The following is a 57,671-nucleotide window of genomic DNA, read 5'->3' on the forward strand; positions in this document are numbered from 1 at the left end:
CCATACATTGGATATGAAACCCCGGTGGCCAGCAATTGTATAAATAGCGGCGTGCTATTTGAAAATTGCGCTAGATGGGATAATTCAAATTATAGGGGTGTGCGTGGGGCTCATTTTTCCCAGATGGCGGGCCGGTATTTTTCTTATCTTACCTCTGGAAATGGGGCCGACACATATTTGTGGTCGGGAGTATGGGCGGGAAGCAGATCGGCCGGGCTGTTTTATGGTGACGACCCGTTCAAGGCGAATCGGATAATCGTCGATGCCGAAGGCGCGACCATTGCCGGCAGCCGGCTTGTGTTGTCGTCCAGGGCGGGAATCAGCGTATCGGGTTCTAGAATCTCCAACGTCAAGAACGGCGCGCACGCCGGTGATGCAGTCAACGTCAACCAGCTTTCGAGGGTGGCGAACGTGCTTGGCGTGAATATCGACACCAACGGCCACGTAACGACGCCGACATATCGAGTGGGCAGCAAATCTTTCGACAACGTCGCGGATGCGATTGCGGCAGCCGCCGATAGCGGTACGGATCCGAATGCGGTCGTTTATGACGATTCCGCCAAGCGCTCGATCACGCTTGGCGTGAAGGGCACGACACTGAAGAACGTGGCGGCCGGCACGGTCAGTGCGACGAGTATGGAAGCGATAAACGGTTCGCAATTGCACCGTGCGTCACAGAGTGTCGCGACGGCACTGGGGGGCGGTTCGACGGTGGACGCGAGAGGTAACGTGATGGCGCCGAAGTATCGCGTCGGTGACAAAACCTACGGTAACGTCGGCGACGCGATCGCGGCAGCCGCGGACAGTGGCGGCGGTATCGATCCGAACGCGGTGGCGTACGACGATGCCGCGGGCAGCACGATAACGCTGCGTGGCGAGCATGGCACGACATTGAAGAACGTCGCGGCAGGCAGTGCGGATACCGATGCGGTCAATGTGGGGCAATTGACTGCTGCGACGCAGCCGATACGGGATGAGCTGGCTGACGTCAGCCTTGCAATGAAGGCCATCCAGATCAAGCCTCAAGGTGTAGACGCGATTGCGACGGGAACGAATGCCGTTGCGATTGGCGCCGGTGCAAATGCGATAGCGAATGGCTCGATCGCTTTGGGTGCGGGTTCGCGCGTGACCGGAGTCAATTCGGTTGCGATCGGTATCAACTCGGTCGCACTGGAAGCAAACCAGGTGTCGGTGGGCGACGTCGGGCGCGAGCGCCGCATTTCGAACCTGGCAGCGGGTACGAAAGGTACCGATGCAGTCAACTTGAATCAGCTGACTGATGCGATCGGGAAGGTGTCGAGCCGTACCGACAAGCTCTCGTCCGATCTGGCGTCGCGGCGCAGCTTGCTGGTTGCCGATCCCTTTGCCATCGACGAGCAACGTTTGTCCAATTTCGTGCTGATCGACGGCCAGGGTGCTGACGGTAGCCTGCCGAACGCGGCGAGTATCGCCGACGGCGATCCGGCGAGTACGACCTCGGCTGCAATCGGTGTCGGGTCGGTTGCGTCGGGCGCAGACACGATTGCCATTGGCATGCGTACCATCGCGAACTCGGACAACTCCGTGGCGATCGGCAATATGGCGCAAACCGGTGCCGAGCAGCCGTACTCGGTGGCGATCGGCTCGCATGTGACGACGAATGGTGCCAGCGCCCTTGCAATCGGTTCGCAGGCGAGGGCGAACGGCGAGAACGCGATCGCTATCGGCAATAACGATGTGCACGCGATCGGCGAAAGTTCGATTGCGATCGGCAATGGCGCCGAGGCCGTGGTGGGCGCGACGAATGGCATTGCGCTGGGCACGGGGGCGAGCGTTGCCCGGAACGTGACCGACGCGATGGCGCTCGGCGCGAAAGCCTTCGTGGAAAAAGGGGCGAACGGCGCTGTGGCACTGGGGGCGGGTTCCCAGGCGAGTCGAGCCAATACCGTTTCAGTGGGCAATGCCGGAAGCGAGCGCCAGATCGTGAACGTTGCGGCGGGTACGCAGGGTACCGACGCGGTGAACGTGGCGCAGTTGCACGGCGCGGCTACGAGTCTTGCGAACGCGATCGGCGGCGACACGACGGTCGATGGAAGCGGCCACGTGGCCATTCATTCGATTGAAGTGCACGGTCACCAGTACGGGACGGTATCGGAGGCGGTGCAGGCGGCTGCGGCGTATGGCGCCACGGATTCGCTGGCGCTGCGCTACGATCTCGACTCGCACGGCAATCCGAACTATGGCTCGGTGACGCTGGGCGGTCCGTCGGCAGCGCCGGTGATGCTGACCAACGTTGCCGACGGCAAGAGCCGATACGACGCGGTGAACTATGGCCAGTTGTCGTCGCTGCAAAGCGACTTCGAAAACCGAATGGGCGCGATGGACGATCGCGTCAGCAAGATCGAAACCGATGCCGGCGATCCGCGCGGTGATGGTCGGGTCATGACGATGGCCAATCTGCGCCGGGACGTTAGCGACGTCGGGGCCGGCTCAGGCTCCGTTATCGACAGCGATGCCGGCGACACCACGGCAATCGGCGCGAATTCGGCGCAGCAAGCGCTGGGCGCGACAGCGATCGGTGCCGGGGCGGATGCACGTGCAATCAATAGCACGGCGATCGGGCAATCTGCATCCGCTCACGGCGAGAACAGCACCGTGGTCGGACAGGGCGCGACCGCTTGGGGCACCAACAGCGTTGCAATTGGTGCAGGTTCCGTGGCTGACGCGGACAATGCCGTCTCGTTCGGCAACAGCGCCACGGGCATGACGCGCACCCTGACGAACGTATCGGCCGGTGTCGCACCGACGGATGCCGTCAACGTCCAACAGCTCAACGAATCGGTGGGCGGCTTGCGATCGCAGATCGAACACGATCGTGCGGATGCAAATGGAGGCACCGCGTCAGCCGTGGCCATTGCGTCGCTGCCGCAAGCACCTGCGCCCGGGAAGAGCGTCGTCGCAGTGGGCGGCGGCACGTACGCCGGCCAGTCTGCTCTTGCGGTGGGTCTGTCCACCTACGCTGGGCGCTGGATCATCAAGGCTTCTGGCTCGACGAACACACGAGGAACCGTGGCGGGTGGTGTCGGCGCTGGTTTCGTGTGGTGAGCAACCGGAATGACGCTTTGAGCTGCGTTGCGGGTGGTGCTTAGGACCTACCTCATTGCCAGCGCTGGTCCTGTCGGCAGTACGCGGCAGGACCAGGAGACATGGAGCAACGAGATAGAGGCCACCGACGAGCCGCCGACCTTGGGCAAATATTCTCAGTGACGGCGGCGCCGAACGAGCGTCGGGACTTCAACGATCGATCGCCTGCGAGTACGGACGATATCCGCCGCAACCCCCAGAAATTCCACCGCGCGGTTCATGACAGGCCGCGGGCGGTTCCCGTGCGCCGAAGCCGTCGCAAGCGAGCGTCGTGGAAACGCATCATTTACTCCCATAAGCAATGATGCCATCGGGCTGCCCATTTCGTCGGGAAAGTTAACGGCGCCATGGCGTCTATTTGACACCGTTTCCGATTATTTGCCATTTTGACATATCCATGTCGCGGAGCGTCCATTCTATTGGCGCCCGAGCGATATGATGGGGCTCGTCCGCTCAATCATATTAAAAGCAAGAGTGCCGATGATGAAAATTCGGCATGTCTCATAAATTTTATCCATTTTAAGAAAAGTGGAAAATGAAATACAAATGGTTTTTTATCTTGATGATAATAGTGTCTTCCCTCGCTGGAATATCACTCGCCCATGCATACTCGGGCGAAGATGGCTCGGTCGCGCTCGTCGGAGTCGCTGGCAACAAGGTCGCGCAACAGCTCACGGACAATTACAATAATTTGGCTCCAGATTGCGGTAGTGCTACAAACCCGGCGTTTCGCTGTTCCGGAGTAATGCTTCGCGGGACCATGCATTCGTCTCAGTACCACTCGTGGAACCCGAGTCCTGCTTCCGTTTCGAGTGGAGGCGTCTCATTCTCCTATCTGCGAAAAGATTCGAAGTTCAGCAAGCTGGCTTATGGGTACGGTAATGGCTTAATTTTCGTTCCTTATAGGTATAATATAAAGCAGAATGTCGTCGAGCCTGAGGTTATGTGCTCATTCCCAATCGACGCCAACACTGAAAATCGAGTGGACAAAGGATGCGGTGCGGATAACTCATTTCCGACTGACAGCGGCCCATGTCAGGCGCGAGGCATTTCAACTGCTTCGGAATGGTTTTCACACTATCGCAGCACAAGTGGCAATAAGCACGCCCACCAATGTGGCTTTGACGTACATCATGGGGCCCCAGCGACCGCCGCTATTTTCAAAACCAGCATTGAGGCAATGGCATTGATTGGCGAAGAATCCATGCACGAGCAAAATGAGCTGCGTTTAGCTACATGGGAGCAAGATATCCCTGAGAAGCTGCCAATCATGGCATTTTTCTATCTTGCAGGTCACGCAAATGGACTTAAGGGGGCCCAAGGCGACCAAGTGGATTACCAGCAAGCCTCGAAGCGCATCGTACCCATCATCCGGATAACACTTCCGTCATCGCGGTCAGACGAGGCTACGTTCGTCTATGACAAAAATGATCAGATGGTTGTGCCTCCGCAAATTGCGAATCCGCGGGTTGATCCGATTCTGCTGATTCCACCGATCCCTCCCGCGTGATATTGAACCGCTCTGGGTTTGTCAGGGGCCGCTGATTCTGGCGTCCACTTCGGGGACCATGCGACGGCCCGCCTTGGAGCCTTTCCAGCGCAACTGGCGAGTCAGCAACTGCGCCTTTGCGAACGGAACTCCATGTATGGTCCATCGATTCGTCAATGACTGACCCTGCCTCGTTTTCACGTACAGCATGTCATGGAGCAGCGCGTAGGGTTTCGTATTCGACGGGAGTGCAGTAGCCGATGGACGTGTGCATGCGCTGTCGATTGTAATAGCCCTCGATCCAGTCGACGATGTCTAGGCACGCCTGCGCGCGGGTCTCGAGCGCGTTTGGTAAATGCGCTCGACCTTCAGGGCTTTAACGAAGTTCTCCATCGGCGCGTTGTCCCACGCGTTGGCACGCCGGCTCATCGAGACCGTCATGCCGAACGCGGCGGCCAGATCGCGATACCCCCAACTGGCATATCGACACTGCAGAGGAGTTGACACCGGTCTTCGTGACACTACAGTCGGCGACGACTTTATCTCGTCGCACGCAAAGATACGATTTCGCGACAGTTTTCCGATTCCACGCCGGTGTCGACTGGCGAAGCGATATCGCCACTTCGCAAATGGTGACAACGTCGCTTTGTTCTGCGACTGTGCCCAGACGCTTCGCGCATTCCTCGATCCCTGCATCACCAATGTGACAATTGCGTGTCATTGGCGAATTTGTTTTTTTTCGCTTGATTGGATCCCTATCACACTGGCTAGAATGCTGCCTGTTTCTGACAAATACGAAACAGTTAGTACACTTTTTGTCAGACTATAGCTAAAAAACAAGGGATCTGGACATGCGAGACAAGGCAGCATCGACGATGCTATCCGAGGAAATCGTCCCACTCGGCGACATCGAGAATCTTGCACGACGCCATTTCGTGATGGGGCTCGGTGCAACGCTTCTGACCGGATGCGGCGGTGACGGAGGTAACGCGGTTGCGGACGGCGAGCGGACATCGGCAAACAACGGCCAAGCGTCCGGCGTGGCCCGGACTTCGGACGGTATCGACGCAGGCGCGACGTCGGCAGGCACTGCCCAAACCCGCGCCTTCGTACATCCTGGCTTGCTGCATACCGAGGCGGATTTCGAACGCATGCGCACTAAGGTCGGCGCGCACGCTTCCCCGTGGATCGACAGCTGGAACCTGCTCGTCGCCAACGGTCACACGCGCCTGACGAACAAGCCGAACCCGCAGGTCGGCATCTATCGCGGCAATGATCCGACGCATGGTCAGAACTACGGCGCCCTCTACCACGACATCGCTGCGGCCTATGGCGACGCGCTGCGCTGGAAGGTCTCGGACGACAAGCGCTATGCCGACAAAGCCGTGGAGTATCTGGACCAATGGGCCTCGACACTGACGACGCTCGGCGGCAGCGACGTGGCGCTCGCCGCCGGCATCTACGGCTACGAGTTCGCCAACGCAGCCGAAATCATGCGCGGCTACAGTGGTTGGAGTCCGGCCGGATTCGCCGCGTTTCAGGCAATGATGCGCAATGTCTTCTACCCGGTCAGCCATGCTTTCCTGACCCGTATCGACACCGCGATGGACACGCACTACTGGGCCAACTGGGGCCTGGCCAACATTGCGTGCGTCCTGGCCATTGGCGTGCTGTGCGACGATGCCGAGCTCGTCAACGAGGCCATCACTCATTTCAAGGCCGGCGGCAGTAACGGCTGTATCCGGCAAGCCGTGTATTACATGCACCCCGGCAACCTCGGGCAGTGGCAGGAAGCCGGCCGGGACCAGGGCCACAGTGTGCTCGGCATTGCCTTGACGGGCGCCATTTGCGAGATGGCGTGGAATCAGGGCATCGACCTGTACGGCTACGACAACAACCGCTTTCTGGCGGGCGCCGAATACGTGGCCAAGGCCAACCTGACGCAGGCGGACGGCACGTTCTACACGGTGCCTTTCGTCACGTACCAGAACAGCGCCGACGTCATCCAGACGCAGTTCGCCGCCGGCGGGCAAGGCAACGCGCTGGGGCGGCCCTGCTGGGCACTGGTGGCCAACCATTACATCAACCGCAAAGGCCTGGCGGCGCCTTACACCCAGCGCGCTGCCGAGCTTGTGGCGCCGGAAGGTGGCGGCGGCAACTATGGCCCCAACAGTGGCGGCTTCGACCAGCTCGGCTACGGCACGCTCACCTGCACGCGCGACCCCGGCACCCCTGCCGCAACGCCGACCGGCCTGACTGGGTACGCCAGCGCGGGCAAGGTGGTGCTGTCGTGGTGGGGCAGCAGCAACGCCATTAGCTACAACGTCAAGCGCGCCACCATGGCCGGCGGACCGTACACCACCATCCGAACCGGTATCACCGATCTGCTGACCTACACCGATCTGCCAGCCGGTGCCGGCACGTATTTTTATGTCGTGACAGCGCAAACGATTGCGGGCGAATCGGCGCGCTCCAACGAAGTGAAAGTGGTCACGACGCAGCAGCTGCTTGCGCACCTCGCGTTCGATGAAGGTGGCGGCATCACGGCCACCGATCGTTCGGGCAGCGGGCGCAATGGCACGCTCAACGGCGCAACGTGGGCAGCGGGGCGCAACGGCAACGCGGTCTCGCTCAACGGCGCGGGCGCGTATGTGGCGTTGCCCGCCGATCTGCTGGCCGACGTGTCGGACTTCACCATCGCCAGCTGGGTGTTCTGGAACGGCTCGCAAACGTGGGCACGCCTGTTCGACTTCGGCACGGGCTTCCACCGCTACATGATGTTTACGCCGCGCGGGCAGTCGCGCAACGGGTGGGCCGGCATGCGCTTTGCCATGACGGCCAACGGCCCCGGTGACGGCCCGCCGGAACAGATCATCGACGCCCCCACCGAGTTGCCGAGCAAGCGATGGGTGCATGTGGCCGTCACGCTGTCGGGTTCGACCGGCACGATCTATGTGGACGGCACGCCCGTCGGCACCAACACGGCGATGTTCCAGGCGCCGTTCCGTTTGGGCAGTACCGCGCAGAACTGGCTGGGCAAATCGCAATACAGTGCCGACGCCACGTTCAACGGCCTGATCGACGATTTCCGCGTCTATCGCGGCGCGCTCGGCGCTGCGCAGATCGCGTCGCTCATGGCGAACTGACTGCGCAGCGCAACGCCCGATGGCGGGCCTTCCGATGGACCTCTTCCTTTAAGGATTTCTCCGATGACCGTGTTTTCTCAACGATGGATTGCCGCCGCGGCGATGGCGTGTACGTTATGGGGTTGTGGCGACGGATCCGACGGCACGACAGGCGCGTCCAGTTTGCGTGCCAATGTGGTCGCCAATCGCAGCCAGATCGGCGGAAGCGGCAGCAACCTGCCGGCGACCCGCTGGACCAGCGTCAAGTGGGGCGGGGGCGGCTATGTCACCGGCCTGATCTATCATCCGGCCAACGCGAGCCTGCTGTACGCACGCACCGACGTCGGCGGCGCGTACCGCTGGAACGCGACCAGCTCGACGTGGACGCCCATTACCGACGGCGTTGGTTTCGGCGCAGGCGAGGGCGACTTCCACGGCGTCGAAAGCCTCGCGCTCGACCCGAACAACGACCAGCTCGTCTACATGATGACCGGGGTTACCGTGACGCAGGGTCACAACGGCCGCATCTACATCTCGAGCGATCGCGGCAACACCTGGACGCACTACGACCTGCCGTTCCCGGTCGGCGGCAACGACAACGGCCGCGCCACCGGCGAGCGCCTGCAGGTGGACCCGAACAATCCGTCGACGCTGTTCTACGGCTCGCGCACGGCCGGCCTGTGGAAGAGTGCCGATTCGGGCCGCACCTGGGCACAGGTCGCGGGGCTGTCCTCCACCACGATCAGCGGCGGCAATTCTCCGATCGGCGTCGAACAGGTGATCTTCGATACGTCGGGCAAGGGGAGCGGCCAGCCGACCTGGATCATGTGGGCCACCGTCGCGCCGGACTACGCGAACGCGGCGGGCCTGACGTCGACCCTGTACAAGTCGACCAACGGCGGCTTTTCGTGGACGCCGGTGCCGGTCCCGGCGGCGGTGTCCGGCTACTACATCCCGCACGTCGTGCGCACGTCCGACGGCACCTTTTACATGGTGTTCAACGCGGGCGTCGGCCAGGGCATCGGCGGACCGAGCCGTCTCTACAAGTTCGGCGGCAGCAACGACAGCAACTGGACGCTGCTCAACAGCTCCAGCAGCAACGGCTTTGGCGGCCTGTCCGTCGCCGGTGTGGGCTCGTCCGCGCGCATTGCACTGGGCATGACCGGCTGGAGCGACACCAGCAAGACCATCCAGCTCTCCGACGACGGCGGCAGCACGTGGCGCGAAATCGAGGCCGGCATGCCGCATACCGGCATTGCCGCGGGCGGCTGCGCCGGCTGGGTCGAGGGCGTCACCATCGATCCTGCCAATCGCGATCACATCATGCACGTCCACGGCGGCGGCATCTGCGAAACCATGAACGCGTCGTCACCGACGCCGACCTGGAGCCCCAAGGTCGACAATCTCGAGGAAACCGTGACGCTCGCGCTCGTCACGGCGCCGCCCGGTGCGTCGTACAACTTCATCAACAGCGCCGGCGACATCGGCACGTGGGTCAATACGGACCTCTCGACGAGGCCGACGAAAGGCCCGCTGAACACGTGGAGCAGCGGCAATTCGGCCGATATGGCGTGGTCCGATCCGGCATACATCGCCGCCGCGGGCGTCGACAATGCCAACGGCCATGCCACCAAGGGCTTCTGGTCGGGCGACAGCGGCAATAGCTGGGCGACGTTCGCGTCGCTGCCGGACGGCGCCGCGGCAAGCCAGAGCCACGTGGGCAATCTGGTCGTCCCGTCGCGCAACAACGTGACCTGGGCACCGCCGGACTCAGTGCCGTCGTACACGACCAACAATGGCGCCAGCTGGACGGCGACCAACCTGCCGGCGTTCAGTGCCACGTGGAATGGCTTCCCCCGTGCCTACCGCCTGGCCGCAGACCGCAAGAATCCGAACAAGGTCTATGCCTACGACTCCGGCGGTGCATCGTGGAGCTGGCAGCGCGGCAAGGTCTACGTCTCGACCGACGGCGGCCACACGTTCACGCTGAGCCAGGGCTCGGTGAACGCGAACCTCGCGTGGAATTCGTGGCGGGATACGTCGATGGCGGTCAATCCGAATGCCGAGGGCGACATCTGGCTGGCCGACGGCACGGCCGTGTACCACTCGGTGGACTCGGGCGCGAGCTGGACGAAGCTCGGCGTCTTTGCATCGGCCAACGGCGCACCGGGTGCCACCGTGATCGCCCTGGGGCGGGCGCCGACCGGTTCGCCATACTCGGCCGCGGTCTATGTGGAAGGCACATTGAACGGCGTCTGGGGCATTTACCATTCCGACGACGGCGGCGCAACGTGGGCGCGCTTCAACGATGACGCGCACCAGTTCGGCGACTCCGGTGTGATGGCCGGCGACTGGAACACATATGGCCGGATTTACGTCAATGGGGCCGCTCGCGGTCTGATCTTCAGCAATTGAGGTTGATCGGTCTGTCGACCGTCCGGTTGTGGTTTGCAACCGGACGGAGAACGTGGGTGCTACGGTGCTGCTCGGGTGACTGCGAGCGCGTGGCAGCTATCGCGCCCCCGCCGCTGGATTGCCGGCGGTCGGTCAGTCCACGATGGGTCGAAAATCCGACATCTGGACCGGTCAGCCTCGCAGCCTTGCTGAATCGCTTCGCAAGGACTCGATCTGGATGTACTCAGACGCTCGAGCATCTGTCGATTAACCGGTGAAAATATGTGACGATACGTTGGACTGTGTCGTGGATGCGGCGGCCATCGGCTACGCGGTACGTAACCGGTGTTGCGCGGGCGGCGAGTAACGCGGCACGCAGATCGCGTCCGCTTTTTAGTGTCTATTTAGTGTTCCGGTGGGGACACGCTGAACCGAGTTTGAGGGGCCGGAGCGGAAAGCCGTGCGGGTACTGGCTCACGGCGCGGGCACGATTCAGAGTTAAATGAATCGTGATGATTGGGATGTACCGTCGAGGTGCGCTGGAACGTGCCGAAGCGCCGGCTGGCTACGGGCCATCGAGCGGGTGAGCCGCCGATGTTGGCCGAGCATCTGTTCGCGGCGCGGTTTTTATTGTCTTTTGAGTGTTCGTCGAGCCGCGTGGCGAATCCGGACTTTGGCTTGCCGGTCGAATCGGACAGGGCGTCCATTCCGAGCTGTCCTTCGACGTGCTGGGCATAAAGGAGGCCTGTGTCGCCTGAGGCAGCTTTTGTCGGTGTGTGCCAGGCAGCGGCAGAAACGTTGCCGAGAGAATGGGATGCGGCGGCACTGCAGGTAGCACGGCAGTTCGCCGATGCATGGCTGACCGAATCGAGGACAGCGCGCCGGGTCATCCCTTCCGTCGTCGTCCGGGCAGAGTTCAACGTGCGGGTGAATCCGGCACGTCCTGACGCGGCGCGAATCGTCGTGGCAGGTCCTCAATCCGTGGTGTGGGACGAACGCCTCCTTGTCCTGCCCCCGTCCGGGCAGTCATGGAGCCTCGATGGCGGCCCGCGCCCGAGTTGTCACGATGGCACGATTGTCGGCTCAAACTCGGATTGCGCACAACGCGTGACCGCCACTGCCGGCGCCGCAGGGGAGTTGACACCGACGTTCGCGATACGACGTGCGGTGACGATTTTATTGCGCGGCACGCAGGTCCGTGATGTCGTGACAGTGTTCCGATTCCGCGTCGGTGCCGACCTCTGCTTCGAGGCTGTCAATCAGAACTCATCGACCACCCGATATCGGTTGATCATCTGATACCACTTCCACGGCCCCGACATCATGTATTCGAAGTCGGTGGCGAATTCCCGCACGCCAGTGTCCGGATGATGGCGCAAGCTGCTGCAGAGATCGGCCGTCTGCTGCATCTTTTCGCGGTGCATGTCGCAGGCGCGTTGGATCGCGTGTTCCGCGGATATACCGTATTCGTGAGCCAGCACATCCACGACGTTCCAGCGCAGTTGCCGGGGCGATTGCGCATCGCGCAAGTAGCTCGCGATGTCGTTGTCGATTCCGTACAGAAAATCGCCGAGCAGGTTCAGCTCGCGCAGCGCGGGGCTGCCCCAATGTGCGCTCGAAATCGGTCGGTCGCTGCCCATGTCGATCATCGACGCGAACAGGCTCGACCCGGCCGTGTTGCCGCGGATCACCAGGAAATCTTGCAGCGTGGGCATGGTTCCCTTGACGCGGTAGCCGAGTTCGCACCCGTTGCCGTGCAGCCAGCGCAGGATACCCATGTCGAATCGGTAGAGTTGCTCGCCAGTGGCGATCTTGTGCAGCCGAAGCAGGATGTCCTGCAACGCCACCCAATACGGTTCCTGAACGTCGAGGGGCTGCTGTGGCGCATCGGCGATTTTTTGGAAGCGGGCGAGGTTGGCCGTCGTTTGCGAGAAATTGCCTTGGCTGGCCGGGCCTTCGAAGCCGGACTCGTCGAATTGCAGAATCCATGTGCATAGATGGCCCGCGGGTTCCAGCGTCTCGAACGGCATGCGCGGATAGCACAGGGATGTCAGCAAGCCCGTTTGCGCCGCATGGAACAAGGTCCACTCGCGCTCCGTCCGTACCAACCCGAATTTTTGGACCCAGGCTTCGATACTCGCGTCGAGTCGCGCGCGCATGGGATTGACGTCCTGCAGCAGCGGGCAATAGCGCTCGGGAATCACCAGGGTGTCCGGCACTGGGGTGAGCTGGCGCGGATCATTCATGGGCGGCACTCCGGGATGTCATGCGGGCGGGTTCGATGCGCGGGACACCGGGCCTGTTCGTCGTCACGCTGTCGACCGTCTCCATTTCCGACGGATAAAACTGCGCCGCCCATTTCCGATATTCGAGGACGGAGCGATCCATGGGCGTGGTGGCAGGGTGGGGCCGGTGAGTCTTGTAGTCCCAGATGCGCTTGTCGCGCATGTTCTGCATGTGAAACCACGGTTCATAGAGTCTGACGACGAGGGTGTTGAGCAGCAGGCGAAGCAGGCGTGGGAGGGCATCGAATGCAGCGATGCGGGCGACATGACTCCATCTGAGCGTCCATTTGGCCGGCTCGATCTGGGTGAAAGCGCCAAGCGTCCGGATTTCCAGTCCGATGCCGGGAAATTCGAGTTCACCGATCAGATAGCCAATGCCATACCAACTGGCGCGGAAGTTGAACGGCCACCGGTTCTCGTACATCGTCTTCGTGTAGGCAACCATAATGGGGCCATCGATCGTGACCTCCGGCATGACGGGCGCGCGGAAGTGATGAACGTGCGCCATATGGCCCATGTCGGCGCCGTTTTCGGCCGAATCCTGCATATGTCCTGCGATGACCGTACAGCGGTACACGGTGCGGGAGAATTCCATGCTGTCGAAGGCCGGGATCTCCCACATCGGTGGATTGCCGTCGAAGTCGTACCAGACCCACGCCATTCCGCCGGTTTCACGCAAGTACCATCTGCTCAACCGCAGACCCGGCGATGGCGGTTCGTTTTTCGGGCGCAGGCACGCGCCATCGGGCCCGAACGCATAACCGTGAAAGGGGCAGACGAGGTTTTCGCCCTTCACTTTGCCGCCGTGGCCGAGGTGCGCGCCGAAATGCGGGCAATACGAATTGATTGCGTTGAGCACGCCGGATCGAGTCCGGTACAGCACGATTTCACCGTCGGCGAGCGGGAAGGTCCGTACCGTCCCCGACTTGACGTCGTGGCTGTAACACACCGCAAACCAGCCCCTCGGATACGGTTGGACGCTGCGCTTTTCGACCGTGACACAACGATGCTGGATAGGCATGGCCGGATAGTTCATCTCGTCTCTCCCGTTCAGGTTTCGTTCACGCGCTCGAGGCCTCGACGGCTATCGGCGACGGATTCATGGGGCGGGTAGAACTGGGCCGCCCAGCGTCGAAACGCCATGATGGGGCCGTCGCCGGGCACCAGCCTGGCTTCATGGTTGTAGCGACGGTGATTCCAGATCTTGATGTCGTTGCCGATCTGGTATCGGAACCACGCCCTTAGCGCCAGCACCAGCGTATCTTGCAGCCCGCGTCGCAGCGGGCCCGGCCACCGGTCGAGCGCGTCGACGTGAATGAAATTCAGTACCCGGGCGCGCCATTCGAGCGGTGCGGTCGGGACCGGGCAACTGAGCACCTTCAACTGCACGCGCAGCGTCGGCACGTCGATTTCGCCGATCATGTATCCGAGGCCGCAGTACGTGTTCCGGAAATGCAGCCACTGGCCGGAAGCGTGCGTCGTGATCTCGTACGTCAGTCTGGGGCCGGCGGCGCGAAAGGCACTGACCTGCGCGTCGGCAAACTCGTGAACGCGCACCAGATGCAACCTGTCGATGCCGTTTTCGGCGATGTCCTGCACGTATCCGGGAATGTCGAAGGTGTTCCGGTCCGCGCGGGAGAACGTCCGGAGGTCGAGCTCCGGTACATCCCATGTGGGCGCCCGGCGTTCGGCGTCGTGCCACACGAATACCACGCCGTTGACTTCACGCAGCGGCCATTCGGTCAGTCGGGGGCCGCCGTGCAAGGGCGGGCTGTCTCGATCCGGCTGGCATTGTCCGCCCGGCGCAAAGGAAAGCCCGTGGTATGGGCAGACGAGATGTTCGCCGTCGACCTTGCCGCCATGGCCGAGATGGGCGCCCAGATGCGGACAATACGGGCTGATGGCTTTGGCGGCGCCGGACTGCGTGCGGTAGACGACAAGTTCGCCACCCATGAACGGAACGGTCTGTACGCGGCCTGGTTTGAGATCGCGGCTGAAGCACGCGCCGAACCAGCCGTTCGGGTAGGGCAGCGGACTGCGCGCATCCACCACGGGGCTGTGTCGGGGCAAGATCGGGTAGGTCGGATTCCGCATGGGGCATCTCCGAATGCGACGGTTGCGCCGGGCCGCGCGTCAGGTATGCAGCGTGACCGCCGATGCGGTACCGGGCAGCAATTCGGTCGGCAGCGGAAAGATCGCTGTTTCACGCCGTCCGGACAGGGTTTCGATCTCCAGCGGCGTGTACGTTCGCAGTACCGCAATCACCTCGTCGACCAACGTTTCGGGTGCGGATGCACCCGCAGTGACGCCGACGGTTCCGATGCCCTGGAACCACTGGCGCCCCAGTTCGCTCGCATCGGCGATCAAGTGGCTGGGGATGCCCGACTCGAGCGCGATCTCGTGCAGTCGAACGGTGTTCGAGCTGTAGCGGGCGCCAATCACCAGCATCAGTTCGACTCTGCGGCAAAGCTCGCGTACGGCCGTTTGCCGGTTCTGCGTGGCATAGCAGATGTCGTGGACATCGGGGCCGACGATGCCGGGATAGCGCTGTTTGAGCGCGGCGATGATGTCGCGCGTGTCGTCCACGCTGAGTGTGGTCTGCGTGATATAGGCCAGCGGCGCGTCGGCGGCAAACGGCAGGGCTGCCACATCGGCCTTGCTTTCCACCAGGACCGTCGCGTCCGGGGCCTGGTCCAGCGTGCCGACGACTTCGGGGTGTCCGGCATGCCCGATCAGCACGACGGTCTTCCCTTGCGACGCATAACGCCGGGCCTGGACGTGGACCTTGGCGACGAGCGGGCAGGTGGCGTCGAGCACATGCAAGCCACGCTGCCGCGCTTCGGCCTCCACCTTTTGACCGACACCATGCGCACTGAACACGGCCACCGCTTGCTCGGGAATGTCGGCGAGGGACTCGACGAAGACGGCGCCTTTGCGCCTGAGGCTGTCCACGACTCGCCGGTTGTGGACGATTTCGTGCCGAACGTAGACGGGAGCACCGTATTTTTCCAGTGTGCGATCGACAATGTCGATCGCGCGTACGACTCCGGCGCAGAAGCCGCGAGGTTCGGCAAGGATGACGCGCATGTTGAAGCCTCCGGGAAAGCGCGATATGGCGATAAACGCGGAACGTGGTGCCGTCATGGTCGACCGGCGAGTCCATCCGCTGCCGCGTAAGCGCGTGGTTCGCTGCCGGCGTCGATCGCTTGCTTCAGATTCAGCGCGGCGTGCCGCGCAGCGATCAGCGGTTGTTCGCAGAAGCTGCGCGCGGGGCCTGGTGGCAGCGCGTCCAGATACGCCTGCGCCAGTGCGAGTTCTCGCCCGACATAACCGAGCATCTCGCGCAAGCCCCAGCCGTGTGGCCAGAAATCGACCCCGCGCCCGGTGTCTTCGTCGCGATCGATCAGGATGTTGACGGCCTGCAGCGCGCGGCCGTATCCGATGGCGTCGGTACGGTTGGTGTCGGTGTGATTGAACCAGCCCCACAGATCGCTGAGTAGCAGTACCAGCGTACCGGCCACTGCATAGGTATACCGGTTCAAGTCCTGCTCCGTCCGGATCGCGAAATCCGATTCGACCCAATCCGCCATTCGCTCTGCCATGACGGAAAACGTGTCGAGTACGCGAGGCGCGATGTCGATCGGCGCGAGCGTGACCCATTGGCCCAGTTGCAGCGAAACCGGTGGGAGAACGTCTTCATAGCCTTCGAATGCGGCCTGAAAATCCGCTGGCGAGAAGTGGGTTTGCAGAATGGCGCTGACACGCCGAAGCAGGCGAGCCCGGTCCGCGGCGGCCATGGTCGGGTGATCCTCGATTTCATCGATGCCGCGCATGCACAGGTAGGCGCACGACGCCGCCTCGTTCAACCTGGGCGGCAGGCCGACTACGGGCAGATACCACGTCTTGCTGTACTGCCGGATCATGTCGTGGGCTTTCGAGAGCGGAATCATCTTTTTCTCCCGGTGGGAAAGAAAGGTTGCGGGCCAAGGGGGCGGCAGGGCTAGGACGCCAGGCTCATATGCGTCATCGTTCGGGGCGAACGACAAGGGGCGACGGCTTCACTGAAAAAACGATCGATGGATTGCACCAGCCCGTCGACATCGAGGCCGCAGGCGGCAAGTAGCATGGCCGGGTCGCCATGTTCGACGAACTGGTCCGGCAGGCCGAGTTGCAATACGGGAATCGGCACACGCTGCGCGGCCAGCGCTTCGAGGCAGGCGGAACCCGCACCACCGGCGACGCAACCTTCCTCTACCGTGACGAGTACGTCGTGCTGGTCGGCGAGCGTACGCACGAGATCAATATCCAGCGGTTTGATGAAGCGCATATTTGCCACCGTGGCATCCAGTTGCTTGCCGGCTTTCAGTCCGGCCTCCACCATGGAGCCGAAAGCCAGGATCGCGATGCGGGCGCCCGGTGGCTGTGATGAGGTACGTATCACCGCGCCCTTGCCGATCGGTATGGGCTGCATCTGTTGAACGGGCGGCACGCCGGGGCCGCAGCCGCGCGGATAGCGCACGGCCGCGGGGCCATCGTGATCGAGCGCCGTATGCAGCATCTGGCGGCACTCGCTTTCGTCCGCCGGCGCCATGAGAACCAGATCCGGGATGCATCGCAGGAACGCAATGTCGAACGCACCCATGTGGGTCGCGCCGTCCGCGCCGACGATGCCTGCCCGGTCGATCGCAAACGTGACCGGCAGACGCTGGATCGCGATGTCGTGGATCAACTGGTCGTATCCGCGCTGCAGGAACGTCGAGTAGATCGCTACCACGGGTTTCAGTCCGTCGGCCGCCAGCCCGCCGGCGAACGTGATCGCGTGCTGCTCGGCGATGCCGGCGCTCAACGCGCCGTCGCCGATCACCGCCACGCAATGCCGCGCTTCGCCGTTGATCCGGGCGGCATGCGCCATGCCGAGCACGGCGGAGATCGACGTGCTGGAGTGTGCGGTGCCGAACGCGTCGTACGGCGATTCGCTGCGGCGCGGAAAACCGGAGATGCCGCCGCTTTGGCGCAGTGTCTTCATCGCCTCGCGCCGACCGGTCAGGATCTTGTGCGGATAGGTCTGGTGCCCGACGTCCCAGACGATGCGATCGCGCGGCGTATCGAATACGTAGTGCAGCGCGATGGCCAGTTCGACGGAGCCGAGATTGGACGCGAGATGCCCGCCGGTGGCGGCGACGCTGTGCAGCACGAAATCGCGCAGTTGGGTCGCGAGGTCAGGCAATTGTGCGCGCGCGAGCTTCCTGAGGTCGGCCGGCGCGTCGATTGCACTCAAGGCATCCATGTGCGTATTCCGGGGTGATAGGGGCGGTGGGTTATGTCGATACCGACAGGAGCGCGGCACGTGGCTGGAGCACGGCGTCATCGAGCCGAACGCGCGCGTGAATTTCGCGAAGCAGCAAACCGGGCTGGTGCATGTGGGTTTGGGTATCGGTTTCTACCTGCGCGTCGTTTTCGTGCGCCTGAATCAGTATTTCTTCCATTTACTTTCGCCTAAATGGATTCGCCATTTAAAAAATGAAGCGCCGCGTCGAAGGTGGAATTCGATTCGGTAGGGTGCAGCGCAATGCGACAGATTTTCCTTCGAAAGCGGATATTGAATTACCGCGATCAACATGAAAGCGAAGATTGCGTTCGTGCGATTATTGAAATGGAAGGCGTGGCGAGTCGAAACGAGCCATGTCATTACCCATATGCAGAGCGCCCTCCGATGACGCTGCCCCGTTACGAACGAAGGCAGGCAGGCGGTGGTTGCTGTGCACGTTGTAAATCAGGAAGTGTTTCCGTCAAGCAATGAATGCCGAGCCGGAACGATCCGCGCCGGCTCTTTAGTAGAATTTATGTTTGGTTAAATCTAGGAGGGCGATTCGTGAATGTCAAGAATTGCACCTCATCTGTTTTTGTAATAGTGGATCGAGAAACGCATGTGGGATTTATTATGTTGATTCCATTTTTTTGGAATTTTATACAATTTCTGGGTTAGGTGAATATTGCGAAACGATCGCCCGGTTCGGGAGACGGCGTGGCGGATCCCTACGATCGACAACCTGGCGCGCGGTAGCCGCACGTCGCGTGCAGTTTTATCGCGACAAGAGGGTATCGACTGTGCGGGCATGTGCGGCCCGACGCTTTTTGCAAGCCACTTGGGGGTGATCGAGAAGAGCAAGTTCACCGAAGAACAGATCACCTGTGCGTTGAGGCAGGCCGAGCTGGCACGACCGCGTGCGCGTCGGTCGCCGAGTCGGCGACCGAGCCGCGTCATCCGGCCTCGTCCGATAGTGCGACGGGCGCTTCGCCTTGACCGCCGCGCTTCGCTGTCACCCCATGGCTCCGGCGGGAAGCGATGTCGCCCCCGAGCGCATGGAGAATCGATCGGCCTTTCTTCGTCAGATACGCGCGTCGGCGGCCGGGTGCGCCATGTTCGAGCATGACGAGCTGCCGTTCGAGCAACGCATCGAGTTCGGCGCGATTCATGTCGAGCTGATCCGGCGCCTGGCACACCAGCATCAGCGTCGCGAATTCGTGCGGGCTCAGCATGGCCGTCCCCCGTCGCGCACGGCACTGCCAATAGCGGGCATCACGCGGAAAAACGAAATGGGGTGCTGCACGCTTCCAAGCGCGGCGACCCGACGGCGCGGCAGCTTCGGCTGGCCGATCGCGGCGGGTTGGGCCGCGCCGCGCAACGCGAATGGCTTGCGCGCAGCACGTACGCGAGCGCCGATCGGCGCCAGGCGACTCGTACCGTTGCGCGCTGTCCGCAGGCCGGCCGGCAGACCCGTGACGACGCGGGCGGCGCGTCGTGGTCGGCGGCCGACCCCCGGCAGCCGATCGAAGAGAAGGAAAGGATCGTTCATGATTCGCTCCCGGTTGAGCCTCGCACGGAGGACGAACCGGACCACGCGCTCCAGTTCGTCGATCCGCGAGAGGCCTCGCTGACAAACAAATCGAAACACGCAGCGCGTAAGCCGCGGCTGCTTGAGCGATACCCAAAATAGGATGGGAAGCGCGGATTTCAAGCGCCGCCTCCGTGACGATTCGCGTGGGCTGTGCGGCGGCCGTCGGCGTCGTGTTGCCGCTCGTCACGGGGGCGTCGCGAGACAACCGCCGATCATCAAACAGGCGTTTCCGCGCTGAAACATCTTGTTACAAACGTCCTTTTCTCACCCCCTTGAAGCGCGCTTCCCGCGCCACTATTTCGCTTTTCGCCAATCGACGGCACGCCGGCGCAGCGCAGCCCTTGCGCATGCACGCGCCGGCGGATTCCCTTTTCCAGGTGATCTCATCGCTCAGGAGATGAAAATGCAGATTCGTCCCCTCTACGACCGGGTTATCGTCAAGCGAATCGAACAGCAGCGGACGACGGCCTCCGGCATCGTGATTCCCGATTCGGCGGCCGAACGGCCCGAGCAGGGTGAAGTGATTGCGGTCGGCAGCGGCCGGCTGCTCCAGGACGGCTCGCAGCGCCCGCTGCAGCTCCAGATCGGCGACCAGGTTCTTTTCGGCAAATATGCAGGCCAGACCGTGAAGGTGAACGGCGAGGAACTGCTCGTGATGCGCGAAGAGGACGTCATGGGCGTACTCGAACCCGAATCGCCGGCCGCCAGGAAAGCGGCCTGAATGTCGATTCGACCGCGTCGCACGGGTGACTGCCCGATGCGCGCGGCATCCCGTTCAACGACTGTATCCGGAGCAAGAACATGACTGCAAAAGACGTGAAATTCCGCGACGGCGCCCGCCAGCAGATCGTCAAGGGCGTGAACGTGCTGGCCGACGCGGTGAAGGTGACGCTCGGCCCGAAGGGCCGCAACGTCGTGATCGAACGCGGCTTCGGCGCGCCCGTGATCACGAAGGACGGCGTGTCGGTCGCGAAGGAAATCGAGCTGAAGGACCGCTTCGAGAACATGGGCGCGCAGATCGTCAAGCAGGTCGCGTCCAAGACGGCCGACGTGGCCGGCGACGGGACGACCACCGCCACCGTGCTCGCGCAGGCGATCGTGCAGGAAGGCATGAAGCACGTCGCGGCCGGCATGAATCCGATGGATCTGAAGCGCGGCATCGACAAGGCCGTCGGCGCGGTGCTCGACGAGTTGCGCAAGCTGTCCCGGCCGATTTCGACCCACAAGGAAATCGCGCAGGTCGGCGCGATTTCCGCGAACTCGGATGAGGCGATCGGCAAGATCATTGCCGACGCGATGGAGAAAGTGGGCAAGGATGGCGTGATTACCGTGGAGGACGGCAAGTCGCTGGAGAACGAACTCGACGTGGTCGAAGGCATGCAGTTCGATCGCGGCTACGTGAGCCCGTATTTCATCAACGATCCGGCGAAGCAGGCGGCCTATCTCGACGATGCGCTGATTTTGCTGCACGACAAGAAGATCTCCAGTGTCCGCGACCTGCTGCCGATTCTCGAAGCGGCGTCAAAGGCCGGCAAGCCGTTGCTGATCGTCGCCGAGGACGTCGAAGGCGAGGCGCTCGCGACACTCGTGGTGAACTCGATGCGCGGCATCCTGAAGGTCGCCGCCGTCAAGGCGCCGGGCTTTGGCGACCGACGCAAGGCCATGCTCGAGGATCTCGCGATCCTGACCGGCGCGACGGTCATCTCCGAGGAAACCGGCAAGCAGCTCGACAAGGCCACGCTCGAGGATCTTGGCAGTGCGAAGCGTGTCGAGATACGCAAGGACGATACGATCATCATCGACGGCGCGGGCGATGCGGCGCGCATCGACGCGCGCGTGAAGGCGATTCGCGCGCAGATCGACGAAGCGACGAGCGACTACGATCGCGAGAAGCTGCAGGAGCGTGTCGCGAAACTCGCGGGCGGCGTGGCGGTGATCAAGGTCGGCGCGGTCACCGAGGTCGAAATGAAGGAGAAGAAGGATCGCGTCGACGATGCGCTGCATGCGACGCGCGCCGCGGTCGAGGAAGGCATCGTGCCCGGCGGTGGCGTCGCGCTGCTGCGCGCGCGCGCGGCGCTGTCGGACATCCGGGGCGCGAATGCGGACCAGGACGCCGGCATCCGGATCGCGCTGCGCGCGCTGGAGGCGCCGCTGCGCGTCATCGCGGCCAATGCGGGCGACGAACCGTCGGTCGTGGTCTCGAAGGTGCTCGAAGGCACCGGGAACTTCGGCTACAACGCGGCGACCGGCGAGTACGGCGATCTGGTGGACGCGGGCGTGGTCGATCCGACCAAGGTCACGCGTACCGCGCTGCAGAACGCCGCGTCGATCGCGAGCCTGGTGCTGACGACCGATGCGACCGTCGCGCAAGCGCCGAAAGAGGACAGCGCCGAGCCGGCTCCCGCGCCCGAGCTCGGCTACTGACCGGCGTCGCAGGCCCGCCTGCGATGGTCGACCAGCCGCTGGCCGGAGCGGCTTTTGCCGGCGCGCGCGACAGTGGGGACGCGCCGCGCCGTTTTTTCATGTTTGCGAGACCGACCATGAAGCTCGAACTTTCGATCGATTCCCGGCCGCTGAACGTCGAGATCGACGACGTGATCGCCGGCCTGCTCGCCGCGCGGCTCGGCCTGCCGCCGGACGGCGACCATCGCGTCGCGATCGGCCGCTACCTCGGCGACGCGGCGGGGCCGTGGACGCTGGATGACGACCATATGCGCAAGCGCGTGATGCGCCGCCTGATTCTCGACATCGCCGATCCGACGCTGGTCATCCAGTACCTGATGGCCGACCAGACCGACCAGGCCGGGCCCGGCGAAGCAGGCGCCTGACGTGCGCTGAACGCGCGCTGGCGAGTGCAAGTGCGTGTGCGCGCCGCGCAGCGATTCCATCGAACGTTCGTCGCCCGCCGTGTCAGGCTGTCGTCATGTCATCCTCCATCGCAGAACGAAGCGACGCTCGAGGCCGCGCCCGAGCACCCGTCTTCGCGCTTGCGGTCAGCCGCCACCATCCGGCTTGCCGGGCGCGCGGCCCTGCGGGACCGGCTGGCCTGCACCCAGCTCGGCGCCGGTGACCGGGTCGCTGTTCGGATCGGACGCGAGCCGCTGCGCCATCGCGTCGATCGCGTCCACCTGCTGCGGCTCGAGCATCCCTTCGGCAATACCGGTGCCGCCGTCGACCGCCGGCTCGGCGTCGCGGATTTCGAGACCTTCGCCATGATTCCAGGGGCCGACCAGCGGCGCCGCGTCCGGCTGCATCCGGAAGTACACGCTGTCGTACGGCGCCTTCGGCGGCAGCTTGCCGGGCGGGAAATTCGCGGTGATCGCATACAGCGCCTTCTCGAACGACTTCAGGTGCGAGACCTCGCGCGTCATCAGGAAGCCGAGCGCGTCGCGAATGTCCGGATCGTCGGTCACGTTGATGAGCCGTTCGTAGATGATCTTCGCGCGCGCTTCGGCCGCGATGTTCGAACGCAGGTCGGCGGTCGGTTCGCCGATCGTGTCGATGTACGCGGCCGACCACGGCACGCCGCCCGAATTCGTCAATGGCGCGCCCGCGCCGTACAGCACCTGCGTCACGTGGCTGTCGTTGCCGGCGCCGTGCAGCTTGCGGTACAGCTCGGCCTGTTCGTCGACTGCTTCCGCGAGTTCGCCCTTCGCGCCGCGGTTGAGCATCGCGGCCATCGAGCCGATCACTTCGAGATGGCTCAGCTCCTCCGTCGCGATGTCGAGCAGCATGTCCTTGCGGCCGGGGTCCTCCTCGGTGATCGCCTGAGTGAAATAGCGCATCGCGGCGGCGAGTTCGCCCTGCGGGCCGCCGAACTGCTCGAGCAGCAGATTGGCGAGGCCGGGGTTCGGCGCGCCGACGCGCACCGTGTACTGAAGCCGTGTGTTGTGGATGAACATGGCATCTCCGTGGAAAGGGTTGCGCGACATTCGCGGTGGCGAACCAGCACGAATCGATCCCGTGGCCGGCCGACGATCCCGGGTACGCGGCGCGATTCCGGCCGGCGTGCGCTGAGCTGTGGGAGCGGCTTTCGGCGAACAATGGCCGGTCGAGCACGGGTCGGCGCCGGATGACGAAGGCGCGATCGGTTCGCGAGGCGTCGCTTCTCGCGCACGGGGTGGACGGTTGCCGATGCAAGGACGCGGTGCGAGGGAAGGGCGGCGTCGGCGGCAATACGAGCGCGTCGCGTGACTTGCAACCGTCGTTGCCGGATTTCCAAGCGGTTGTCGTTTCGGCAGCATGGGGCGCGTGACGCCCGTTTCGTGACGATGGCGACGCGCGGCGAAGGAGCGCACCGCGACGGACATGCCGCGTTGCTGGCGGGGCCGATCGGCGCGGTGGCGTCGCGGTCGGGCGGCACCTGAATGGCCGGTGCGTCAGCGTCCGGACGATCGCGGCAGCCCCTATTCCCCGCGATGCCGCGCGAACCGGATGACGACGGGCGCGCGGGCCGACCAGCGCCGGCCGGCGTGCCGGTTCAGCGCGCTTTCAGCATTTCGTCGGCGAGCCGGTAGGCGCTGACCGCGCGCTTCGATTCGTAGTCGGCGATCGTCGACACGTTGCGCCCGGCGTCGCGCGACAGCAAACCCTGCAGCGCGGCGGCGGCGAAGAAATCGCGCAGGTCCGGCGTCGCGGATTTCGGCTCCGGCGGAGCGGCTTCGACGATCGGCCCCGCTTTCCAGAAAACGGGCGACGGCGTGCCTGCCTTGGAGACGGCGGCGGTTTGCTTGATGCTCACATCCTGGGAAAACGGCGTCATTTCTTCCCCTTCGATCAAGTATCTGTTGGCGAAGCAGCGTAACGTCCCCGACTACGTGGGCGAGCATCGTCTCGTTTTGTTTTTGAGCGGTACTAAGCGATTGATCGACGCGAATATTCGCCGGTAATACGGCATCCGTCAAAGGAAATAAATTGAATCCGACGGGCCGACGCACGAGCACGAATCGTTCCCGATGGCGATCGACGGGAAGCATGGCGTTTCGCCAACCGAGGTACGCGTGTGGGTGGCCGGATGCGCGACGGGCGAAGAGGCGTACTCGATCTCGCTGCTGCTCGCGCGGGCGCGCGAGGCCGCGATGTCGAGCCAGGCCATCCAGGTCTTCGCGACCGATATCGACGAAGCGGCGATCGTCCGCGCGCGGACCGGTTCCTACCCGCTGTCGATCGCGAGCGATGTGCCCGCCCCGTTGCTGCAACGGTATTTCACGCGGGAAGGCGCGCACTACGTGATCGCGAAGGCGGTGCGCGAACGCATCCTGTTCGCGGCGCACAGCCTGCTGCGCGATCCACCGTTCTCGCATCTCGACCCGATCTCGTGCCGCAACGTGCTGATCTATCTGGAACGGGCGGTGCAGCGGCAAATCCTGGAGCTGTTCCATTTCGCGTTGCGTCCGAACGGCTAGCTGTTCCTCGGCACCGCCGAATCGGCCGACGCGGCGGACGATCTGTTTTCGGTCGTGGACAAGAAACGCCGGATTTACCGTGCACGCGTCGTCACGCATCGCGCGAAGCAGGCCAAAACCAGCGGCTCGCGGACGTGCTGCGCAATGCGGTCGGCTCTGCGATAAGCAGGGGCAAACTGGAGTGAGCGCAGCGAGCCGCGCCAACCGCGCCGCGGGTTTTATCCCGGCACGAACACGCCTAGCGCCGCGATCGCCATCGCGAGCGTCGCGACCCATCCTCCCCACGCAAGCGGGCCTCTGACGGCGAACTCGCCCATGACTCGTCGGCTTCTCGCCATCAGCATCATCACGACCATGATCGGCACGGCGCTCACGCCGTTGATGACGGCGCTCCAGTACAGCGCGCGGATCGGGTCGAAATGCATGAACGTGAACGCGATTCCGCCGACGATCGCCAATACGATCACCGCATAGAATTCGGGCGCGACGCCCCACTGCAACGCGAGGCTATTGCGCCAGCGGAACGTGCCGGCCGCCGCATAGGCGGCCGATCCCGCGAGCACCGGCAGCGCCAGCAGGCCGGTGCCGACGATGCCGAGCGCGAACAGCACGTACGCGAAGTGACCGGCAAGCGGCTCGAGCGCCCGCGCGGCGTCCGCCGACGTTTTGACGTCGATGTGACGGGCGTGGAGTGTGGCCGCCGCCGTCAGCACGATGAAGAACCCGATCACGTTCGACACGCCCATGCCGAACCACGTGTCGAAGCTGATCCGGCGCAACTGCGCGGGCGCCTGGCGCGGCATGCGCCGCAACGGCCGCTGGTTCGGCGCGGCGCGCAATTCCTCGACTTCCTGGGACGCCTGCCAGAAAAACAGATACGGGCTGATGGTCGTGCCGAGCACGGCGACGACCGTGGTCAGATAGGCGGCGGTCAGTTGCGCATCGGGCTGCACGATAGCGCGACCGACCTCGGCCCAGCTGACGGGCACGATGAGGGCGACCGCGACATACGCCAGCAGCGTCAGCGCGGTCCATTTAAGCAATCGCGAGTAGCGGTCGTATGGAACGAACACCTGCAGCACGACCGACACGCCGCCGAGGCACACGATGTAGAGCTGCTGCGGGCCGGGCAGCAACAAATTGACGGCCGCCCCCATGGCCGACAGGTCGGCCGCGATGTTGATCACGTTGGCCGTGATCAGCAGCACGACCGTCCCGTGCAGCAGCCATCGCGGGTAGTGCGTGCGCATGTTGGACGCGAGACCTTTGCCCGTCACGCGGCCGATTCTCGCGCTGACCAGCTGGATGGCCGTCATCAGCGGATACGTCAACAGCAGCGCCCACAGCAATTCGAAGCCGAACTGCGCACCCGCCTGCGAATAGGTGCCGATGCCGGAAGGATCGTCGTCGGCGGCGCCGGTGACCAGGCCGGGACCGAGACGCCGGACCCACGTGGCCGCATTCGGGGCCGGTTCCGTCGGCTCGGGCTGGAGAAAATCGTTGTCGTTCATGATGGCGGGCCTCCCGTGCGGCACGCGCAATCGCCGTACCCGCCCGGCGGGCGTCGCGCCGCGGCGGCCCGGCCGGGCGTTACGGCCCGTTCGGCTTCGCCATGTCGCCAGCGTCGATCTTGATCGCGTGTTCCTTCGAGACCGGCCGCGCACCGGCCATGCTCGCGCTGCCGATGCGCAACTTCACGCGCACCGGTTCGTTTGCATCGAGTCCCGACACATCGCCGGCGCGCGACGCGCGTTACGTCGGGCTAGCCGCACCGTCGGCGGGCGAGACCGTCGCGTGCATCGCCTGTTCGAGAAGGGCGTGCGCGGCTTGCCACGCGCGCGCGGCAGCCGCGGAATCGTTGAAGGCCCGTGCTTCGACCGTCGCGCCGTCCAGCAGCATCATGAAGACCGTTGCCAGCCGGTTGGCGGTTTCGGGCGGCACGAGAGCCCCGATCAGCTCCGCGATCCATTCGACCATCGTGCGGCGATAGCGGATCGCGACATCCGATATCGGCGCATAAGCGGTGCCGAATTCGGCCAGCGCACGCTCGAACAGGCAGCCGGCAAATTCGGGTGTCCTGAACCATGCCGCGTACCAGTCGAAGATGGTCTTGACGCGCTCGACCGGATCGGTGACGTGCTGCAACTGCGCGGCGATGCTGCCGACGATGAGGTCGTAGCGCTGGACCAGCACTTCGCGAATCAGTTCGTCCTTGCTCGCAAAATGCCGGTACAGCGTCATGCGGGCGACACCGGAATCGTCGATGATCCAGTCGACACCCACCGGATGGAATCCGTGCCTGGAGAACAGTTCGGTCGCTTTGTCCACCACCAGCTGGCGTTTGTTGGCTCGCACGAACGGCTTCCTCCTCGATATTTCAGTAGCATAGACCGATTATTCTAGCATCATGCTGCTCGACGAAATCGGCATCCCGGCGTTGTCCCGCCGGGCAATCCTGGCGGCCGGCGCCGGTCATCAAGTCATCTTGACTATTGGATAGACCGATATGTATCATTTGAATCCAGAAAGCATCGATCGGTATTGCGTGGATTAAAGAGGCGGAACGCGGGGCTGTGTTCCGCTCTCTGTTTTCCGCCGTATCGGACGCTGCAACGATGTTTCAAGCCGAAAAGAGAACCTGAGAGAGCCTCGGCATGCGAGCCCGCGGAACGTCCGCGCCTCGCACCGCCCGGGGCAGGCTCGCGGGCGAGCGCGCGAAGCAATACGGCGCCAATGAAACGTGAGGAAAGTACCCATGTATCGCCGTTTACTCGCACCGGGGCTGCTGTTGCTGCTGGCCGCGTGCGCGCAGGATCCGTCGATCACCGCCGGCACGGTACGGATTTGCGACGACACAGGTTGTTCCGATCGCCCTAAAGATCAGGTCTCCTATCAAAAAAGGGACGATACGCAAGACCGCGACGATCCACGCATCGCCGCGCTCAAGCAAACCGCGAAGACCCAGCCGAAGGCCGCCTACGATCTTGGCCTGCGCTATTTCCGCGGCGACGGCGTGCGCCAGGACAGCTACCAGGCGCTCAAGTGGATGCGCGAGGCCGCCGAACGCGGCGACCTGAACGCGCAAAAGGCGCTCGGCGGTTTCTACCTGTTCGGCCTCGAGGAAATGGGCTCGGATGCGCGCGAAGCGGAGAAGTGGCTGTCGATCGCGGCGGGCCGCGGCGACAAGGAATCGAAAAAGCTGCTCGAACTCGCGCGCAAGGCCAAGAAAGAAGACGAAGAAGACTGGAAGTGGCGCACGCAATGGCGTGACACGTATTACGGCTACTGGTACTCGGGCTATCCGTACTACGGCGTCTGGCAACAGACGTACTGGTACTACTGACCGGGTATCGAGCAACGGGGCAGCAGCGGGGAGACCACCATCGCGCGCCACGCCGGGGGGCTTATCGACGTTCGCACGAACACATAAGCCGAACAACGACTCTAATCGACCGACAACGACATGAAGACCAACCTTTCCCAACGTCTCACTCAAGGCGCGCTGGTTGCAGCGCTTGGCGCGTGCGTCGCGGGTTGCGGCGGCGTGGTGACGCCCGGCGGGCAGAACGCCGGCGTGACGGGCGCGGCGGCAGGCGGCGCGAGCGCCGGCGCCGATTCGCAACTGCAGCGCTGCGCGTCGCCGCTGGGCACGATCGCGGTCGACGACGGCCGCAACGCCGACTGGTGGGGCCCGTTCGGCAGCGCGACCAAGGTGACGAGCATCGACCCGCTGCTGCGGCTGGCCGTGCAGCAGTCGAACTGCTTCGTGATCACGTCGATCGGCAACCAGAAGAGCGACGCGCGCCTGTCGCGCATCACGCAGCTGCAGCGCAACTCGGGCGAATACCGCGCGGGCTCGAAGCAGCAGAAGGGCCAGCGCGTCGCGGCCGACTACTACATGGAACCGCAGATCGTGATCAACGATTCGCCGATCGGCGGGATCGGCAGCATGATCGGCGGGCTGATCGGCAACAGCGCGGTGGCGGCGGTGGCGGGCCACCTGCAGACGAAGGCGTCGGTGGTGACGCTGACGCTGTTCGACGTGCGCTCGGCGGTGCAGATCGCGGCGTCGGAAGGCAGCTCGACGGCGACGAACTACGGCGCGGCGCTGGGCGGCCTCGGCGGCGGGGTGGGCGGCGGGCTCGCCGGCTTCTCGACGACGCCGGAAGGCAAGGCGACGGTCGTCGCGTTCATCGACGCGTGGAACAAGATGGTCGTGGCGCTGCGCAGCTACAAGGCGCAGGACGTCAAGGGCGGGCTGGGCCGCGGTGGCCAGCTGCAGGTCAACTGACGTCGCCGGGCCGGCGGGGCCGCCGGCCGATTCTGATTCCTGATTCGTGATGGTCGGTGCGTGCGGCGTGATCCGCGCGTACGGGCTTCGTTCGTCCTGTTCGTTTGGAAGGTGATCCCGATGAAAGCCGCTGCACTGATTGCATTGACCTGCCTCGCGCTGACCGCTTGCGGCGGCGACGACAATCCCTCGCCCGCTTCGTCGGGCGGCTCGGGCACGAGCAACAACGGCGGCAGCGGCGGAAGCGGCGGAACGCCGACCACCGGCACATCCGGCGGCAATCCGGGCTCGCCGACCGCGTCGAACGTCGAGTGCGACCCGGTTTACCAGCAAGGCGATACCGTGCAGTTGCACATGTACACGCAAGCGACGTCGCAGAGCCCGTCGGTCGACAACGGCGTGTACACGCGGACTTACGCGCCGGCGACGTTCAACGGCGTGGCGCTCACGCAGCAGGCCGAAACGACGCCCGGTTCGCCGATCCAGACCCATCACTACTACCTCGTCGGAAACGGTGTGCGCACGAACTACGGCAGCGAGGTTTACAGCGGCAGCACGCTCGTGGTGCGGGACGTGAACTCGCCGCCCTATGTCGAGACGATCGGGCTCGCGGGAAGCGAGACCGTGAATTACGTGAATACGCCCGTCGTTCCGTCAGGCGGCGCGCAAACGTCCGTCTCGATCCAGCGGACGTACGTCGCGCGCGAAACGGTCAGTCTCCGGAACGGCAAGGTCTTCGCCAACGCTTGCCACTATCAGACCACGGAGACCGCCGCCAACCCGGCGGTAACGACCAAGACGAGTGCAGACGACTGGCTCGCGCCCGGTGTCGGCCTGGTCAAGTCGGTCGCCGACGTGGGCGGCACGCAGATCATCACGCGCGAACTGGAAGCGGCGACGGTAGGCGGTAGGTCGTACTAAACGTCTGTGCGGATCGGCGGCGCGGATGGACAAGTTGCGCCGCCCGCCGAGCCGTTCGCCGCGCAAGCCGGCGCCCGACAACACGACGCGCATGGCCGAGATCGATATCCCACCCGATCAGGGCTGCGAACGCACTGTGCCGAGCCGCTCAAATGGAGCGCAGGAACGCGGCGGACATACCCAACCGAAGATCCGACGAGAGCGTGCGCGACCGTGCGATTTCCTTCGTGAGCTGCATGACCGTGCGGCAAGCCAGCGTCAGTTCGCCGTGCGGCGACATGGCGAGCGCAATGAAGCGCGGCACGGACGGATCGACCACCATCGACGCTTGCAACCGGCATTCCCGTTCCAGATGGGCGATCGCGTAAGGGCCCAGCAACGCATGAATGCCGCCGTCGGCGACGATGTGCCCCTGCAGGCTGAGAGAATCGGCTTCCGCCGCGAAATTCAGTGACACCTGATGTTCGCCCGCGACTTGTTCGAGCCGCTCGCGCCAGCTATTGGGGCGGCAGAAAGAGACCAGCGGAATGCCATCGAGCCTGGAAAAAGCGATCGTGGGCTGACTGGTCAACGGATCGCCTTCCGCCCCCACCAGATAAGTCGCGGCCTCGACCAGATATTCGTCGCCGTTTCTCGGCGTCGGACTATTTCGAAACAGGATGGCGAGATCGACGCTGCCGTTCTCGAGCCAGGTTTCCAGTAACGCTCCTTGACCCTCGCGCACCTGTAACTGCACCAGCGGATAGCGCTCTCGAAGCCGATGGTAAACGGTGCTGACCAGGGGATGGGCGGTGGAGGGCAGGATCCCGAGCCTGACCACGCCGATCGGCTCGCCCGCCGTGCTGCGGATGTCGTTGGCCAACTGCTCCGTGCTGGCCAACCACGTTCTCACGCGCGGCGCGATACGCGCGCCCAGCTCGGTCAAGACCACACCCCGGCCTGTCCGTTGAAACAGGCGGCCCCCGCAGTACTGCTCGAGCTCGACGATCTGCCGGCTGATGTGCGGCTGACTGGTCCCGTAAGCAACGGCCGTCTTGCTCAGGCTCCCAAGTTCCGCCGCGTCGATGAATAGCTTCCAGGCCGCATAGTCCACCGCGAAGCCTCCCGCAGATATGTCAAATCAGTATAGCTGAAATGCAAAATTTGGCCGTTCTCGCATGGGTCGTGCGTCCCTACACTGCAACGCATGCACCGTCGTTCCGGTTCGATGCGAAACGGGCGGCGGGCTCTCCTCCCGGAAAGAGGAGCGGAAAAGCTCACATTTGGAGACGTCATGAAAGCGATCGATCTGCGCGGTTTGGTCCCGGCACCCGTCACCCCTTTCACCCGCGAGGGCGCGGTGGACCATGCGGCAATTCAACGGCTGGGCGCGTGGCTTGGCGGCATCGAAGGCGTCAAAGGTCTGACGGTGCTCGGACATGCCGGCGAAGGCACGTTCCTCTCGCAGAAAGAACAGGCTCAAGTCATCGAAAGCTTCGTGAAGTCCGTCGACGGCAAGATTCCGGTGATCGCCGGTATCACGCTCGAAGGCACGGAAGTGGCGGTGGAAGAAGCGAAGCGCGCGGTCGACGCCGGCGCGTCGGCCGGCCTGGTGTATCCGTCGCACGGCTGGCTGCGCTTCGGCTATCAGAACGGTGCGCCGCAGGATCGCTACCGCGCCATCCACGAGGGCAGCGGCTTGCCGCTCATCCTGTTCCAATACCCGGACGCCACCAAGGCGACCTACAACCTCGACACGCAGCTGGAGATCGCCGCGCAACCGGGCGTCTTCGCGATGAAAAACGGCGTGCGCAACATGCGTCGCTGGGACGTCGAGATTCCGATCATCCGACGCGAGCGTCCGGAACTGCAAATCCTCACCTGCCACGACGAGTATCTGCTCCACACGATGTTCGACGTCGACGGGGCGCTCGTCGGCTACGGCAGTCTGGCTCCCGAGCCGCTCATCGAACTGATCAAGGCGGGCAAGGCGAAAGACTACGCGGCCGCCCGCGCGATTCACGATCGCCTGCTGCCGGTGACGCGTAACGTGTATCACCGCGGGTCGCACATGGAAGGCACCGTCGCGCTCAAGCACGGTCTGGTGGCCCGCGGCATCCTCGAGCACGCCACCGTGCGCTCGCCGCTGTTGCCGCTCGCGCCAGGCGCGGACGTCGAAATCGCGCACGCGCTTCGTTCGGCCGGCCTCGTCGACTGACTCGGGCGCGGCACGTCCATAGTCGGATGACGACGGCGCAGCGCCACTCGCGTGCCGTCGGCGTCGAGCGTCGGGGCGGCGCGCGCCACCGCATCGCACGCACCGCCGCCGACAGGCTCGGCAAACGATAAAAAGGGCGCCGATATCGCGGAAAACCATCAAGAAACGCGACCGGTGCCGCACAACAAGAAGCAAGCCGAAGGTTCATAAAATGCAGCTTTTCAGGAGACAGCATGAACACCCCTTCGACCGCCTGCGGCGTCGACCTTGGTCGATCCGCGAGCGAAACGCGTCCCATGAGCGAGCAACTGCGGGCGGCGAACCTGCTGTTCCGCATCGAGAACGTGCCGTTTTGCAAGTGGCACACCCAGGCACGGATCGTCATGGGCAGCGCGACCCTGTTCGATGCGTTCGACGCACTGTCGCTTGCTTTCGTGCTGCCCGTACTGGTGGGGCTCTGGCATCTTTCTCCCGGCCAGATCGGCGTGCTGATCGCTGCCGGCTATCTTGGGCAGGTCGTCGGCGCGTTGGTGTTCGGCTGGCTGGCGGAGCGCCTGGGGCGTGTGCCGAGCGCCACCGTCGCGGTGGGCGTCATGTCGGCCATGAGCGTCGTATGCGCGTTCACCGGCAGCTTTCACATGCTGTTTCTGATGCGTTTCCTGCAAGGCATCGGTGTGGGCGGAGAAGTGCCCGTGGCTGCCACGTACATCAACGAGCTATCTCAAGCGCACGGCCGCGGACGCTTCTTCATCCTGTACGAGCTCATTTTCCCGTTGGGCCTGCTCGCGGCCGCGCAGCTCGGTGCGTTCGTCGTCCCGCGCTTCGGTTGGGAATATATGTTCCTGATCGGCGGGATTCCCGGCATCGTCGTCGCGATCCTGATCGCACGCCTGCCGGAATCGCCGCGCTGGCTCGTATCACGCGGGCGTTTCGATAAGGCCGAACGCATCATCGAGCGGCTGGAGGCAAGCACGATGAAGCGCAACCTCGACACGCATGCGCAACGGGCCGAAGTGGACGCGCGCGTGGCGGGCCTTCTGATCGGACGACAGTCGAAGCAGAAGGGAACGTGGAAGGAACTGTTCTCGCCGTTCTACCGGGGCCGCACCGTCGTCGTGTGGCTGCTTTGGGCGAGCGCTTATTTCGTGGCCAATGGCATCAACAACTGGCTGCCGAGCCTCTACAAGACGGTTTACCACCTGCCGCTGCAAGCGTCGCTTCAGATGGCGTCGATCTCGAACGTCCTGAGTACGTGCGGCGTGCTTGCCTGTGCGCTGCTGATCGATCGGGTCGGACGCCGCCGGTGGGCAATGGCCTGTTTCATCATCAGCGCGGCCCTGCTCGCCGCACTGGGCATTCATGGCGCAGGCAGCGCGTGGTCCGTGATGCTGCTCGGATCGTCGGCCTACGCGGTGATGGCGACGACCACGGTTCTTCTGTACCTGTACACCCCTGAAATCTACCCCACCCGGATGCGCGCGATCGGCACCGGTCTTGCGACTTCGTGGCTACGCGCGGCGTCTGCCGCCGCGCCGGCGATCGTCGGCGTCGTATTGACCGGGAGAGGTATCGCCGCGGTATTCGTCATGTTTGCCGTGGTCAGTGCGGTGGGCTTCTTCGTCGCCGCGCGAATGGTGGAGACGACCAATCGTTCGCTCGAAGAGATTTCCCCGTAGTCACGCGCGTTCCTGACGGCGCCTTTCCCTGAGAAGCCCCGAGGGGGGAGGCGTTTCGTCGCTCGTCACGCCAGTGGCTTCAGCGACATGCTCGCGACAAGCTCCTCGTCATAGAGTAATCCATCAGTACTGCTGACAGGATTGCCGCGGAAAAGGACGCTCACAAAAATATGAATGGAGACAACCGAAATGAAAAAGACACGACAGGTCGTGGTGCGCGTGGTCGCCCGGCGCGTTGTCGGTACGCTCGGCGCGACGGCGATATTCAGCGCCGGTCTGGTATGGACTTCCGACGGCGCACGCGCAGATAGCGGCTCCCAGGTTCAGCTTTATGGCCTCATCGGCACCTACGTCGGGAGTATCAAACGCACTGACATGCCGCGGTCCACGGTGCTGATGGGAAGCGGCGGGCTCACCACGTCGTTCTGGGGAATCCGCGGCAAGGAAGACCTTGGCGGCGGCGTCGGCGCCATTTTCGTCCTCGAAAGCTTCTTTCAACCCGCCAACGGCGCGCTGGGGCGCAGTGCGGCGGACCCGTTCTGGTCACGCAATGCGTACGTGGGCTTTCAAGGTGGCTTCGGCCAGTTGACCTTCGGCCGCCAGAGAAACCCGGCCTATACGGCCGAATCCATCGTCAATCCGTTCGGATCCTCGACAGTCTTCTCTCCACTCGTCCTGCAGACGTTCGTGACGAACTATGGCGGGACGATCCTCGGCGATACGGTGTGGAACAACACCGTCAAGTACACGACGCCGGACTTCGACGGGTTCGGCGCCACCGTCATCTATGGTCTTGGCGGCGTTGCGGGTTCGCCTGGCGTCGGTAACCTCGGCGTTCACTTGAACTATCGAGCGCACGGTCTCACGGCCGTGTTGTCGGGCCAGCGCGTGCGCTATACCGCGGCAGGGCCGGTCGGCGCGCAGTACGCCTATCTGGCGGGCGCGGCATACGACTTCAGGATCGTCACGCTCTACGGCGCCTGGGCGATGACGAGCGACGCGAGTACGCCGACCGGCAGCCATACTTACGAGGCGGGTGTGTCGATCCCGTTGTCGCCGGCCGACTTCCTGCTTGCAGAGTGGGCGCGCACGAAGCGGTCCGGCCCGACCGAAGCGGCCCGCAGCCTGCGGAATACCGCGTCTGTCGGCTACAACCACCTGCTGTCGAAACGCACGGACATCTACGCGATTTACTCTTACGACAAGCTGAGCGCTCACCCCACCGGCAATACGTTCGCGGCGGGCATTCGCCACACGTTCTGATTCCTTCCAGCGTCCTCCCCCGCCCCCGCTGCGGTAAATCCTTTCCTGAACGGGAGCGCGCGTTTATGATCCGCCGCTGCAAGCGGTCGTCGTCGGAATCGCCTGACGCGTCACACCACCGGTCCATTCCTTCGGACACCGCTTTCCGTTTGTGCCCAACTTTCACGCGAATCCGCGAAGCCCCCGGCTACCCCGGGGGCTCGTTACCGCCAAATCGAAAGCGATCTGTAAATAACAATGCTGCCGACAAGTTATAACGCGTTGCTCGTTCTTCTTTCGCTCCTGATCGCCATCTTGGCGTCCTACACCGTGCTGGACATGGCCGGGCGTATCAAGACGGCCAACGGGCGCGCCGCACATGGGTGGCTCGTAGGCGCGGCCAGCGTGATGGGGGCGGGCATCTGGTCGATGCATTTCGTCGGCATGCTTGCCTTCGCGTTGCCGATTCCGCTGGGATACGATCCGGCCATGACCGTGCTTTCGTTGCTGATCGCCATTGGCTGCTCCACGGTTGCGCTGTGGCTCGTCTGTCGGGGCACGCTCAGGTGGCACCGGCTTGGCGGCGGAGCGATGTTGATGGGGGCCGGCGTCGCGGGCATGCATTACACGGGCATGGCTTCGATGCACATGTCGCCGGGCATCCAGTACGACCCGTTGCTCGTCTGCCTGTCGGTCGCGATTGCCGTCGTCGCATCGGGCGCCGTGCTATGGATCGTATTCATTCGGCGAACCGGTTCGTCTCGCGTGCGCCTGCTCAACCTGGGGGCTGCGGTCCTGATGGGGGCCGCCATCGCCGGCATGCACTATACGGGGATGGCGGCCGCCCGGTTCCCGCTGGGCAGCATCTGCGGGGCCGCCCGCTCCAGCATGGACCCCGGCGGGCTTGCGCTCGTCATCGTCGTGGCCACGCTGGCGATACTCGCCATCGCGCTGATCGTTTCGGTCCTCGACCTGCGTCTGGAATCCCGCACGGCGGTGCTGGCGACGTCGCTGGCCGAAGCGAACCAGGAGCTGACGTATCTGGCGCTGCACGACACCCTCACCAAGCTCCCCAACCGCGTGCTCCTCGAAGACCGGATCGACCAGGCGATCCAGAGCACCGATCGCGAGCACGGATGTTTCGCGCTGATGTTCATGGACCTCGACGGATTCAAGGCCGTCAACGACGCCTATGGTCATCATGTCGGCGATCTGTTGCTGGTTGACGTGGCCCGGCGCATCGGCGCGAACCTGCGCTCGCAGGACACGATTGCCCGTCTGGGCGGCGACGAGTTCGTGCTGGTCGTGGCCGTGAACGAGCCCGCCGACGCGGCCGACGTGGCGGACAAGGTATTGGCGGTGATTCGGGCGCCGTTCCACGTGTCCGAACACGAATTGCGCGTGTCGGCCAGCATCGGTATCGCGCTCTATCCCGGCAACGGCAGCGATTTCCGGGAGCTGATGGCCAATGCCGATGCAGCCATGTATCACGCCAAGGCGCTCGGCCGAGATGCGTACTGCTTCTTCGAGGCATCGATGAACGCGAATGTCCGCGAGCACTTGAAAATCGTGCAGGAACTCCGTCTGGCGCTGGAGCGGCGCGAACTGGTCCTGCATTACCAGCCGAAGTTCGACGTTCCCGATGGACCGATCATGGGCGTCGAGGCGCTGTTGCGATGGCAGCACCCGACGCGCGGCCTCATGTCGCCCGATCAGTTCATCTCGATTGCGGAAAAGACCGGATTGATCGTGCCGATCGGCGAATGGGTACTGGACGAGGCCTGCCGGCAGATGCGCGCGTGGCGGGATGCGGGTCGAACCGACTGGACGATGGCAGTGAACCTTTCACCGTTGCAGTTCGGTCACGCGAGCCTGATCCGGGTCGTGGAGGCCGCATTGCAGCGGCATGCGCTGGAGCCGCACTGCCTGACGCTGGAGATCACCGAATCGACCGCGATGCGCGATGCCGACGCCAGCCTGAGAATTCTCCAGCAGCTTCACGACATGGGGGTGCGAATTTCGATCGACGACTTCGGAACGGGTTATTCGAGCTTGCTGTATCTCAAGCGCTTGCCGGCCAGCGAGCTCAAGATCGATCGGGGATTCATCCGGGATCTCGAACACGATACCGAAGATGCCGCGATCATTTCCGCGATCGTCGCGCTCGGCCGGGCACTCGACCTGAAGATCGTCGCGGAGGGCGTGGAAACGACCGCGCAGCAGCAGTTCCTGACCCGGCTCGGCTGCAATTCGCTGCAGGGCTTCTTGCTTGGGCGTCCGATGCCGGCGGATCACTTCGTCGAAGTGACCGCGCAACGCACGGCGATCAAGAATACGTGATCGCGATCCGGCGCGCGTCGTGGTCGCCCAGCGCGATCGCCCGGCGCATCTCCGCAGCGGTCGATGACGACAGCGGGTCGCCCACGCGATCGGCTACGGTATCGCGCAATCATCGGTGTCGCGCTGCCCCGCCTGCGCCAACGCCTGGCCGATTGCGTGCTGAACCGCGGCCGGATCGTCCAAAAGAAAGAAGTGCCCGCCATCGAATTCGCGGAAATCGACCGTGTGGTGCGACGCACGCAACCAGTCACGTCGCCCGGCCGGGCTCAGCAACGTGTCGTCGCGGCCGGAGAAAACCGTGACGGGGCAGGGTAGCGCGGTCGCGGACGGCAGCGGGAAGAACCGCTCGACGACGCGGAAATCCGCCTTGGCCAGCTTCAGCAGCATGGCCCGTAGCGCGTCGTGTTCCACCACTTCGCGCGGCGTCCCGCCGAGCGACACGACATAGTCGACGATCTGGGCGTCGGTGCGCGAATGGACCGGCATGCCATCGCGGTGCGCGTGGCGATGCGGGTAGAACGGCGCATCGGCGCCGGAGGCGCCGAGCCAGACGGGCGGATGCCCCTGTTGCGCCATGTCGCACGCGAAACAGTATGCGATCAAGGCCCCCATGCTGTGGCCGAACACCGAATAGGTGCGCGGCAACAGCGGACGCAGCGCGCGCAGGAAGTCGATCAGTTCGGGCAACGTATCGATCGCGCGAGCGCCCAGACTCCGGCCGCGGCCGGGCAGTTCGATCAGCCACACCTCGACGTCGTCCGGGAACGACGCCCCCCATCGATAGTAATTGGCCGCCGCGCCGCACGCGTGATGGAACACCAGCAGCCGATGCCGCGCCGTCGGGCGCTCGAGCGGAATGGTGACAGTACTGGCCAGCAAGACCATGCTTCTGAACTCCGGTTAAAAACGAACCAAACAAAATCCAAAACAATTGGATCGATTATCGATTTATTTGCAAAGGCATATTTTGCGTATCTATTCGCATATTTATGAAACAATGGGCTGGATTATTGGTTGCAGAAGATTATGATTTATCCTGTTTTCATGCAATAGAAATGTAATTGATTTAAGATGGGTTATGGTAAAGTCTGTTCGCTTCGATTTTTAGCGTTCTTGCATCGTCACTCGATGCTGTCGGGCGTGCTGTTCTTATCGAAATATCGAATTATGTGATGCGTGTGACACGTGTGATCGATTATTGAAACGAGAGAGACATGGAAGCCGAAACGCCGCAAAACGATACCGTTTTCAAAGTGGTCGTCAATCACGAGGAACAATATGCGATCTGGCCGGACGACAAGCTTGTGCCGGAAGGCTGGCGGGCGGCGGGCCCGTCGGGAAACCGGGAAGCCTGTCTCGAATGGATCGGCGCCAACTGGACCGACATGCGTCCATTGAGCGTGCGGGCCGCGCTGTCGAGATAATTATCGACGCTTCGCACCACGAGCACGCAATAAAAGATAAAGGAACGATGCGGCATTTCGCGGTCCGGTGACGGCGCGCGGGAGCACGTTTGCGTTTCGCCGAGAGAATCCGAGGGTAAAACACACCATGTCAGTCGATGATCGCCTGGGGGTCTTCCTCAATACAGGCATTCTGGCTTCGCGCGCGCATGATCTGGGCTTGTTGATCGAGCGGCAGGACGCGCTCATGCAGCAATTCATGGAAGCGAAATTCGAACCGGCCGCCTGCGCCGCACTGTTGCGCGATGCGATTGCGCGCTATCCGTTTCTGGCCGAACTGTTCGATCCGGATTCGGTGGCGGCCGGCGGCTGCATCGCGAGCCGCGCGCTGCTCTACGACCTGCATCAGCGCCGCGACCGCTGGACGCTCGCGCTGGCGCCGCGGGGCGGCGAGCCGATCGTGCTCGACACTGCCGCCGGCGACGTGCCGCAGCTCGCGAATGCGCTGCGCGACGCGCTGCAGCGCAACCGCTGGCAGCCGCTGTCCGATCTGTACGCGGACCCGCGCCTGCTCGGCTGTGAACGGCCGAAGGGCGACGCGGCGCTGGCATGGCCGGCGTTCGACGGCCCCGGCATCCAGCGGCTCGAACACGCGTCGCTGCTGATCGCATCCGAAACCACCCGTCTGCTGACCGACCCGATCAGCCTCGCAATCGGCGGCAACGTCGGCCTGCCCGATCTCGATCGCGCGCCGTCCAACCTGGGCCAGCAGATCGACGGCATGCTCGTGACGCACGGGCATCTCGACCATTGGCACATCCCGACCATCCTGCGGCACGGCGGCGACGGATCGGTGCCGGTCATCGTGCCGCACATCCCGGTCGCATCGCTGCTGGCGCAGGACGACATGCAGCAGTCGCTGCGCGACGTCGGGCAGACGGTGCTCGCGCCCGGCTGGGGCGAGACGGTGCGGATCGGCGACATCGAGATCGACATCCTGCCGTTCTACGGCGAGCAACCGACCATCGGCGCGGCCGTGCCGCCGCACGACGTGCGCAACTGGGGCAATTGCTACCGGGTCACGACGCCGCAGTTCTCGGTGATTCTGCTCGTCGACAGCGGCGAGGACGCGAAGGGCTCGGTGATGGACGTGATCGACCGGTCCGTCGCCCGGCGCGGCCGGCCCGACCTGGTCCTGAGCTGCTGCCGCGAGATGCGCAAGGCGCCGTTCTGGCAGGGCCTGTTCACGTTCTGGATGGTGCTGCCGATGACCGACCTGCAGCGCCTGCCGCGCATCGCGGAAGCGGGCGACGGCCCGTCCATCACGCTCGGGCCGTCCGGTATCGGCGAGCTCTGCGCGCGCGCCGGCGCCCATGCGTTCGCGCCGTATGCGAACGGGTTCTGCGGCATCGCCACCGAGATCGACGACATCGGCTGGATCAACGGCGAGCCGGCGGAAGCCGACACGCTCGACCAGATCGACGCGCGCCTCGACACGCTCGGCGCTACCACCCGCGTGATCCGCTGGCTGCCGGGCGACGTGCTTCGGCATAACGGAGATTGGCAGGTGTCCTGATTTTCCTGTCGACAGGAGCCCCACAATGACTGGCAGCAAGATTGTGCCGATGCCGCGGATTCGCTACGACGGCAGCCGGAGCATGCGAGACGTTCTGGCCGGACTGAAGCATCCGGCCGTGCTGGAAGGATTCATCGACGCGTGGCCCGCGCGTACGCGCTGGACGCCGGATTTCTTCGTCGAGCGCTACGGCGAACACGAGATCACGGTGGAGACGTCGCAGCTGTCGCCGACGCCGACCCGACCGGACCTCTACCTGGGCGCGCGCCGCTACGAAACCGCGCGCCTCGGCGCGACGATCCGCGCGATGCAGGCGCAGGGCAGCGCCCGCACCGCGTACATCACCTACGCGGCGATTTATTCGACGGCGCCGGAGCTGAAGGACGACATTGTGCCGCTGCACGAGCAGCACGGCTTTCCCGGCTGGATGCCGCGGTGGCTGAGGCGCAGGCTGGTGTTGCGGCCGGGCTTCTGGCTCGGCCCCGAAGGGATTTCGTCGCCGATGCATTTCGACCGGCACGAGAACCTGAACGTGCAGGTGTACGGCCGCAAACGCTGGGTGCTGTTCGCGCCCGAGCAGTCCGCCAACGTGTATTACCGGCAGCGCCGCGATCTGCCGGTGATCTTCAGCCCGGTGGACATGAGCGACCCGGACCCGGTGCTGTTTCCGCGCGTGCAGTCGGCGCCGCGCCACGACTTCGTGCTGGAGGCGGGCGACGTGCTGTACCTGCCGCCCGGCTGGTGGCACTACGTGGAATCGCTGAGCGATTCGATCAACGTGAACTACTGGTGGTGGTCGCCCCGCGCCGTGCGGACCTTCTGCCGGGTCGAGCTCGCGAGCCTGTGGCAGGCGCTCGCGCGCCGGTGGCGCCGCGCGGCCGACACGGCCGGCAAGCCGATGTCGATGCCGCGCTGACGCGCCGTCCCCACGCCGTTCGTTCTATCGGGCCGCCGTGCCGGCGGCCGTGTCTCTTCAGGAAGCCATGATGCAGAACGAGTTTGATTTCACCGTCATCGATGCGCTGTACGCGACCGGCTATCACGGGCCGCGCGCGCTCGACAAACCGGAGTTCTACTGGCGCTCGATGCTGGGCTCGATGGTCGCCTATCGCGACAGCTTCTTTCGTCCGCTCGGCGAGGAGATCGCACCGGCCGAATCGCGCGACGGCATCGAGATCGAGGCCGCGCGCTGCGAGTACGAGGGCAGCCGGTTTCATCACGCGCTGCCGATGAACATCTCGTCGCTGCGGCAGTTCGGAAACCACTGGCACCTGGTGCTGCCGACCATCTCGACGCTGCGCGACGGGTATTGCCGTCTGCGCGGCCACGCCGGCGCGGTGTCGATGCTCGACCTGTGGTTCATCAGCAAGCTGTGCCAATTGCTGCCCGCCTACCTGATCCGTCGGCGCGAGCAGCCGGCAGACCCGGACAGCATTCCCGTCGTGCCGTCGATCATCTACCGGATCTCGCTCGGCATGCACCGGATCGTGCATATCTCGCTGATCAAGCGGATGGCATCGGGCGGCGATCCGGCCGCGCCGTGCCTTGCCAGCGACGCGTATTACGTGATCGCCGAGGCGGCGGGCCTGCTCGTCGGCCGCAACTCGGTGTGCGCGGGGCCGCAGACGATGGTCGAGCAGGCCTACCGCGCGATGATCGAGCCGGCGTCGCCGGCGGGCGCCGACGCGAGCGCGGCCGAGCCCGGCTTCTACCGCTACGCGGCGGCGTTCCTGAAGCTCGAAGCGGAAAAATACCTGTTCGCGGTGCGTGCGGCGCAGCAGTTGCGCGCGCTGATCGTCGCGCTCGACGCGGTGCCCGGTCAGGCGCGCACGCAAGCGTTTCGCGACGCGCTGGCGCGTTTCGAGGATTGGTCCACCGAACACACGAGCCCGCTTGCGCACGAGATTGCGCGCGAGGATCTCGCGATGCTGCTGCAGGGGGACGAGGCCGAGATCGCGCGGGCGCGCCAATGTCCGGCGGGCACGGTGCTGCGCCGGATGACGGCCGGCCTGAATCAGCTCGTCGCCGCGGCGGACCGGATGTGCGTGGCGACGCTCGGCGCCGACGGGCCCGCCCTGCTGGCCGAAATCGACGCGATGCGCGACGCGCCGCGCGACGCGGACGAATGGTCGGCCGACGCGTTCGCGGCGCACGGGCTCGACGCGGCGGCGGCGCAGGCGACGGCGGCCGCGCTCAATACGTACCTGCACGACGAGCGCGCCGCGCAGCGAATCTTCACGCGACTCCAGCAGGAAGTGGACCGCGCGCTCGGCATCGACGACGTCGTTGCGCCGTACTCGGCCGACGACATCGCCGCCGTGTTCGGCCCGCGGCTGCGCCATTGCATCGCCGAACACTTCGCGGAAACGGACGTCGCGCACCACGCGGCCCGTTGACGCGCGGTGCGCCGGGATCGACTCGCCGCGCCGTCCTTCACGTCCTTCACGTATCCAGACAGGGGCTACCATGCGTACCACTTCGCTTTCAGCCTATCAGTACCGCTTCTGGCTCGAGTGGCAGCTCAATCCGCACTCGTCGGCCTACACGACCGCGCTCGTCTACCGCCTGTCGGGGCCGCTGGATCGCGATGCGCTGCGGCGCGCACTGGACGCGTTCGTCCATGAGCACGACGAAGGATGCCGCAGCACGTTCCGGATGGACGGCACTCGCGTGGTGCGGGACGTGCACGACCGGGTGACGGTCGCGCTCGACTATCGCGACGCGCGGGCGGCGCCGTCGCTGGACGCCGCCGAGGCCGACGCATGGATCGCCGCGCGCGCGGCGCACGTGTTCGCGCTCGACGACGCGCCGCTGTTCCGCTTTGGCCTGCTGCGCGAGGATGCCGATGCGCACCGGCTCGTGCTCAGCTTTCCGCACATCATCTCCGATGCGTTTTCGGCGGTGTACATCAACCAGCGGCTGACGGCGCTGTACAACCACGCGCTCGGCGCGGGTCCGGCGCCCGCGTGCACGTTGCGGGATCTCGGCGAGCAGCTCGCGTTCGAAGCCGCGTACCGCGCGTCGCCGCGCTACGACGAAGATCTGGCCTATTGGCTCGGCGCGCTCGCGCATGCGCCGCTCGGGGTCGAGTTCGACACGGCGGCAGCGGCGGGGCCGCGCGACGCGCGCATCCACCCGATGCGTTTCGACGCGGACACGACTCGCCGACTGCGCGCACGGGCCCGCGCGAGCCGCTCGACGCCGTTTCTCGTGCTGTCGAGCCTGTTCGCGATCGCACTGGCCCGTTGGCAGGACGTGCGCGAGCTGGTCGTGACCTATCCCGTCAACATGCGCTCGCCGGGGTTTCACGACGCCAGCGGATGCTTCGTCAACAACCTGCCGATGCGCTTTTCTCTACGGCCGGGCGACACGTTCCGCGACATCGTCGCGCGGACCACCGCCCGGCGCGCGGAAAGCAAGCGCCATCAGCAGCTGTCGCTGACCGACCTCGTGACGGCGCTGCGGCGCTCGCGTTCGCTGGCCGACACGCCCGTCTTCAACGTCGGCGTGACGGAAGCGTTCTTCGTGCAGGATGCGCCGCTCGCCTTCCACGGCGTGCACGCGGAATTGCTGCCGGTGGTCGCCGCCGAGCGGCCGTTCGACCTGAACTTCGCGTATCAGCTGACGCACGACGGCCTGCACGTGAATCTCGAATACGACACCGGCTGCCTGTCACCGGCGCGGGCCGGCGAATTCGCCGCGCGCTTCGGCCGGCTGCTGCGCGCGTACCTGGACGACGAGGCGCAGCCGGCGCTCGCGGTCGACCTGCTGGCGCCCGAGCAGCGCGCACGGCTCGCGCAATACTGGCACGGGCCCGCGCGCCCGATCGACGCGACGGACTGGCCGGCCCGCTTCGCCGCGCAGTGCGCCGCGACGCCGGATGCGCCGGCCGTCCGGTTCGGCGCGGAGCAACTGACCTATCGCGAACTCGATGCGATGTCGGCCCGGCTCGCGGGCTTTCTCGCGGCGCGCGGCGTGACGCCGGGAGCACTCGTCGGGCTGTGCTGCGAGCGCTCGACGGAGATGGTGCTGGCGATCCTTGCGGTGATGCGCGCGGGCGCGGCCTACGTGCCGCTCGATCCCGCTGCACCACCGGACCGGTTGCGGCGCATCGTCGACGATGCGGGCCTCGCGCTGCTGCTCACGCAGCGGCACCTGCTGACGAACCTGCCCGCCGGGCCGGTCGCACGGCATGCGCTCGACGAGCGCGCGATCTGGCTCGCCGCCGAACCGCTGCCGCCGCAACGCATTCACCCCGACGGGATCGCGTACGTGATCTACACGTCCGGCTCCACCGGCACGCCGAAGGGCGTCGCCAACACCCATCGCGCGCTGGTCAACCGGCTCGACTGGCACGGTTCGCTGCTGCCCGACACCGCGCCGGTGCGCGTGCTGCAGAAGACGCCGTACTTTTTCGACGTGTCGGTCTGGGAATTCCTGTGGACGTTGCAGCGCGGCCATGCGCTGGTGATCGCACCGCCCGGGCTGCACAAGGACCCGGCCGGGCTCGCGGTGCTGCTGCGCGATGCGCGCATCGCGGTCGCCCACTTCGTGCCGTCGATGCTGAACGCGTTCCTGGATACGGCGCCCGGGCAGGTCTTCCCGGATCTCGCACTGGTCGTCTGCAGTGGTGAGGCATTGCTCGCCGAGCAGGCCGAGCGCTTCCACCGGCTGCTGCCGGGGGTACGGCTCGTCAACCTGTACGGGCCGACCGAGGCCGCGATCGACGTGACCGTGTGGCATTGCACGCCGGGCGACGCTCATGCGCGCGCCGGCGTGCCGATCGGCCGGCCCATCGACAACGTGTCGCTGTACGTGCTGGACGCGGGCCTCGAGCCGTGCGCGCCCGGCAGCGCGGGCGAACTGTACATCGGCGGCGCGGGCCTCGCGCAAGGGTACGTCGGCCGCCCGGATCTCACCGCGGCGAGCTTCGTGCCCGATCCGTACGCGGGCCGTCCGGGTGCACGCATGTACCGCACCGGCGACATCGCGATGTTCGGCGAGCACGGCGAGCTGCATTACCTCGGCCGGCGCGACGAGCAGGTCAAGCTCAACGGTAACCGGATCGAGTTGCGCGAGATCGAGGCGTGCCTGCTGGCGCTGCCGGGCATCGCGCAGTGCGCGGTGGTGCCGGTGCGGGTGCAGGGGCGCGTGCGGCTGCTGCACGCATTCGTCGAGCCGGCCGCGGGGTGGGACAACTGGCCGGTCGACGCGTTGCACGCGGAGCTGGCCGCACGGCTGCCCGACGCGATGCGTCCGGCGCGCATCGACGTGGTGGAGCGCATCGCGCTGCTGCCGGCCGGCAAGATCGACCGCAAGCGCCTGGCCCAGCTCGCCGACGCGGCGCTCGAGACGCGCGCGCACGGCGCCGACGTGCGCACGAAGACGCCGTTCCAGGCCGAGGTCGCCGCGGAGTGGTCGGCCGTGCTGGACATCGCCGATATCGGACCGGACGACCATTTTTTCATGCTCGGCGGCAGTTCCGTGCAAGCGATCCAGTTGATCGGGCGCCTCAATGGCCGCTACGGGTTGCTGCTGTCGCCGCCGCTGCTGTTCGGCGCGCCGCAGCTCGACCGGTTCAGCGCGCAAGTGCTGGTGGCGCTCGGCCAGAAGGCCCAGCAGGAGGACCGCCTCGACGCGCTGCTCGATCGTCTCGCGCCGGACGACATGGACGAACTACTTACAGTGTTTTCATCGTCGGGAGAGCTGGTTTGATGTCGCATAACGATTCCACCGAAAACAAGCGTCGCCAATTGCTCGAAGCATTCGGCAGGCAACGTGGCGCGGGCAGCTGCGACGCGATCACCCGCCAGGCACGGCCGGCGGACCTGCCCGCGTCGGCGGAGCAGTTGCGGATGTGGGTGCAGATGGCGATCAGCGGCGGCGCCGGCCATTTCCACGTGCCGCACGTGCTGGAGATCGCGGGCACGCTCGACGAAACGGCGTTGCACGCGGCGCTGCGCGACGTGGTGGCGCGGCACGAGGCGCTGCGCACGACGTTCGACGAGCGCGACGGCCGCCTGTACCAGCGCGTGCATTCCGAGCTGGCCCCGTCGCTGCCGGTGCATCGGCACGCGGCGGATGTGACCGACGCGGAGATCGCCCGCGCGATCACGGCCGAAATCGCGCAGCCGTTCGACCTCGCGCACGGGCCGCTGCTGCGCGTGTCGCTGCATCGTCCCGGCGACGCCCGGCAGATTCTCGTGCTGACCGCCCATCACCTGATCGTCGACGGATGGTCGCTGGAACTGATGCTCGCCGACTGGTGGTCGGCCTATGCGGCGCGGCTGGCGGGCCGCGCGCCTGAGCCGCCCGCCAGCGACGCGCCGCAGTATGCGGACTATGCGCTGTGGCAGCAGGCGCGCAGCGCCGCGGACAGCGCGCCGAGCCTCGCCTACTGGCAGGGCCGGCTGACGGGCGCGACGACGCTCGAATTGCCGTTCGCGCTGCCGCGCCCGGCACGGCGTGCGCACGACGGCGAACTGGTGTTCTTTGCGATTCCCGCCGCCGTGCGCGCGCGGGCCGAGGCGCTGGCGCGGCGGCAGGGCGGCACGCTGTTCACGGTGATGCTGGCCGCGTGGCGCTGCCTGCTCGGCGACTACGCCGGCCAGGACGACTTCTGCATCGGCACGACCGCATCGAACCGCGTGCATCCGGGCAGCGAGCGCATCGTCGGCTTCTTCGCGAACCTGCTCGCGTTGCGCACCGCGCGGCAAGGTTGCGCGACGTTCGCCGCGCTGGTCGGGCGCGAGCGCGACACCGTCGCCGACGCGCTGCGGCATCAGGCGGTGTCGTTCGACCAGGTGGTCGAGCAGGTCGGCGTCGCGCGCGATTCCGCGCGCAGCCCGCTGTTCCAGGTCAACTTCGTGCTGCAGGACACGAAAGGCGCGGTGCCCGGCGCCGCCGAGCCGGCGATGGCGGCCGGGATGCCGGCGATGACGGTGCGCGACGACCTGTACCGCTACGCCCAGTTCGACCTGACGCTGTTCGCCGAGCTGACGTCCGATGCCGTACGCTGCTGCACGGTGTTCCGCACCGACCTGTTCGAGGCCGCCGATATCGAGCGGCTGTCGCGCACCTACGTGCAGTACCTCGACGCGCTGACCGCGCAGCCGGACGTGCCGTTCGGCACGCTCGCACGCGGCGACGCGGCGACGCTCGACGCGCTGCGCGGCTGGCAGAGCCGGCCGCTCGGGCAGCCGCTGCCCGACTCGATCGGCGCGGTGATCGACGCGCTTGCGCGGCAGCATCCGGGGCGCCCGGCGATTAGCCACGGCGACGCGACGCTCGACTACCACGCGCTGAACACCCGCGCGAACCGGCTGGCGGATCACCTCCGCGATCTCGGCGTGTCGCCGGGCTCGACCGTCGGCCTGTGTCTCGAGCCGGGCGCGGAGCTGATCGTCGCGATGCTGGCGGTGCTCAACGCGGGCTGCGCGTATGTGCCGCTCGACAGCCGCTATCCGGCGGACCGGCTGCGATTCCTGCTCGACGACAGCCAGGCGAGCGTGATCGTCACGCGCGAGGACGTGGTGGCGCGCACCGATGCGCTGCGTGACGGCTATCTGAACCTGATCGTCCTCGAGGACCACGACGACGAGATCGCCGCGCGAGACGGCGCGTTCGTCGCGAGCGGGCTGCCGGCGCAGATGCCGGCGTACCTGATGTACACGTCGGGCACCACCGATCGTCCGAAGGGCGTGATCGTGCCGCAACGGGCGATCCTGCGGCTCGCGTACCGCCCGACTTATCTCGACGTGACGCCGGACGACGTGTTCCTGCAGTTCGCGCCGACCGCGTTCGACGCGTCGACCTTCGAGATCTGGACCGCGCTGCTGAACGGTGCGTCGCTCGTGGTGCCGGCCGGACGCGACGCGTCGCTGGACCAGCTCGGGCCGTTGCTGGTCGACGCGCGCGTGACGATTCTGTGGCTGACGAGCGGCCTGTTCGCGGCGATGGTCGATCACGCGCCGGACGCGCTGCGGCGGCTGCGCTACCTCGTCTGCGGCGGCGACGTGCTGTCGCTGCCGCACGTAGAGCGCGCCCGCGCGCTGCTCGAACACGGGCAGGTCGTCAACGGCTACGGGCCGACCGAGACCACGACGTTCGCGACAGCGTACCCGGTGCGTGGTGCGCCGGCGGCGGGGCGCACGGTGCCGATCGGCATGCCGATCCAGGGCACGTCGGTGTACGTGCTCGACGACGCGCTGAATCCGCTGCCTCCCGGCGCGGCGGGCGACATCTACATCGCGGGGCTCGGCGTCGCGCACGGCTACGCGAACCGGCCGGACCTGACCGCGGCCGCGTTCGTGCCCGATCCATACGGCGGCGAGCCGGGCGCCCGCATGTACCGCAGCGGCGACGTCGGCTACTGGGCACATGACGGCGCGTTGCATTACCTCGGCCGGCGCGACCGCCAGGTGAAGCTGCGCGGCTACCGGATCGAGCCTGCGGAAATCGAGGCGGCGCTGGCCGCATGCCGCGGCGTGCAGGCCGCCGTCGTGACGGTCGACGCGACGCCGCAGGGCGACAAGCAACTCGTCGCGTACTGGACCGCCAGCCCCGGCGCGGGAGCGGACGTGCCGGACGAAGCCGGCCTGCGCGCGCAGTTGCGGGCATCGCTGCCGGATCACCTGGTGCCGGCGCGTTTCCACGCGGTGCCGCACATTCCGCTGACGGCGAACGGCAAGGTGGACCGGGCTGCGCTCGCGCGGCTCGCGCCTGCGCAGGAGGCGGCCGCGGAAACGGCGCCCGAGACGCTGACCGACACGCAGCGCATCCTGCGCGCGTTGTGGGAAGACGTGCTGGGCCGCAGCGGGTTCGGCCTCGACGACGGTTTCTTCGATCTCGGCGGCGATTCGCTGCTGGCGATCCGGCTGAAGGCGCAGGCGCAGCGCCACGGGCTCGAATTCGAGATCCAGGACCTGTTCGTCCACCAGAGCGTGCGTACGCTGGGCGAGCACATCGAGCGGCAGCGCCGCGCCGGCGCGGGTGCAGGTGCGGATGCTAGCGCGGGCGCGCCGGCCGAGGCCGCCGCACCGCGGGCGCCGCTGACGAGCGACGCGGACCGCGCGCGGCTGCCGGCCGGCGTCGTCGACGCGTATCCGCTCAGCCGCCTGCAACTGGGGATGCTGTATCACAGCCTGCGGCACGAGCGCTCGAGCCTGTACCACGACGTGATCGGCTACGAGGTCGCGTATGCGTGCGACGAAGCCTGCGTCGCGCGTGCGCTCGACCGGCTGTCGGCGCGTCATCCGGCGTTGCGCACCGCGCTGCGGATGGAAGGGTTCAGCGTGCCGCTGCAGCTCGTGTTCGACGCGGCGCGCATTCCGCTGGCGATCACCGACCTGACTGCGCTCGATGCGGCGGCGCAGGCCGCCCGGATCGCCGCGTTCATGGACGGCGAGCGGTTCGCCGCGTTCGACGTCGCCGCCGCGCCGCTATTCCGCTGCTTCGTGTTCAAGCTGGCGGCGCAGCGCTTCAAGCTGGTATGGAGCTTCCATCACGCGATACTCGACGGCTGGAGCGAGGCCGCGCTGACCGCCGAATTCATCCGGCTCTACACGGCGGGCCTGGCGGGCGCGCAGAACGGGCAAGACGGGCAGAACGGGCAGAGCGACGAGCCGGTGCAGGCCGGTTACCGCGATTTCATCGAGCGCGAACAAGCCGCGCTCGCCGATCCGGCCGAACGCGATTTCTGGCGCGGCCAGCTCGACGGCGCACAGGCGCTGTCGCTGCGTCGCGCGCCTCTGGCGGCCGACGCGGCAGACGAGCGTGTGGATTATCTGGAGGTCGAGATCCCCGTCGAACTGGAGGCGGCGCTGCGTGCGCTTGCGCGCGACGCGAACGTGCCGCTCAAGAGCGTGCTGCTCGCCGCCCATCTGCGTGCGCTGCAGGCGCTGAGCGGGCGGCGCGACGTGCTGACGTCGATGGTGACGCACGTGCGGCCCGAGACCGAGCATGCGGAGCGCGCGGTCGGGCTGTTCCTGAATTCGGTGCCGGTGCGCGCGGCGCTCGACGGCGACGCATCGCCGGTCGCGCAGGTGCGGCAGGTATTCGAGATCGAGTCGGGCATTTTCCGGCATCGTTTTTATCCGTCGCAGCAGATCCGGCAGGACAACGGCGGGATCGAACTCGGCGAGGTGCTGTTCAATTTCACGAGCTTCCACGTGCTGCGCGAGCTGGACGACGCGGACGTGCGGATGCTGGCGGGCCGCGACGGCCACGCGGTCAACAGCTTTCCGGTGCAGGTCGATTTCTCCGTCTCCGCGAGCGACCAGCGGCTGCGCTGCATCGTCGGCTATCGGGCCGACAGCCTGCGGCGTGCCGACGCGCAAGACATCGTGCACGCCGAGCACGAGGCGCTGCGGCGGCTCGCCGGTGCGCCCGCGGCGACCTGGCTGCCGCCGGCCACGCTCGCGCGGCTGGACGAGTGGGCGACGCCGAAGCCGGGGCTGCCGGTGGGCGCGAGCGTCGGCGAGCGTCTCGCCGCGTGCGCGGCTGCCGCGCCGGACGCCGTCGCGCTGATCGACGACGCGGGCGAGACGACCTATGCGGCGCTGCTCGAGCAGTGCGACCGGCGCGCGGCGGCGCTCGCCGCGCTGGGCGTGCGGCAGGGCGACGTCGTGGCGGTCTGCGCGGGCCGCTCGGCGGCGACGCTGCAGACGGTGCTCGCGCTGTTCCGGATCGGCGCCGTGTATCTGCCGCTCGATCCCGCGTTGCCGGAAGCGCGCCATCGCTTCATGGTGGACGACGCGCGCCCGGCGGCGATCGTCGGCGATGCCACCGCGCCCGCCTGCCTGCGTGCGTGCGGCGTGCGTTTCGTCGAGCTGGCGGCGCTGGCGCAAGCGAGCCACGCCACCTTGGCGGCCGCGCCGCGCGTCAGCCCCGGTGAGCCCGCCTACATCCTCTATACGTCCGGCTCGACCGGCACGCCGAAGGGCGTGTTGTGCCGCCAGGAAGGCATCCTCGCGTTGTTCGATGCGCTTGCCGACACCTATCCGCTCGCCGCGGGCGACCGCGTTCTGTGGAAGACCGCGCAATCGTTCGACGTGTCGCTCACCGAAATGCTGTGGCCGTTGATGAAGGGCGCCGCGATCGTGATCGCGCGGCCGGACGGCCAGTACGATCCGCGCTACCTGCAGCGCGCGATCGAGCAGCATCGCGTGACGGTGGTCAATTTCGTGCCGTCGATGCTGCACCTGTTCCTGCAATCGCTCGACGCCGGCGCGGCGAGCCCGCTGCGCGCGGTGTTCGCCGCCGGCGAGCCGCTGCTGCCCGCGACCGTCGAGCTGGCGGCGCGCGTGCTGCCGCACGCGCCGCTGTTCAACGCATACGGCCCGACCGAGGCCAGCATCTACGCAACCGTGTGGCGTTGCACGAGCGGCCCGGTGCTGATCGGTCGCGCGGTGGGCGACGTCGGCACGCATATCCTGTCGCCCGAGCTCGCCCGGTTGCCGATCGGCGTGACGGGCGAGCTGTACCTCTCCGGGCGCGCGCTGGCGTCGGGCTACCTGAACCGGCCCGAACTGAGCGCGGAGCGTTTCGTGCCGAACCCGTATGCGACGGGCGACGCGGATCGCGTGCTGTATCGCACCGGCGACCTGGCCCGCTTCGATCGCCACGGCGACATCGAATTCGTGGGCCGCGACGACCAGCAGGTCAAGGTGCGCGGCTTCCGCATCGAGACGGGCGAAGTCGAATCGGTGCTGGGCCGCCATCCCGGCGTCGCCAAGGTCGCGGTGCTGGCGCGTTCGGGTAGCGCGGGCGCCGTGCTCTGTGCGTTCGTGCAGGCGGCGGGCACGCTGCCGGACGGCGCGCTGAAGGCGCATGCGCAACAGGCGCTGCCGCCGTACATGGTGCCCGACCGGATCGTCGTGCTCGACGCGATGCCGATGACCGGCAGCGGCAAGATCGATCGCCTCAGGCTGGCCGACTGGCCGCTCGATGCGGCGAGCGTCGCGGATCGTGCCGTCCCCGCCAACGCCGCGCGCCGCGCGCCCGGCGATGCGCAGGCCGCGGTCGCGGCGATCTGGCGCGACGTGCTCGGCCTCGCCGAGATCGATCCGGACACCAACTTCTTCGACGCCGGCGGCCACTCGCTCGCGCTGATCCAGTGCCAGGCGCGGCTGCGCGGCGAATTCGGCCGCGACGTCGACATCGATCACCTGTTCCGCTACACGACGATTCGCACGCTGGCCGGCTGGCTGTCCGCGTCCGGCGAGCCGGCGGCCGATGCCGTCGGCACGGCCGAGGCCGCACGCGCGTCGCAGGTCGACAGCCGCGACGTCGCGATCATCGGGATGAGCGCGACCGTCTCGGGCGCGGACGACGTCGAGCAGTTCTGGCGCATGTTGCTCGCGGGCGAGGACGGCATCACCCGGCTCGACGACGCGCGGCTGCGCGCGCTCGGCGTGCCGGACGAACTGCTCGGCAATCCGCGCTTCGTCGCCGCGCGCGGGTTGATTCGCGATCCGGACTGTTTCGACGCCGCGTTCTTCGGCTATACGCCGCGCGAAGCCGAAATCATGGATCCGCAGCAGCGCAAGCTGATGGAGGAAAGCTATCGCGCACTCGAGGACGCCGGTTACGCCGGGCCCGGGCCCGCGCGCGACGTGGGCGTCTACGTCGGCGTCGGCGCGAGCCAGTACCTCGCGAACCACGTGCTCGGCAACCGCGACGCGGTCGACGCGCTCGGGTTGTACCAGATCAACGTGCTGAACCAGGCCGCGACGCAGATCGCCTACCGGCTGAATCTCACCGGCCCCGCGGTCACGCTGAACACCGCGTGCTCGACGTCGCTGGTCGCGCTGCACATGGCCGCGCGCGCAGTCGCGCAGGGCGACTGCGAACTCGCGCTCGCGGGCGCGGCGTCGATCGGCGTCGACGACGTGCCGGGCTATCTGCACCGTACCGGCGGGATCTTTTCCGCGGACGGCTATTGCCGCGCGTTCGACGCGGCCGCGAGCGGCACCGTGGAGGGCAGCGGCGCGGGGGCGGTCGTGCTGAAGCGGCTCGATCTCGCGCGCCGCGACGGCGATCACGTGTATGCGATCGTCAAGGGCTCCGCGATCAACAACGACGGTCACGACAAGGCAGGCTACACCGCGCCGAGCCCTGCCGGCCAGGCACGGGTGATTCGCGCCGCGCTGGCGGACGCGGGCGTGGATGCCGCGTCGGTCGGCTATGTCGAGACGCACGGCACCGGCACGCTACTCGGCGACCCGATCGAAATGGCCGCGCTGAAGGCGACCTACGGCCAGCATCCGGCACGTGCGCCGCGCGTGCTCGGCGCGGTCAAGACGAGCGTCGGGCACCTGGACAGCGCGGCGGGGCTCGCGGGCGTGATCAAGGCGGCGCTTGCGCTCGAGCGCGGCAAGGTGCCGGGCACGCTGCACTTCGATACGCCCAACCCGCTGCTCGAACTCGATGACGCGTCCTTCCGCATCACCGCGCAAGCGACCGACTGGCCGGACGGCGGCGCGCCGCGCCGCGCGGCCGTCAGTTCGTTCGGCATCGGCGGGACCAACGCGCACGTGATCCTGGAAGCCGCGCCGCCCGAGGCGGACGCGCCGACGGCCGCCGCCGCGCATTGCCTGCGGCTGTCGGCCGCCACGCCGGACGGGCTGCGGCGCGCGGCGGACGGCCTCGCCGCCGCGCTGCGCCGCCACCCGGAATGGGCGCTGGCCGACGTCGCGTACACGCTGCAGGCCGCCCGGCAGGACCACGCATGCCGCGCGTTCGTGGTCGCCGAGTCGCGCGACACGGCGCTCGACGCGCTGGCGGCGGGCGTGTCGCCGGCCGCCGCCGACGCGCCGTCCGCGCGTCCGGTGATCTTCCTGTTCACCGGGCAGGGCGCGCAGGCCGCCGGGATGGCGCGCGACCTGCATCGCGAGAATCCGGTGTTCCGCGCGGCGCTCGACCAGGTGTGCGGGCGGTTCGCGAGCACGGCCGGGCTCGCGCTCGAACCTTACCTGCTGGGCGACGCGAGCACCACCGACACCGCGCTGGTGCAGCCGCTGCTGTTCGCGTACGAGTACGCGCTGTATCAGGCGTGGGCAGCGCTGGGCGTGACGCCGGATTACCTGATCGGCCACAGCCTCGGCGAATTGGTCGCCGCGTGCTGCGCGGGCGTGTTCTCGCTCGACGACGCGGTCGGCTTCGTGGCGGCGCGCGCGGCGGCGATGCAGGCGCAACCGGCCGGCGCGATGCTGTCGATATCGATCGCGGAAGACGAGCTGGCCGCGCAATTGCCGCCGACGCTCGCCATCGCGGCGGTCAATGGGCCGCTGCAATGCGTGGTGTCCGGCCCGGTGGATGCGGTCGACGCGTTCGCGGCGCACCTGCGCGACGCCGGTGTCGCGCATGCGCGGCTCGCGTCGTCGCATGCGTTCCACTCGCCGATGATGACGGACGCGGCGGCGCGCGTGCACGCGCATGCCGCGACGATGACGCTGCATGCGCCGCGCATCCCGTTGATCTCCAACCTCGACGGCACGCTGCTGGACGCGCCGCGCGCCACCGATCCGGCGTACTGGGCCGCGCACGTGCTCGGCACGGTGCGCTTCTCGGCAGGCGTGCGAACACTGGCGGCGCTGGGCGATGCGCTGTGGGTCGAGATCGGCCCGCGCGACGTGCTGGCGGCGCTGGTGCGCGCGCATCGTTGCGCGCCGGCCGACGCGGTGCTGGCGACCTTCACGGAACGCACGCCGCGCACGATGGTTACGTTGCTCGCCGGCTACGGGCGGCTGTGGGCGAAGGGCGCGCGGCTGACACGGCGCGACGCCTACGCGGGCGAGCGCCGCAAGCGCCTGCCGTTGCCGGGCTATCCGTTCGAGCGGACGCGTCACTGGCTGCCGGCACAGCACATCGCGCGCGTGCAGCCGGAGGCGTTGCCGCCGTCGATCGCAGCGGTTGCTGCGCCGGCCGCGGTCGACACCGCGCCCGCTGCGTCGGCCGAAACCGACGACGTGCGGCATGCATTGACGCGTATCTGGACCGAGTGCCTCGGCCATGAGCGGATCGCGCCGACCGACGATTTCTTCGAGCTGGGCGGCGATTCGCTGCTGGCCGGGCGCGTGCTCACGCGAATTCACGAGCGCCTGAAGGCGGAGCTGACGCTCGACGCGTTCTTCGGTGCGCCGACGATCGACGGGCTGGCTCGCGCGATTCGCGTGCAGTCCGAACCGACGCCGCCTGCCATGCAGGCGGCAACGACACCGGACGGCCTGCCGGGCACCGGGCCGCGCCGCGCGCCGATGTCGTTCCAGCAGCGCCGGCTGTGGACGCTCGAACGGCTCGGCATGGGCGGTTCGGTCTTCCATCTGCCGCAATGCCTGCACCTGCACGGCGAGCTCGACCGCGCCGCGCTGCACGCGGCGCTCGAGGGGCTGGTCGCGCGCCATCCGGCGCTGCGCACGTCGTTCCACGAAGGACCGGACGGTGACGGCGAGCAGCACGTGCATGCCGACGCGACGGTCGCGCTGTCGATCCATGCGTACGCAGGCGGCACGGAGGACGCACTGCGCGCGTTCATCGCGCAGCATCGCGACGCGCTGCGGGCGGAGCCGTTCGATCTCGCGCGGCCGCCGCTGTTTCGCGCACGGCTGCTCGAACTCGGGCCGCGCCGCGCGTGCCTGCTGATGTCGTTCCATCACATCGTCGTCGATGGCTGGTCGTTCCGGCTGATCGCGCAGGATCTCGCGTCGCTGTACGGCGCGGCGGGCCAGGGCGGCGCGCCGGATACCGAACCGCCCGCGTGGGATTACGCGGACTACAGCGAGGAGCAGGCGACGCGGTTCGCCGCCGGGCGCTACGCGGCGCACGAGGCGTTCTGGGCGCACCTGGACGGCGCGCCGGTGCTCGACCTCGGCGGCGATCGACGTCGCGCGCGCACGCCGGGGCGTCTCGCGCACAGCGGCCGCGTCGCGGTGGATGCCGAGCGTGCGCGGCAGGTCGACGCGCTGGCGCGGCGCTTGCGGACGACGCCGTACGTCGTGTTCCTGTCCGCGTTCCTGCTGATGCTGTCGCGGCGCACCGGGCAGCGCGACCTGGTGGTCGGCTCGCCGGTCGCCAATCGCGCGTCGAGCCGCACCGAAGGGCTCGTCGGCTTTTTCGTCAACCTGCTCGCGCTGCGCGTGGCGTTCCCGGCGGCCAGCCGCGCGCGGGCGTGGATCGAGCGGGTGCGCGACTGCGTGATGGCCGCGCACGCGCACCAGGACTATCCGTTCGAAAAGCTGGTCGAGCGCTTCGCGGGCCCGCGCGACACGTCGCTAACGCCGCTGTTCCAGGTGGTGTTCTCGATGCAGGAGGCGCCGGTTCGCCATGTGCGGATCGGCGGGCTGGACGTCGCGTTCGAGGACACGCCGGAAACGGAAACCGAATACGACCTGACGATGAACCTGCATCGCGACGGCGCGGGCTACGGCGGCGTGCTGCTGACGCGCGACGGCGCGCTGGAGCGTGGCGAGGCCGACGAGGTGATCGAACAGTTCCAGGCCGCGCTGGACCTGCTGCTGACGCTGCCGGACGATGCGCCGCTCGGCGACGCGGGCGTGCTGTCGGCCGCGCAGCGGCAGGCCTGGCAGGCGGCGTCCGGGGTGGCCGACGTGTCGTCGTGGGCGGTGTCCGACCTCGTGTCGCTGCTGTCGGGCACGCTGACGGACGGCAACGCCGCGCCGGCGGTCGCCACCGCGCACGAAACACTCAGTTACGCGGCGCTGCGGGCGCGGGTTGAGCAGGTCGCGGGCGCGCTGCACGCGCGCGGTGTCCGCGCCGGCGATCGCGTCGCGCTGTGCTTGCCGATGGGGCTCGACGCACTGGTGGCGCTGCTCGGCGTGCTGCGCATCGGGGCGACCTACCTGCCGCTCGATCCTGCCGCGCCGGCCGCGCGGCAGCACGCGATCCTGTCGCAAGCGGCGCCGGTGCTGCTCGTGCACGACGCGACGGCGGCGCCGCCGACGTGGCCCGGCTGCGCGACGATCGCGTTCGCCGCGCTTGGCGACGCGTTCGCCGGCGCGCCGCCCGCACGTATCGATCCGCAACAGGCCGCGTATACGCTGTTCACGTCCGGTTCGACCGGCGTGCCGAAGGGCGTCGACGTCAGCCATCGGGCGGTCGCGCACAAGATCCAGGCGCTGTGCGCCGCGTATCGCATGACGGCCGACGACCGGGTGGTGCAGTTCTCGTCGCTCGCGTTCGACGTGTCGATCGAGGAAATCTTCACGACGCTGTCCGCCGGCGCCTGCCTGCTGCTGCTCGAGCGCGCGGCATGGCCGACGCTCGGCGCGTTCAGCGGCCTGCTCGA

Annotated in this window: 37 protein-coding genes and 2 pseudogenes (2 of these 39 cut by a window edge); 23 read left to right on the plus strand and 16 right to left on the minus strand. The window is 66.2% G+C overall.

The annotated features are described in order from the left end of the window. Nucleotides 1-3,084 carry the 3' portion of a YadA family autotransporter adhesin gene (locus CFB49_RS30585; RefSeq protein WP_143329349.1) on the plus strand. 135 nt of this gene lie to the left of the window's left edge, so the window shows 3,084 of its 3,219 coding nt (coding positions 136-3,219); the start codon falls outside the window, past its left edge; the stop codon is at nucleotides 3,082-3,084. Nucleotides 3,085-3,658: 574 nt separating this feature from the next. Further along, a complete protein-coding gene (locus CFB49_RS30590; RefSeq protein WP_089493248.1) occupies nucleotides 3,659-4,633 on the plus strand; it encodes an N-acyl homoserine lactonase in 975 nt (324 codons plus the stop codon). Nucleotides 4,634-4,823: 190 nt separating this feature from the next. Here the strand turns inward: CFB49_RS30590 and CFB49_RS36635 are convergent. After that, nucleotides 4,824-5,101, minus strand: a pseudogene (locus tag CFB49_RS36635) (transposase); the annotation flags it as partial. A 386-nt stretch (nucleotides 5,102-5,487) separates the two neighbouring features. Between CFB49_RS36635 and CFB49_RS30600 the strand changes: the two are divergent. Next, nucleotides 5,488-7,758 carry a LamG-like jellyroll fold domain-containing protein gene (locus CFB49_RS30600; RefSeq protein ID WP_089493704.1) on the plus strand — a complete coding sequence of 757 codons (2,271 nt, stop codon included), beginning with the start codon at nucleotides 5,488-5,490 and terminating at the stop codon, nucleotides 7,756-7,758. Nucleotides 7,759-7,920: 162 nt separating this feature from the next. Next, entirely contained in the window at nucleotides 7,921-10,152 is a 2,232-nt protein-coding gene (locus CFB49_RS30605; protein WP_249190600.1) for a WD40/YVTN/BNR-like repeat-containing protein, read from the plus strand. A 383-nt stretch (nucleotides 10,153-10,535) separates the two neighbouring features. Here the strand turns inward: CFB49_RS30605 and CFB49_RS36105 are convergent, their stop codons facing one another. Then, nucleotides 10,536-10,838, minus strand: a complete 303-nt coding sequence (locus CFB49_RS36105) for a hypothetical protein (protein WP_143329350.1) — start codon at nucleotides 10,836-10,838, stop codon at nucleotides 10,536-10,538. A gap of 40 nt (nucleotides 10,839-10,878) precedes the next feature. Here CFB49_RS36105 and CFB49_RS36970 point away from each other — a divergent pair, with 40 nt between their 5' ends. Beyond that, nucleotides 10,879-11,430, plus strand: a complete 552-nt coding sequence (locus tag CFB49_RS36970; RefSeq protein ID WP_249190599.1) for an RES family NAD+ phosphorylase — start codon at nucleotides 10,879-10,881, stop codon at nucleotides 11,428-11,430. Here CFB49_RS36970 and CFB49_RS30615 read toward each other — a convergent pair. The 8 genes from CFB49_RS30615 to CFB49_RS30645 form a co-directional block, all read right to left on the minus strand. Then, on the minus strand, nucleotides 11,391-12,377 hold the full coding sequence (locus CFB49_RS30615; protein ID WP_089493250.1) for a terpene synthase family protein: 987 nt from the start codon (nucleotides 12,375-12,377) through the stop codon (nucleotides 11,391-11,393). The two genes, CFB49_RS36970 and CFB49_RS30615, sit on opposite strands and share 40 nt — an antisense overlap. Continuing rightward, complete coding sequence (locus CFB49_RS30620) at nucleotides 12,370-13,452, minus strand: Rieske 2Fe-2S domain-containing protein (protein WP_089493251.1); 1,083 nt, start codon at nucleotides 13,450-13,452, stop codon at nucleotides 12,370-12,372. The genes CFB49_RS30615 and CFB49_RS30620 overlap by 8 nt, the downstream gene beginning before the upstream one ends. Nucleotides 13,453-13,466: 14 nt before the next feature. Next, complete coding sequence (locus CFB49_RS30625; protein WP_089493252.1) at nucleotides 13,467-14,510, minus strand: Rieske 2Fe-2S domain-containing protein; 1,044 nt, start codon at nucleotides 14,508-14,510, stop codon at nucleotides 13,467-13,469. 39 nt (nucleotides 14,511-14,549) lie between these two features. Beyond that, nucleotides 14,550-15,503, minus strand: a complete 954-nt coding sequence (gene ispH, locus CFB49_RS30630) for a 4-hydroxy-3-methylbut-2-enyl diphosphate reductase (RefSeq protein WP_089493253.1) — start codon at nucleotides 15,501-15,503, stop codon at nucleotides 14,550-14,552. A 53-nt stretch (nucleotides 15,504-15,556) separates the two neighbouring features. After that, nucleotides 15,557-16,366 (minus strand): squalene/phytoene synthase family protein, encoded by an 810-nt coding sequence (locus tag CFB49_RS30635; RefSeq protein ID WP_069617232.1) that lies wholly within the window; start codon nucleotides 16,364-16,366, stop codon nucleotides 15,557-15,559. Between the two features lie 50 nt (nucleotides 16,367-16,416). Continuing rightward, nucleotides 16,417-17,703: a 1-deoxy-D-xylulose-5-phosphate synthase gene (locus tag CFB49_RS30640; RefSeq protein ID WP_089493254.1), complete on the minus strand. Its 1,287-nt coding sequence runs from the start codon at nucleotides 17,701-17,703 to the stop codon at nucleotides 16,417-16,419. A 31-nt stretch (nucleotides 17,704-17,734) separates the two neighbouring features. Continuing rightward, entirely contained in the window at nucleotides 17,735-17,902 is a 168-nt protein-coding gene (locus CFB49_RS36530; protein WP_176730156.1) for a hypothetical protein, read from the minus strand. Nucleotides 17,903-18,677: 775 nt separating this feature from the next. Beyond that, nucleotides 18,678-18,956, minus strand: a complete 279-nt coding sequence (locus CFB49_RS30645; protein ID WP_069617234.1) for a hypothetical protein — start codon at nucleotides 18,954-18,956, stop codon at nucleotides 18,678-18,680. 62 nt (nucleotides 18,957-19,018) lie between these two features. Here CFB49_RS30645 and CFB49_RS36535 point away from each other — a divergent pair, with 62 nt between their 5' ends. The 4 genes from CFB49_RS36535 to CFB49_RS30665 all read left to right on the plus strand — a co-directional run bounded on the left by CFB49_RS36535 (nucleotide 19,019) and on the right by CFB49_RS30665 (nucleotide 22,143). Next, nucleotides 19,019-19,414: a hypothetical protein gene (locus tag CFB49_RS36535; RefSeq protein WP_069617235.1), complete on the plus strand. Its 396-nt coding sequence runs from the start codon at nucleotides 19,019-19,021 to the stop codon at nucleotides 19,412-19,414. A gap of 304 nt (nucleotides 19,415-19,718) precedes the next feature. Beyond that, a complete protein-coding gene (locus CFB49_RS30655) occupies nucleotides 19,719-20,036 on the plus strand; it encodes a co-chaperone GroES (protein WP_089493705.1) in 318 nt (105 codons plus the stop codon). An 80-nt stretch (nucleotides 20,037-20,116) separates the two neighbouring features. Next, nucleotides 20,117-21,739: a chaperonin GroEL gene (groL, locus tag CFB49_RS30660; RefSeq protein ID WP_089493255.1), complete on the plus strand. Its 1,623-nt coding sequence runs from the start codon at nucleotides 20,117-20,119 to the stop codon at nucleotides 21,737-21,739. A 116-nt stretch (nucleotides 21,740-21,855) separates the two neighbouring features. Then, the gene (locus CFB49_RS30665; RefSeq protein ID WP_069617242.1) at nucleotides 21,856-22,143 is read left to right on the plus strand and encodes a hypothetical protein; all 288 of its coding nucleotides are present in this window, start codon (nucleotides 21,856-21,858) and stop codon (nucleotides 22,141-22,143) included. Nucleotides 22,144-22,308: 165 nt separating this feature from the next. Here the strand turns inward: CFB49_RS30665 and CFB49_RS30670 are convergent, their stop codons facing one another. Both CFB49_RS30670 and CFB49_RS30680 read right to left on the minus strand, forming a co-directional pair. Further along, nucleotides 22,309-23,217: a manganese catalase family protein gene (locus CFB49_RS30670; protein ID WP_089437593.1), complete on the minus strand. Its 909-nt coding sequence runs from the start codon at nucleotides 23,215-23,217 to the stop codon at nucleotides 22,309-22,311. Between the two features lie 578 nt (nucleotides 23,218-23,795). Then, the gene (locus tag CFB49_RS30680; RefSeq protein ID WP_089438126.1) at nucleotides 23,796-24,077 is read right to left on the minus strand and encodes a hypothetical protein; all 282 of its coding nucleotides are present in this window, start codon (nucleotides 24,075-24,077) and stop codon (nucleotides 23,796-23,798) included. Nucleotides 24,078-24,306: 229 nt separating this feature from the next. On the opposite strand from CFB49_RS30680, the pseudogene CFB49_RS30685 reads away from it, so the two are divergent. Further along, nucleotides 24,307-24,828: pseudogene (locus CFB49_RS30685) on the plus strand (CheR family methyltransferase); the annotation flags it as partial. Between the two features lie 110 nt (nucleotides 24,829-24,938). Here the strand turns inward: CFB49_RS30685 and CFB49_RS30690 are convergent. Together CFB49_RS30690 and CFB49_RS30695 are read right to left on the minus strand one after the other, a co-directional pair. Further along, nucleotides 24,939-26,231, minus strand: a complete 1,293-nt coding sequence (locus CFB49_RS30690) for an Nramp family divalent metal transporter (protein WP_089437594.1) — start codon at nucleotides 26,229-26,231, stop codon at nucleotides 24,939-24,941. Nucleotides 26,232-26,472: 241 nt separating this feature from the next. Further along, complete coding sequence (locus CFB49_RS30695) at nucleotides 26,473-27,075, minus strand: TetR/AcrR family transcriptional regulator (RefSeq protein ID WP_069617241.1); 603 nt, start codon at nucleotides 27,073-27,075, stop codon at nucleotides 26,473-26,475. A 400-nt stretch (nucleotides 27,076-27,475) separates the two neighbouring features. Here CFB49_RS30695 and CFB49_RS30700 point away from each other — a divergent pair, with 400 nt between their 5' ends. The 3 genes from CFB49_RS30700 to CFB49_RS30710 all read left to right on the plus strand — a co-directional run bounded on the left by CFB49_RS30700 (nucleotide 27,476) and on the right by CFB49_RS30710 (nucleotide 29,932). Continuing rightward, nucleotides 27,476-28,063: a tetratricopeptide repeat protein gene (locus tag CFB49_RS30700; RefSeq protein ID WP_089493126.1), complete on the plus strand. Its 588-nt coding sequence runs from the start codon at nucleotides 27,476-27,478 to the stop codon at nucleotides 28,061-28,063. Between the two features lie 120 nt (nucleotides 28,064-28,183). Further along, nucleotides 28,184-29,011, plus strand: a complete 828-nt coding sequence (locus CFB49_RS30705) for a hypothetical protein (RefSeq protein WP_089437596.1) — start codon at nucleotides 28,184-28,186, stop codon at nucleotides 29,009-29,011. Nucleotides 29,012-29,131: 120 nt separating this feature from the next. Beyond that, nucleotides 29,132-29,932 (plus strand): hypothetical protein, encoded by an 801-nt coding sequence (locus CFB49_RS30710; protein WP_069619564.1) that lies wholly within the window; start codon nucleotides 29,132-29,134, stop codon nucleotides 29,930-29,932. A gap of 148 nt (nucleotides 29,933-30,080) precedes the next feature. Here the strand turns inward: CFB49_RS30710 and CFB49_RS30715 are convergent, their stop codons facing one another. After that, nucleotides 30,081-31,025 (minus strand): LysR family transcriptional regulator, encoded by a 945-nt coding sequence (locus CFB49_RS30715; RefSeq protein WP_089437597.1) that lies wholly within the window; start codon nucleotides 31,023-31,025, stop codon nucleotides 30,081-30,083. A gap of 180 nt (nucleotides 31,026-31,205) precedes the next feature. Here CFB49_RS30715 and CFB49_RS30720 point away from each other — a divergent pair, with 180 nt between their 5' ends. The 4 genes from CFB49_RS30720 (at nucleotide 31,206) to CFB49_RS30735 (ending at nucleotide 37,387) form a co-directional block, all read left to right on the plus strand. Further along, a complete protein-coding gene (locus CFB49_RS30720) occupies nucleotides 31,206-32,129 on the plus strand; it encodes a dihydrodipicolinate synthase family protein (RefSeq protein WP_069619511.1) in 924 nt (307 codons plus the stop codon). Between the two features lie 233 nt (nucleotides 32,130-32,362). Beyond that, nucleotides 32,363-33,805 (plus strand): MFS transporter, encoded by a 1,443-nt coding sequence (locus CFB49_RS30725; protein ID WP_069619512.1) that lies wholly within the window; start codon nucleotides 32,363-32,365, stop codon nucleotides 33,803-33,805. A gap of 189 nt (nucleotides 33,806-33,994) precedes the next feature. Continuing rightward, on the plus strand, nucleotides 33,995-35,068 hold the full coding sequence (locus tag CFB49_RS30730) for a porin (protein ID WP_089493706.1): 1,074 nt from the start codon (nucleotides 33,995-33,997) through the stop codon (nucleotides 35,066-35,068). Nucleotides 35,069-35,305: 237 nt separating this feature from the next. Next, nucleotides 35,306-37,387 (plus strand): putative bifunctional diguanylate cyclase/phosphodiesterase, encoded by a 2,082-nt coding sequence (locus CFB49_RS30735; protein ID WP_089493257.1) that lies wholly within the window; start codon nucleotides 35,306-35,308, stop codon nucleotides 37,385-37,387. 93 nt (nucleotides 37,388-37,480) lie between these two features. On the opposite strand, the gene CFB49_RS30740 is transcribed toward CFB49_RS30735, so the two are convergent. Next, nucleotides 37,481-38,272 (minus strand): thioesterase II family protein, encoded by a 792-nt coding sequence (locus tag CFB49_RS30740; protein WP_089493258.1) that lies wholly within the window; start codon nucleotides 38,270-38,272, stop codon nucleotides 37,481-37,483. A 329-nt stretch (nucleotides 38,273-38,601) separates the two neighbouring features. Between CFB49_RS30740 and CFB49_RS30745 the strand changes: the two genes are divergently transcribed. From CFB49_RS30745 to CFB49_RS30770, 6 genes are all read left to right on the plus strand, one after another. Then, entirely contained in the window at nucleotides 38,602-38,811 is a 210-nt protein-coding gene (locus tag CFB49_RS30745; protein ID WP_069619516.1) for an MbtH family protein, read from the plus strand. 226 nt (nucleotides 38,812-39,037) lie between these two features. Beyond that, nucleotides 39,038-40,366, plus strand: a complete 1,329-nt coding sequence (locus tag CFB49_RS30750) for an MBL fold metallo-hydrolase (protein WP_249190631.1) — start codon at nucleotides 39,038-39,040, stop codon at nucleotides 40,364-40,366. A 25-nt stretch (nucleotides 40,367-40,391) separates the two neighbouring features. Then, entirely contained in the window at nucleotides 40,392-41,282 is an 891-nt protein-coding gene (locus CFB49_RS30755) for a cupin-like domain-containing protein (RefSeq protein ID WP_069619518.1), read from the plus strand. Nucleotides 41,283-41,352: 70 nt separating this feature from the next. Beyond that, nucleotides 41,353-42,762, plus strand: a complete 1,410-nt coding sequence (locus tag CFB49_RS30760; RefSeq protein ID WP_089493707.1) for a hypothetical protein — start codon at nucleotides 41,353-41,355, stop codon at nucleotides 42,760-42,762. 70 nt (nucleotides 42,763-42,832) lie between these two features. Further along, nucleotides 42,833-46,081 (plus strand): non-ribosomal peptide synthetase, encoded by a 3,249-nt coding sequence (locus CFB49_RS30765; RefSeq protein ID WP_089493259.1) that lies wholly within the window; start codon nucleotides 42,833-42,835, stop codon nucleotides 46,079-46,081. Beyond that, nucleotides 46,081-57,671 carry the 5' portion of a hybrid non-ribosomal peptide synthetase/type I polyketide synthase gene (locus CFB49_RS30770; protein ID WP_089493260.1) on the plus strand. 2,446 nt of this gene lie beyond the right edge of the window, so the window shows 11,591 of its 14,037 coding nt (coding positions 1-11,591); its start codon is at nucleotides 46,081-46,083; its stop codon lies beyond the right edge, outside the window. Before CFB49_RS30765 ends, CFB49_RS30770 begins: the two co-directional genes overlap by 1 nt.

The sequence above is a fragment of the Burkholderia sp. AU17457 genome (assembly GCF_002223255.1).
GTDB classification, from domain to species: Bacteria; Pseudomonadota; Gammaproteobacteria; order Burkholderiales; family Burkholderiaceae; genus Burkholderia; species Burkholderia sola.

Coding starts and splice junctions, on each gene's coding strand:
- CFB49_RS30760 (WP_089493707.1), top strand. CDS start 41,353: ATGCAGAACGAGTTTGATTTCACCGTCATCGATGCGCTGTACGCGACC.
- CFB49_RS30645 (WP_069617234.1), bottom strand. CDS start 18,956: ATGCTGAGCCCGCACGAATTCGCGACGCTGATGCTGGTGTGCCAGGCG.
- CFB49_RS30655 (WP_089493705.1), top strand. CDS start 19,719: ATGCAGATTCGTCCCCTCTACGACCGGGTTATCGTCAAGCGAATCGAA.
- CFB49_RS30765 (WP_089493259.1), top strand. CDS start 42,833: ATGCGTACCACTTCGCTTTCAGCCTATCAGTACCGCTTCTGGCTCGAG.
- CFB49_RS30705 (WP_089437596.1), top strand. CDS start 28,184: ATGAAGACCAACCTTTCCCAACGTCTCACTCAAGGCGCGCTGGTTGCA.
- CFB49_RS30720 (WP_069619511.1), top strand. CDS start 31,206: ATGAAAGCGATCGATCTGCGCGGTTTGGTCCCGGCACCCGTCACCCCT.
- CFB49_RS36105 (WP_143329350.1), bottom strand. CDS start 10,838: ATGGACGCCCTGTCCGATTCGACCGGCAAGCCAAAGTCCGGATTCGCC.
- CFB49_RS30640 (WP_089493254.1), bottom strand. CDS start 17,703: ATGGATGCCTTGAGTGCAATCGACGCGCCGGCCGACCTCAGGAAGCTC.
- ispH (WP_089493253.1), bottom strand. CDS start 15,503: ATGCGCGTCATCCTTGCCGAACCTCGCGGCTTCTGCGCCGGAGTCGTA.
- CFB49_RS30670 (WP_089437593.1), bottom strand. CDS start 23,217: ATGTTCATCCACAACACACGGCTTCAGTACACGGTGCGCGTCGGCGCG.
- CFB49_RS30710 (WP_069619564.1), top strand. CDS start 29,132: ATGAAAGCCGCTGCACTGATTGCATTGACCTGCCTCGCGCTGACCGCT.
- CFB49_RS30590 (WP_089493248.1), top strand. CDS start 3,659: ATGAAATACAAATGGTTTTTTATCTTGATGATAATAGTGTCTTCCCTC.
- CFB49_RS30700 (WP_089493126.1), top strand. CDS start 27,476: ATGTATCGCCGTTTACTCGCACCGGGGCTGCTGTTGCTGCTGGCCGCG.
- CFB49_RS30755 (WP_069619518.1), top strand. CDS start 40,392: ATGACTGGCAGCAAGATTGTGCCGATGCCGCGGATTCGCTACGACGGC.
- CFB49_RS30615 (WP_089493250.1), bottom strand. CDS start 12,377: ATGAATGATCCGCGCCAGCTCACCCCAGTGCCGGACACCCTGGTGATT.
- CFB49_RS30680 (WP_089438126.1), bottom strand. CDS start 24,077: ATGACGCCGTTTTCCCAGGATGTGAGCATCAAGCAAACCGCCGCCGTC.
- CFB49_RS30745 (WP_069619516.1), top strand. CDS start 38,602: ATGGAAGCCGAAACGCCGCAAAACGATACCGTTTTCAAAGTGGTCGTC.
- CFB49_RS30665 (WP_069617242.1), top strand. CDS start 21,856: ATGAAGCTCGAACTTTCGATCGATTCCCGGCCGCTGAACGTCGAGATC.
- CFB49_RS30730 (WP_089493706.1), top strand. CDS start 33,995: ATGAAAAAGACACGACAGGTCGTGGTGCGCGTGGTCGCCCGGCGCGTT.
- CFB49_RS30740 (WP_089493258.1), bottom strand. CDS start 38,272: ATGGTCTTGCTGGCCAGTACTGTCACCATTCCGCTCGAGCGCCCGACG.
- CFB49_RS30620 (WP_089493251.1), bottom strand. CDS start 13,452: ATGAACTATCCGGCCATGCCTATCCAGCATCGTTGTGTCACGGTCGAA.
- groL (WP_089493255.1), top strand. CDS start 20,117: ATGACTGCAAAAGACGTGAAATTCCGCGACGGCGCCCGCCAGCAGATC.
- CFB49_RS30600 (WP_089493704.1), top strand. CDS start 5,488: ATGCTATCCGAGGAAATCGTCCCACTCGGCGACATCGAGAATCTTGCA.
- CFB49_RS36530 (WP_176730156.1), bottom strand. CDS start 17,902: ATGGAAGAAATACTGATTCAGGCGCACGAAAACGACGCGCAGGTAGAA.
- CFB49_RS30725 (WP_069619512.1), top strand. CDS start 32,363: ATGAACACCCCTTCGACCGCCTGCGGCGTCGACCTTGGTCGATCCGCG.
- CFB49_RS30690 (WP_089437594.1), bottom strand. CDS start 26,231: ATGAACGACAACGATTTTCTCCAGCCCGAGCCGACGGAACCGGCCCCG.
- CFB49_RS30635 (WP_069617232.1), bottom strand. CDS start 16,366: ATGATTCCGCTCTCGAAAGCCCACGACATGATCCGGCAGTACAGCAAG.
- CFB49_RS30625 (WP_089493252.1), bottom strand. CDS start 14,510: ATGCGGAATCCGACCTACCCGATCTTGCCCCGACACAGCCCCGTGGTG.
- CFB49_RS30750 (WP_249190631.1), top strand. CDS start 39,038: ATGCAGCAATTCATGGAAGCGAAATTCGAACCGGCCGCCTGCGCCGCA.
- CFB49_RS30735 (WP_089493257.1), top strand. CDS start 35,306: ATGCTGCCGACAAGTTATAACGCGTTGCTCGTTCTTCTTTCGCTCCTG.